Origin of the sequence: uncultured Pseudoalteromonas sp., assembly GCF_963922945.1 — a bacterium.
Classification (GTDB): domain Bacteria; phylum Pseudomonadota; class Gammaproteobacteria; order Enterobacterales; family Alteromonadaceae; genus Pseudoalteromonas.
Genome location: NZ_CAWUKC010000008.1, coordinates 1 through 57,671 on the forward strand (window position 1 = coordinate 1; position 57,671 = coordinate 57,671).

The 57,671-nt window shown below is 40.0% G+C and carries 52 protein-coding genes (1 of these 52 running past the window's edge); 23 read left to right on the forward strand and 29 right to left on the reverse strand.

Annotated features, from left to right (window positions below):
- Window positions 1–85: 85 nt before the first annotated feature.
- From asd to AABI99_RS03135, 16 genes are all read right to left on the reverse strand, one after another.
- Complete coding sequence (asd, locus tag AABI99_RS03060; protein ID WP_338363204.1) at window positions 86–1,225, reverse strand: aspartate-semialdehyde dehydrogenase; 1,140 nt, start codon at window positions 1,223–1,225, stop codon at window positions 86–88.
- Window positions 1,226–1,424: 199 nt separating this feature from the next.
- Window positions 1,425–4,142, reverse strand: a complete 2,718-nt coding sequence (locus tag AABI99_RS03065; protein WP_338363205.1) for a TonB-dependent receptor plug domain-containing protein — start codon at window positions 4,140–4,142, stop codon at window positions 1,425–1,427.
- A gap of 96 nt (window positions 4,143–4,238) precedes the next feature.
- Window positions 4,239–5,840: a hypothetical protein gene (locus AABI99_RS03070; RefSeq protein WP_338363206.1), complete on the reverse strand. Its 1,602-nt coding sequence runs from the start codon at window positions 5,838–5,840 to the stop codon at window positions 4,239–4,241.
- A gap of 303 nt (window positions 5,841–6,143) precedes the next feature.
- Window positions 6,144–7,472: a hypothetical protein gene (locus AABI99_RS03075; RefSeq protein WP_338363207.1), complete on the reverse strand. Its 1,329-nt coding sequence runs from the start codon at window positions 7,470–7,472 to the stop codon at window positions 6,144–6,146.
- Window positions 7,473–7,505: 33 nt separating this feature from the next.
- Window positions 7,506–8,111 (reverse strand): energy transducer TonB, encoded by a 606-nt coding sequence (locus AABI99_RS03080; protein WP_338363356.1) that lies wholly within the window; start codon window positions 8,109–8,111, stop codon window positions 7,506–7,508.
- Window positions 8,112–8,123: 12 nt separating this feature from the next.
- On the reverse strand, window positions 8,124–8,537 hold the full coding sequence (locus AABI99_RS03085) for a biopolymer transporter ExbD (protein ID WP_338363208.1): 414 nt from the start codon (window positions 8,535–8,537) through the stop codon (window positions 8,124–8,126).
- Between the two features lie 51 nt (window positions 8,538–8,588).
- A complete protein-coding gene (locus AABI99_RS03090; RefSeq protein WP_338363209.1) occupies window positions 8,589–9,116 on the reverse strand; it encodes a MotA/TolQ/ExbB proton channel family protein in 528 nt (175 codons plus the stop codon).
- Between the two features lie 3 nt (window positions 9,117–9,119).
- Window positions 9,120–10,487, reverse strand: a complete 1,368-nt coding sequence (locus AABI99_RS03095) for a MotA/TolQ/ExbB proton channel family protein (RefSeq protein ID WP_338363210.1) — start codon at window positions 10,485–10,487, stop codon at window positions 9,120–9,122.
- A gap of 10 nt (window positions 10,488–10,497) precedes the next feature.
- A complete protein-coding gene (locus tag AABI99_RS03100) occupies window positions 10,498–11,250 on the reverse strand; it encodes a DUF3450 domain-containing protein (protein ID WP_004586345.1) in 753 nt (250 codons plus the stop codon).
- 232 nt (window positions 11,251–11,482) lie between these two features.
- Complete coding sequence (locus AABI99_RS03105) at window positions 11,483–12,097, reverse strand: DsbA family protein (protein ID WP_338363211.1); 615 nt, start codon at window positions 12,095–12,097, stop codon at window positions 11,483–11,485.
- On the reverse strand, window positions 12,094–13,191 hold the full coding sequence (locus tag AABI99_RS03110) for a GGDEF domain-containing protein (protein WP_338363212.1): 1,098 nt from the start codon (window positions 13,189–13,191) through the stop codon (window positions 12,094–12,096). Before AABI99_RS03110 ends, AABI99_RS03105 begins: the two co-directional genes overlap by 4 nt.
- Before the next feature lie 505 nt (window positions 13,192–13,696).
- On the reverse strand, window positions 13,697–14,950 hold the full coding sequence (locus AABI99_RS03115; RefSeq protein WP_338363213.1) for a sugar MFS transporter: 1,254 nt from the start codon (window positions 14,948–14,950) through the stop codon (window positions 13,697–13,699).
- Window positions 14,951–15,034: 84 nt separating this feature from the next.
- Window positions 15,035–15,922 (reverse strand): transporter substrate-binding domain-containing protein, encoded by an 888-nt coding sequence (locus AABI99_RS03120; protein ID WP_338363214.1) that lies wholly within the window; start codon window positions 15,920–15,922, stop codon window positions 15,035–15,037.
- An 89-nt stretch (window positions 15,923–16,011) separates the two neighbouring features.
- Window positions 16,012–16,524, reverse strand: coding sequence for an RNA methyltransferase (locus AABI99_RS03125; RefSeq protein WP_338363215.1), 513 nt, complete (start codon window positions 16,522–16,524; stop codon window positions 16,012–16,014).
- Window positions 16,524–17,036, reverse strand: coding sequence for a YcgN family cysteine cluster protein (locus tag AABI99_RS03130; RefSeq protein WP_338363216.1), 513 nt, complete (start codon window positions 17,034–17,036; stop codon window positions 16,524–16,526). The genes AABI99_RS03125 and AABI99_RS03130 overlap by 1 nt, the downstream gene beginning before the upstream one ends.
- A gap of 95 nt (window positions 17,037–17,131) precedes the next feature.
- Window positions 17,132–18,976 (reverse strand): DUF885 domain-containing protein, encoded by a 1,845-nt coding sequence (locus tag AABI99_RS03135; protein ID WP_338363217.1) that lies wholly within the window; start codon window positions 18,974–18,976, stop codon window positions 17,132–17,134.
- A 153-nt stretch (window positions 18,977–19,129) separates the two neighbouring features.
- On the opposite strand from AABI99_RS03135, the gene AABI99_RS03140 reads away from it, so the two are divergent.
- From AABI99_RS03140 to AABI99_RS03150, 3 genes are all read left to right on the forward strand, one after another.
- Window positions 19,130–20,401, forward strand: a complete 1,272-nt coding sequence (locus AABI99_RS03140) for an amidohydrolase family protein (RefSeq protein WP_338363219.1) — start codon at window positions 19,130–19,132, stop codon at window positions 20,399–20,401.
- Between the two features lie 207 nt (window positions 20,402–20,608).
- Entirely contained in the window at window positions 20,609–23,026 is a 2,418-nt protein-coding gene (locus tag AABI99_RS03145) for a TonB-dependent receptor (RefSeq protein WP_338363221.1), read from the forward strand.
- A gap of 155 nt (window positions 23,027–23,181) precedes the next feature.
- Window positions 23,182–23,727 (forward strand): MarR family transcriptional regulator, encoded by a 546-nt coding sequence (locus AABI99_RS03150; RefSeq protein WP_338363222.1) that lies wholly within the window; start codon window positions 23,182–23,184, stop codon window positions 23,725–23,727.
- A 52-nt stretch (window positions 23,728–23,779) separates the two neighbouring features.
- On the opposite strand, the gene AABI99_RS03155 is transcribed toward AABI99_RS03150, so the two are convergent.
- Both AABI99_RS03155 and AABI99_RS03160 read right to left on the reverse strand, forming a co-directional pair.
- A complete protein-coding gene (locus AABI99_RS03155; protein ID WP_338363224.1) occupies window positions 23,780–24,796 on the reverse strand; it encodes a lytic murein transglycosylase in 1,017 nt (338 codons plus the stop codon).
- Window positions 24,789–25,076 (reverse strand): YcgL domain-containing protein, encoded by a 288-nt coding sequence (locus AABI99_RS03160; protein WP_338363226.1) that lies wholly within the window; start codon window positions 25,074–25,076, stop codon window positions 24,789–24,791. Before AABI99_RS03160 ends, AABI99_RS03155 begins: the two co-directional genes overlap by 8 nt.
- Before the next feature lie 155 nt (window positions 25,077–25,231).
- Here AABI99_RS03160 and minC point away from each other — a divergent pair, with 155 nt between their 5' ends.
- The 4 genes from minC (at window position 25,232) to AABI99_RS03180 (ending at window position 28,872) form a co-directional block, all read left to right on the forward strand.
- Window positions 25,232–25,939: a septum site-determining protein MinC gene (minC, locus tag AABI99_RS03165; protein ID WP_338363228.1), complete on the forward strand. Its 708-nt coding sequence runs from the start codon at window positions 25,232–25,234 to the stop codon at window positions 25,937–25,939.
- A 5-nt stretch (window positions 25,940–25,944) separates the two neighbouring features.
- On the forward strand, window positions 25,945–26,754 hold the full coding sequence (gene minD, locus AABI99_RS03170) for a septum site-determining protein MinD (RefSeq protein WP_024031716.1): 810 nt from the start codon (window positions 25,945–25,947) through the stop codon (window positions 26,752–26,754).
- 1 nt (window position 26,755) lies between these two features.
- Window positions 26,756–27,019, forward strand: coding sequence for a cell division topological specificity factor MinE (minE, locus tag AABI99_RS03175; protein WP_004586362.1), 264 nt, complete (start codon window positions 26,756–26,758; stop codon window positions 27,017–27,019).
- 179 nt (window positions 27,020–27,198) lie between these two features.
- Window positions 27,199–28,872 (forward strand): pseudouridine synthase, encoded by a 1,674-nt coding sequence (locus AABI99_RS03180; protein WP_338363244.1) that lies wholly within the window; start codon window positions 27,199–27,201, stop codon window positions 28,870–28,872.
- Between the two features lie 27 nt (window positions 28,873–28,899).
- Here AABI99_RS03180 and rnd read toward each other — a convergent pair whose 3' ends face one another.
- The 3 genes from rnd to AABI99_RS03195 all read right to left on the reverse strand — a co-directional run bounded on the left by rnd (window position 28,900) and on the right by AABI99_RS03195 (window position 32,701).
- Window positions 28,900–30,030: a ribonuclease D gene (gene rnd, locus AABI99_RS03185; protein ID WP_338363246.1), complete on the reverse strand. Its 1,131-nt coding sequence runs from the start codon at window positions 30,028–30,030 to the stop codon at window positions 28,900–28,902.
- 51 nt (window positions 30,031–30,081) lie between these two features.
- Window positions 30,082–31,734 (reverse strand): long-chain-fatty-acid--CoA ligase FadD, encoded by a 1,653-nt coding sequence (gene fadD, locus AABI99_RS03190; RefSeq protein WP_338363247.1) that lies wholly within the window; start codon window positions 31,732–31,734, stop codon window positions 30,082–30,084.
- 115 nt (window positions 31,735–31,849) lie between these two features.
- Window positions 31,850–32,701 carry an alpha/beta hydrolase gene (locus tag AABI99_RS03195; protein ID WP_338363249.1) on the reverse strand — a complete coding sequence of 284 codons (852 nt, stop codon included), beginning with the start codon at window positions 32,699–32,701 and terminating at the stop codon, window positions 31,850–31,852.
- A 408-nt stretch (window positions 32,702–33,109) separates the two neighbouring features.
- On the opposite strand from AABI99_RS03195, the gene AABI99_RS03200 reads away from it, so the two are divergent.
- Window positions 33,110–34,399, forward strand: coding sequence for an alkaline phosphatase (locus tag AABI99_RS03200; RefSeq protein ID WP_338363251.1), 1,290 nt, complete (start codon window positions 33,110–33,112; stop codon window positions 34,397–34,399).
- A 61-nt stretch (window positions 34,400–34,460) separates the two neighbouring features.
- On the opposite strand, the gene AABI99_RS03205 is transcribed toward AABI99_RS03200, so the two are convergent.
- The 3 genes from AABI99_RS03205 to AABI99_RS03215 form a co-directional block, all read right to left on the reverse strand.
- Window positions 34,461–34,790, reverse strand: coding sequence for a hypothetical protein (locus tag AABI99_RS03205; protein WP_338363253.1), 330 nt, complete (start codon window positions 34,788–34,790; stop codon window positions 34,461–34,463).
- A gap of 68 nt (window positions 34,791–34,858) precedes the next feature.
- Window positions 34,859–35,563, reverse strand: a complete 705-nt coding sequence (tsaB, locus tag AABI99_RS03210) for a tRNA (adenosine(37)-N6)-threonylcarbamoyltransferase complex dimerization subunit type 1 TsaB (protein WP_338363255.1) — start codon at window positions 35,561–35,563, stop codon at window positions 34,859–34,861.
- 9 nt (window positions 35,564–35,572) lie between these two features.
- Window positions 35,573–37,489: an ATP-dependent DNA helicase gene (locus AABI99_RS03215; protein WP_338363257.1), complete on the reverse strand. Its 1,917-nt coding sequence runs from the start codon at window positions 37,487–37,489 to the stop codon at window positions 35,573–35,575.
- Between the two features lie 328 nt (window positions 37,490–37,817).
- On the opposite strand from AABI99_RS03215, the gene AABI99_RS03220 reads away from it, so the two are divergent.
- Window positions 37,818–39,101: a sodium:proton antiporter gene (locus AABI99_RS03220; RefSeq protein WP_338363259.1), complete on the forward strand. Its 1,284-nt coding sequence runs from the start codon at window positions 37,818–37,820 to the stop codon at window positions 39,099–39,101.
- Between the two features lie 68 nt (window positions 39,102–39,169).
- Here AABI99_RS03220 and AABI99_RS03225 read toward each other — a convergent pair whose 3' ends face one another.
- Complete coding sequence (locus AABI99_RS03225; protein WP_338363261.1) at window positions 39,170–39,787, reverse strand: transglutaminase-like domain-containing protein; 618 nt, start codon at window positions 39,785–39,787, stop codon at window positions 39,170–39,172.
- A 194-nt stretch (window positions 39,788–39,981) separates the two neighbouring features.
- Between AABI99_RS03225 and AABI99_RS03230 the strand changes: the two genes are divergently transcribed.
- Complete coding sequence (locus tag AABI99_RS03230; RefSeq protein WP_338363263.1) at window positions 39,982–40,902, forward strand: helix-turn-helix domain-containing protein; 921 nt, start codon at window positions 39,982–39,984, stop codon at window positions 40,900–40,902.
- Window positions 40,903–40,949: 47 nt separating this feature from the next.
- Here AABI99_RS03230 and AABI99_RS03235 read toward each other — a convergent pair whose 3' ends face one another.
- Entirely contained in the window at window positions 40,950–41,198 is a 249-nt protein-coding gene (locus AABI99_RS03235; protein ID WP_338363265.1) for a hypothetical protein, read from the reverse strand.
- A gap of 434 nt (window positions 41,199–41,632) precedes the next feature.
- On the opposite strand from AABI99_RS03235, the gene hisG reads away from it, so the two are divergent.
- The 11 genes from hisG (at window position 41,633) to AABI99_RS03290 (ending at window position 50,392) form a co-directional block, all read left to right on the forward strand.
- The gene (gene hisG, locus AABI99_RS03240) at window positions 41,633–42,532 is read left to right on the forward strand and encodes an ATP phosphoribosyltransferase (RefSeq protein WP_338363267.1); all 900 of its coding nucleotides are present in this window, start codon (window positions 41,633–41,635) and stop codon (window positions 42,530–42,532) included.
- A 5-nt stretch (window positions 42,533–42,537) separates the two neighbouring features.
- The gene (gene hisD / locus AABI99_RS03245) at window positions 42,538–43,839 is read left to right on the forward strand and encodes a histidinol dehydrogenase (protein ID WP_338363269.1); all 1,302 of its coding nucleotides are present in this window, start codon (window positions 42,538–42,540) and stop codon (window positions 43,837–43,839) included.
- On the forward strand, window positions 43,829–44,938 hold the full coding sequence (hisC, locus tag AABI99_RS03250) for a histidinol-phosphate transaminase (protein WP_338363271.1): 1,110 nt from the start codon (window positions 43,829–43,831) through the stop codon (window positions 44,936–44,938). Before hisD ends, hisC begins: the two co-directional genes overlap by 11 nt.
- On the forward strand, window positions 44,935–45,996 hold the full coding sequence (hisB, locus tag AABI99_RS03255) for a bifunctional histidinol-phosphatase/imidazoleglycerol-phosphate dehydratase HisB (protein WP_338363273.1): 1,062 nt from the start codon (window positions 44,935–44,937) through the stop codon (window positions 45,994–45,996). The genes hisC and hisB overlap by 4 nt, the downstream gene beginning before the upstream one ends.
- Window positions 45,993–46,583: an imidazole glycerol phosphate synthase subunit HisH gene (gene hisH, locus AABI99_RS03260; RefSeq protein WP_338363275.1), complete on the forward strand. Its 591-nt coding sequence runs from the start codon at window positions 45,993–45,995 to the stop codon at window positions 46,581–46,583. The genes hisB and hisH overlap by 4 nt, the downstream gene beginning before the upstream one ends.
- Before the next feature lie 33 nt (window positions 46,584–46,616).
- Window positions 46,617–47,351, forward strand: coding sequence for a 1-(5-phosphoribosyl)-5-[(5-phosphoribosylamino)methylideneamino] imidazole-4-carboxamide isomerase (locus AABI99_RS03265; RefSeq protein WP_338363277.1), 735 nt, complete (start codon window positions 46,617–46,619; stop codon window positions 47,349–47,351).
- Entirely contained in the window at window positions 47,333–48,112 is a 780-nt protein-coding gene (gene hisF, locus AABI99_RS03270) for an imidazole glycerol phosphate synthase subunit HisF (RefSeq protein ID WP_338363278.1), read from the forward strand. The genes AABI99_RS03265 and hisF overlap by 19 nt, the downstream gene beginning before the upstream one ends.
- The gene (gene hisIE / locus AABI99_RS03275) at window positions 48,103–48,717 is read left to right on the forward strand and encodes a bifunctional phosphoribosyl-AMP cyclohydrolase/phosphoribosyl-ATP diphosphatase HisIE (protein ID WP_338363280.1); all 615 of its coding nucleotides are present in this window, start codon (window positions 48,103–48,105) and stop codon (window positions 48,715–48,717) included. The genes hisF and hisIE overlap by 10 nt, the downstream gene beginning before the upstream one ends.
- A gap of 122 nt (window positions 48,718–48,839) precedes the next feature.
- A complete protein-coding gene (locus AABI99_RS03280) occupies window positions 48,840–49,328 on the forward strand; it encodes a hypothetical protein (RefSeq protein ID WP_338363282.1) in 489 nt (162 codons plus the stop codon).
- An 8-nt stretch (window positions 49,329–49,336) separates the two neighbouring features.
- Window positions 49,337–49,522, forward strand: a complete 186-nt coding sequence (locus tag AABI99_RS03285) for a DUF1289 domain-containing protein (RefSeq protein ID WP_338363284.1) — start codon at window positions 49,337–49,339, stop codon at window positions 49,520–49,522.
- Window positions 49,523–49,585: 63 nt separating this feature from the next.
- Window positions 49,586–50,392: a glycosyltransferase family 25 protein gene (locus AABI99_RS03290; RefSeq protein WP_338363286.1), complete on the forward strand. Its 807-nt coding sequence runs from the start codon at window positions 49,586–49,588 to the stop codon at window positions 50,390–50,392.
- An 8-nt stretch (window positions 50,393–50,400) separates the two neighbouring features.
- Here AABI99_RS03290 and AABI99_RS03295 read toward each other — a convergent pair whose 3' ends face one another.
- From AABI99_RS03295 to AABI99_RS03305, 3 genes are all read right to left on the reverse strand, one after another.
- A complete protein-coding gene (locus AABI99_RS03295) occupies window positions 50,401–51,672 on the reverse strand; it encodes an aminotransferase class I/II-fold pyridoxal phosphate-dependent enzyme (protein WP_338363288.1) in 1,272 nt (423 codons plus the stop codon).
- A gap of 111 nt (window positions 51,673–51,783) precedes the next feature.
- Window positions 51,784–53,856: an EAL domain-containing protein gene (locus tag AABI99_RS03300; RefSeq protein ID WP_338363290.1), complete on the reverse strand. Its 2,073-nt coding sequence runs from the start codon at window positions 53,854–53,856 to the stop codon at window positions 51,784–51,786.
- Between the two features lie 150 nt (window positions 53,857–54,006).
- Complete coding sequence (locus AABI99_RS03305; RefSeq protein ID WP_338363292.1) at window positions 54,007–55,788, reverse strand: M61 family peptidase; 1,782 nt, start codon at window positions 55,786–55,788, stop codon at window positions 54,007–54,009.
- Window positions 55,789–55,991: 203 nt separating this feature from the next.
- Here AABI99_RS03305 and AABI99_RS03310 point away from each other — a divergent pair, with 203 nt between their 5' ends.
- The gene (locus AABI99_RS03310) at window positions 55,992–57,527 is read left to right on the forward strand and encodes a diguanylate cyclase (protein ID WP_338363294.1); all 1,536 of its coding nucleotides are present in this window, start codon (window positions 55,992–55,994) and stop codon (window positions 57,525–57,527) included.
- Window positions 57,528–57,606: 79 nt separating this feature from the next.
- On the forward strand, window positions 57,607–57,671 hold the 5' end (the start) of the coding sequence (gene ppnN / locus AABI99_RS03315; protein WP_338363296.1) for a nucleotide 5'-monophosphate nucleosidase PpnN. It continues 1,279 nt past the right edge of the window; the window shows 65 of its 1,344 coding nt (coding positions 1–65); the start codon lies at window positions 57,607–57,609; its stop codon lies beyond the right edge, outside the window.

The window sequence follows — 57,671 nt, forward strand, 5'->3', positions numbered from 1 at the left end:
CCAAACAGACTGCTGCAAATTCAACCTCGAAAGATAAACAGGCCCTAGGCTAACCCTTTTTAATATATAGTTTTATAGGTAAAAATTATTCACCGTCTACAATAATGCGCAGCATACGACGAAGTGGCTCAGCAGCGCCCCATAATAGCTGATCGCCTACAGTAAATGCGCTAATGTATTTAGGGCCCATAGCGAGTTTACGAATACGACCCACAGGAATACTTAGCGTCCCTGTCACTTTAACTGGGGTTAAGTCAGTTGCACTAATTTCGCGCTCATTAGGGATCACTTTAACCCACTCGTTATGCGAAGCTAAAATTTCTTCTATTTTTTCTACGCTAATATCTTCACGTAATTTAATGGTCATCGCTTGGCTATGACAACGCATTGCACCAATACGTACACATAAACCATCAATGGGTACTGGCTGTTTAGACGAGCCTAAAATTTTGTTCGCTTCAACCTGAGCTTTCCACTCTTCTTTAGACTGACCACTTGGCATTGGCACGTCAATCCACGGAATTAAGCTACCGGCTAGCGGCACGCCAAATTGGTCTTGTGGTAAATCGCTTGAAGCCATTTTTTCGCTCACTATTTTATCAATTTCTAAAATAGCTGAACTTGGATTATCTAGTTGCTCGGCAACGCTTGAATGAATAGCACCCATTTGTGCTATAAGCTCTTTCATATTACGAGCGCCGGCACCAGAGGCCGCTTGGTAAGTCATTGGGCTTACCCACTCAATTAGGTCTTGCTCAAACAAACCACCTAAAGCAAGTAACATTAACGATACGGTACAGTTACCACCTACAAACGTTTTTACGCCTTGCTCTAAACCTTGTTCAATAACATCTTTATTTACAGGGTCAAGTACAATAATGCTGTCATCAACCATACGCAGTGCAGAAGCTGCATCAATCCAGTAACCATCCCAACCCGATTCGCGTAATTTAGGGTAAACCGCTTTGGTATAATCACCACCTTGACAGGTAACAATAATATCCATTTTAGCAAGTTCATTTACATCGGTTGCATCGAGTAACGGTTTTGCGTCACCCGCAATATCAGGGCCGAGTTGCCCAGCTTGTGAGGTGGTGAAAAAAGTGGTGTCGATATGCGCAAAATCATTTTGCTGCTGCATACGTTCTAATAACACAGAGCCAACCATGCCACGCCAACCGACTAATCCTACTTTTTTCATTGTTTTTTCCACTGTTTGATTCATAAAAGATGCCTTAATACATTAAAAATTAAAATTCATTGCGTGAGAATTAATTTTTATTAAACCTAACACCCAAAGCGCCCTAAAACTAGTGAATAAAGCGAAACTTAAATTTTTTTCATAGTCATAAAAAAGCCCTGTATTAAATACAGGGCTAATCGGTAGTTAGGTTTTATTATATCCCCCTTCCTTGGGATTAAAATTAAAACTCGTAGCTGTAACTCAAATCAAACGTAATACCTTGCTCTTTAGAACGCACTATAATATCTGACTGTGTTACTTCTTGATCTTCATCGAGTAAGTTTTTAACTTTAAACTTAATCTTAGAGTTAAAGTCTGGGTAGTAAGTGTAAACTAAATCAAGTGAGTGAAATGGCTGCTCATACGCGTCATCCCTATTAGCAACACCGGCTGCTAAAATTCGCTCCCCAAATACGTTATAAACTAATGAGCTGCTGTGCATGCCATCTAACGAATCGTAATTTAATTGTAAATTAACTACATATTCAGAGTGGCCAGTCATACGCTTTTTAGGATTAGTTAATGTACCCGCAAGTGCTGGGTCAATAGACGCTTCAGAATCACTTAATGTAATATTACCGCTAGTAAATAGGCCTTCACTTACAAAGGTTAGGTCTTGTAGCCATTCAGCTTCAATACCATATACTTCAGCGGTTTCACCATTTATAAACGATGCTGAGTAATCTTCATCACCAATGTTTAAAACCGTTTCAATTGGCGCTGTAATATCTTTATAAAACGCCGCTACGCTAAATGAATTACCGGCTTGTCCGTAATATTCATAGCGTAAGTCGTAGTTTTTAATTGGGCTACTTTTAATTCCCGTACGACCAAACGTTCTAATATCGGTCAAAGGATCATAATACGTAACTGGCACTACTTCACGAAAATCAGGGCGTACTACTGTTTCACCATAACCTAAGCGCACCTGGTAATCATCGCCACCTACATAAGTAACAGATAGTGCCGGGTACCAATCATCGGTAATCACAGAGCCTGCTTGAATTTTGTCTGGATCGTAAAAGGTATTTAAATCGTCTTCATCAAAAATAAGGCTCGATGTACCGATAGAAGATTGTTTAAACTCTTCATAACGAATACCACCGCTTATTCTTAACCATTGATCATAAAACACATCGAAAGACGCATAACCTGCATCGACCTTTTGCGCCGCAATGTAATCATCGGCATCAGGCGCTGTTGGCTCATTAAAGTCAACTAACACCGCGTTATTATCAATAAAGTCGTCAGTTAAAAAGCCACTATTATTAAGTGCATCACTGCTACCGTCATTTATTGAAATACCTGAGCCACCACTGTTGTTTATCGCAAAACTTGAGGTATTAAATATTCGCGCGCGGTCAGAAAAGTCGTAACCCACTTTAAACTCAACTTCCATACTCTCAAAGCTAAGTGGCAAGGTTAAGTTACCGCCGTACGATTTAACACGCTCTTCCATGTTTGTGTACGACATAATTACACGGTTATCATCCCCTGTAATTGTCGAGCCGGCGTAGCTGCCATCACTGTTATAGGTGTCACGAAACTCAAAATCAGCGCTGGTAGGTATATCCGTTGTCGCTTTAGACTCTGTGTACTGCCAATCAGCCCCAATGCCAAAATAATCTAAAAAGGTGTGCTGGCCCATAAACTGCGTAATGTTTAATTGGCGTTCTTCGTAATTAAACTCATGATTACGGTTTGCAATCCCATCACCGGCAATACTAAACGTAGAGCTCCCTGCAGGGCTTTGCGAAATAGCAATTTCAGACTCATCTTCATTATCAATAATATAAAGCTGTTGAGCAGAAATACTGTGCGTGCCTAAACGGTATGACAAGCTTAATGAACCGTTATAACTTTCGGTCTCTGTTGTCACTTGCGAGTTTTTAACCGTGTTGTAGCACGAGTTACTCACGTCATCACTTGTCGCTAACGACGTTGTACAATCAACATTGCCTTCTTCATTTTCTAAATTTTGAGTGATAACAGAGCTAAAACGTTCTTCAAAATCCCATTCGCTTTTGTAAGCACCGGCAAGTAAAAACCCAACCTTGCCACCAAAATAGCTCTCTTCAAAGCTATCACCATAATGGGCTTTAATATTATAACGCGGGTCTAACGACTCTTCCTTTAGCTCATAATCGCGAGGAAGCGATTTTAAAAGTGCGTTATTAACAGCGGTTGCTTGTTCTGCACGCGTTAAATCGCCATCTTCAAAGCCTTCACTGCTAACAATATTGCCAATACTAAAATTACCACGGTAGGTAGAAATAGCCTGCGCTAATTCAGTTGGAATACCATTTTCATTACGGTTATAGGTAAATCCATCACTCGATGCGGTATCGTAACCTGCACCCACTTCAATACCTGCAGTAAATTCACTCGGTGCGGTTTTAGTTCTAATATCTATATTACCGCCACCAAACGCTGCTGGCATATCTGGTGAGTAGGCTTTTTGAACGGCCATACTTTCAATGATACTTGCAGGGAAAATATCCAGCGGAATAACGTTACGGGTTAAATCTGGGCTTGGGATGTAAGCGCCATTTAAACGTGCACTAGAATAACGCTCACCAAGGCCCCTAACGTAAATAAACTTGCCATCAACAAGCGTTAGGCCTGTTACACGACGAAGCGCAGATGCAGCATCGCTGTCGCCCGTGCGTGATAACTGTTCAGAGCCTAAAATATCGGCAACAAACGCTTGGTTTTTACGCTCTTCTACAACTGCCGCTGCGCTCCCTTGCAAACGCGTACCTACAGCAACAACTTCTTCTATTTCTTGTTCGTTTGTTAACTGTTCATCGGCTTGGGCAGCAATTAAGCTAGTTGACTGAGCAACTAAACCTAAACCAATTGCCCAGGTAATATGATTGAGTCTATGCTTTTTAGACATGAGATAATCCTAATCAGGTTATACAAAAGAGGCGCCTGACGCTTAAATAACAAGCCACTAGGCGCCTTTAATCAGAGGTTATAAAGGTGTTGCTATTTAGTCAGCATTTGCTGCTGTAACAGCCGCTTCAACCCATTTGTACCAGCTAGAGTCTGTATCCTGATCCGATACCGCACCAATGTAGTTTACGCTTTCAAAGAATGAATCGGTTGTGCTTAAGTCTGTTGCAGTAACCGTTACTTCGCTCGCCGCAGTGTTTGTAGCAAAACCGTTATCTGCAAGTACTGCCACATCATCAGTTAAGATTTGGTTAGCACCGTCATTTTCAAACCACGCTGTTTTTGTTTGGCCTGCTAATGGACCGCTTGCAAACGTATCTGTATCAGTAAAGTTTGCAGAACACGCCATTACAGAACTTGTGAATGAGATTTTATCTGCTTGCGCTTCACCGTCGCCTGAAAACTCAATACATTGTGTATTAGTGGCGTTTTGCTTAACGATAACCGTGTTGTAAATGCTTGAATTAAATTGGTCATCAAACTTGTAAGCTTGTGAAGGGTCGTCATCACGTACCGAGTTACCATCGGTAGTGACAACCGTTACATTGGCAACCGTTGGGTTAGATGGAGACACTTGATCGGTAGAAGAACCTTTAACACCATCAGACTCAAAGCCATTGTTACCCATGTTAACTACAGTGCCGTCATCTAGTGTCACAGTACCGTGTTGAATAAATAAGTACTGCGCTTTACCTTGCCAACCTGCATCAAAGTCAAATGAATCATCTTGTGTATCTGTTACCGCTACGTGTTTAAGGGTTGTCGCACCACCAAAAATTTCAATACCGTCATCAAAACCTTGGTGAATGTGTAGGTAATCAAACTCAGAACCAGAGCCAACTGCATTTAGCGTGAGTGAATTCAAATCATCGCCTTCACCACCAACGCGAGGGCCTGAACCTGCATACCAAATTTTAGCCCATTTAATATTACCGCTAGAGTCTGCATTATCGTTACCACCAAAGTAGCTTGTAATACCTTCAGAGGCTACGTTACACGTACCACCGTCACGCTCTGCATCAGTACATTGGTCGGTAATACCGTTACCATTAATGATGATACCGCCCCAATCCGCGTAGCGTGCGCCTTCGCCAGCTGTATCAAAACGGTCAAACGCGTTTGCAGAAGTAAATACAACCGGCTTTTCTTCAGTACCTACCGCTTGAATTTTTGCACCACGTGCAATACGTACAATAGCTTCACCTGAGCTAAATGCTAAAACAGCACCTGGTTCAACAGTCATTGTCGGGCCATTCGCTGGTATTTCAAAGCCATCTACCGTACTGCCGTCTTCACCAATTTGTAATGCATCTTCAAAAACGTGAACACCGCCATCGGGTAGCTCAGAAAAGGTAATGTTACTTGTGATAGAAATTGTTTTACTCGCAAACGAGTCGTTGTATAAACAATCAATGCCACTTACGACGCCTGTTACCGTACCTGCATCTGATTCGTAGCTTGCACACACAGCTTCTTCTTCAGTTGTTGAACCAGTGGTATTATTTGAATTATTAACACTGTTATCTGTTGTTGAGCTGTTATCGTTTACAGTAGGTGTAATTTCGATATCGCCGCCACAGCCAGCTAATGTCATTGCAGTTGCTACTAGGCTGACCTTGAATAAATCAGATAATTTCATTGTTCACTCCGTTAAAGTATTTAATTATTTTGTTAGTGCATTAAGTAAAAAACTTAAGTCACTTTAAGGCACGATACTCATGCATTAAGGTGACCTGAGTTATCGGATGCAAATAAGATACGGGAGGGATATGACAAAGTAGTTACAGTTTGGTAACCATAAGATGACAATGGTAATTAATTTAAATTCAATAACTTAAACATTTGAAAAACGAAAAAAACCGCCCTAAGGCGGTTTTGGTGTTGCGATTATGAAAAAGGTAAATGCTCTTTTATTGGTATAAAATAGCGTTAGGGTAAAAAGTTAAAGTAACGCGGCTTTAAGTGTTTGCGCATGCACTTTTTCACGCTTAACATATTTGATCCACTGATTTGCTAAACGTTGTGATTTATCATGCTTTTGGGCTTGTTCAAACGCTAAAATAGACGCATCAAAATTTTGCATATTGTACTGTGCCATACCTAGCGCAACGTAGGCGTTTGATTCAAAATCAAGACCGCCTTTATCAAGCGCCTTACGCGCAGCATCAGCGGCTTCTTCGTATTGCTCAGTGTTAACAAATACTTCTGCTAGGCGTTGATCGTACTTACCATGCTCAGATAGGTCAGCCGCTTTTGCAAAGTAACTAATCGACTTTTCGTCTTCTTTAGCTTGAATCATGGCCTCTGCAATAAAGGCATAGTTTTTCGCTGATTTTTCAACAATGCCTTTTTCTATCGCATCACTCATTGTTTTAGCTGCTTTGTATGCCAGGCCATTATAAAGGTAAGTTTGCGATAACTGCCTTAAATCAGACTTAGTTTTTAAAAAGCCTTGTTGATAAGCCGCTTCGATTACTGCTAGTTGCTCTTTTTCTTTGCCTGTTTCGCCGTACATACCAGCTAGCTGAACCCAATACTCTGGTTTATTGTATAGCTTTACCATACGTTCAAGCACAGCGACTACTTTGTCAGTTTGATTAAGTGAGTAATACATAGCACGTTGTAATACAAGCCAGTTTTCTTTAGGGGTTTTACCTTCGCTGTCACTAAGCGCAATCACTTGATTGATGTACTCAAGCCCCTTTGGGTATTCTTTTAACTGATAGTAAGTTTGTGCTCTAAGTAAATAATACCCTTCTGTAATCGGTTTGGTATTTATTTCATCCCACTTATCTAAAAACGCAATCACCTTTTTATACTCACCGTTTGCCATTGCAAGCTGGGCTAGGCTAAACGTGGTACTTAAACGTAATGATTCTGGAATAGCCTCCTCGGCTACCACTTTTTTAAATGAGGCAATCGCTTTGGGTAAATCATTTTCGTTGTAATAAATAAAGCCATAAAAGTTATGCATCATCGCAATTTCGTACGAGTTCATGCTAGACGCTCTCTCTTGAATGCTATCAAGTGCTTCAAGGCCGCCTTTTACATCGCCATCGTCAGCGAGCTTTTGCGCACGAGCGAGCTGGCTATAAACCTTCTCGCGCAGTGCGGGTACACGCTTTGTTTTTTGCTCTTGCTCTGCATGGGCAGTGGCTAAGTTTAGCCCGGGCACAAGGCTTAGCGTGCTTGGTACAACAATACTTGCACTGATCGCGGCAGTGCAAAATAACGCCAGTTTTAAATTTTTAGCTGTAGGTAGTAATTTCATAATCGCCTCGCTATTTCATCCAATTAAGATAAGTTAACCATTAATTTGGAAAGATATTTTGTTTTGAACACCCGCCACTTCAACGGCTTCACCATTTACTACGCGCGGTTTATATTTAAATTTAAGGGCAGCATCCATCGCGGCTCTATCAAACAGTGACTCAGGGACAGCTTTTACTACTTGGGGGTCACGCACTGTGCCTTGCTTAGTTACTGTAAATTCCACAATTACATAGCCTTCAATACCACGCGACAAAGCACGGCGCGGATACACTGGGGCTACTTTTACAATGGGTAGATATTCACCATCACTGCTTTCAAGCGCTAAACCACCTGCTAGGTCAACATCGCTGCCTACATCGGCGCCAAAGTCAAAATTATTGCTGGCCGCGTTTGCATCATTATTTTGCATTTGCGGCGACTCCATTGGCGGTGGTGGCTCTTTTGGTGTAGGTGGCTTTTGCGGTTTACGTTCTTTCTTCTGTACTGTTTCTTCTTTTTTCAACCGTACAAAGTCTAAAACATTTCCTTTTACTGGCTCCGACATGGCACCTTCACCACCGGTGATCAGTGCCTGCATGCCTAAAAACAGCATAATGGTCACTACGCCCGCTACTATTAATGCTACTAAATATCGCAACATGGCTAACCCTTAAGACGCATCTTGTGCAGCAATTGACACATCAAACGCACCCGCAGCACGCGACGCATCCATTACTTTGATTAACATATCAGTGGTGGCTTTTTTATCAGCTTGAATAACCACGCTCCCTTGTGGGTTTTCTGCTTTTAAGCGTTCGATATTGGCTTGCACTGCGCGTACATCAATTTGGCGCTTATTAATCCAAATCTCGCCCTTATCAGAAATAGCCACTAAAATATTGGCGCGTTCTTTTTTAACCGCTGTTGCGGCTTCTGGGCGGTTTACATCAATACCGGCTTCTTTTACAAATGAAGCGGTAACAATAAAGAAAATAAGCATGATAAATACAACGTCTAACATTGGGGTCATGTTAATTTCTTCTGCGTCATCTTCTTGTAATAAGTTTCCTAAAGGGGCTCTCATTTTTATTCTCCTAGGATGAGCGACTCTATAAGCCGCTTATCAAAATGTTACTTAATGGTCTAAAACCATGCTGTCTTGTAGTAGTTCAACTTCGCGCTTGGCTTTGCGTTGTAAAAACGTAGAGGCAAATACACCCGAAAGTGCACCCACCATACCTGCCATGGTTGGAATAGTGGCTTTAGAAACACCAGATGCCATAGAGCGCGCACTGCCCGTACCGGTAATGGCCATTACATCAAATACTTCAATCATGCCGGTTACTGTGCCTAGCAGGCCAAGTAGCGGACACAAAGCAACCATTACATTTATCAGTGCTAAGTTGGTGTCTAAACGCATTGAGGCACGAGAGATCATTGCCTGGCGAATTTGTTCAGCATTCCAACTATTGCGCTCTGCACGGTTTTTCCACTGCGCTTTTACGTTTTGTTTGTAACTACGAAAACCTTTGAAAAAATAAATAAATCGCTCGAGTATCAATAACCACATCGCGAAGATTAACACCCCGATGACCAAGAGGACTTGGCCACCAGTGTCGAGAAAATCACGGATAGCATTGATTGAGTCAATCAATAGCACCATGGTTTAAGCTCCCTTCTCGCTTCGCTGTGCGATAATACCTGCGCTTTGCTCTTGAATAGTAAGCAAAATGTTTTTAGCGCGGGTATTAAGTAGGGTGTATAAAAATACCGTAGGAATTGCCACAACTAAGCCTAGCACCGTTGTTACCAATGCTTGCGAAATACCACCAGCCATTAGTTTAGGGTCGCCTGTACCAAATAATGTGATTGCTTGGAAAGTGTTGATCATACCGGTAACGGTACCGAGTAAACCTAGCAGCGGTGCCACTACCGAAATAATCTTAATAAGCGTTAAATTACGCGTTACTTTTGGCATTTCACGTAAAATAGCTTCGCTTAATTTAAGCTCTAACGTATCGTGGGCAACATCAGGGAACTGATCTTTTACTTTCATTACGCGGCCAAGAGGGTTGTCATCGCGTGCTACATCATCTTTAAGTTGACGACGAATTTTACCGCCCATAATCAGTAATGAGAAAAAACGTTCAAGTGAGATAAGTAAAGCAATAACACCTACACCTAAAATAACGTAACCGACTGTGCCACCTTGGTGTACACGCTCTTCGGTATCTGGAGCTTGCACTAATAAGCCTAAAATTGAGCCGCCCGTTGGGTCAAGTGCGAACTGCACAACACCATTTTTTGCATTTTGTAATTCCTGTGCTGTTGCAGTAAAACGTGCTACAGGCTGGCGATTTAACTCGCTTAAGGTATTTGTTACTGGGTTAAATTCTAGGTATTTACCGTTAGAGATTAAGTTAAAAGCACCTACACGAACCACTTCTTGCTGTGCTTTTGCACCACCTTGTACAATTACATCGGTAGTAAAGCGGCTTACTTTACCTTGCTCTGTCATTTCGCGTTGTAGCTCAAACCATACTTTTTCAATATCTTCGATAGAGGCAAGCTTTGAAGTAGAGCCCATTTTTTGTGCTAGCTCATCCATAAATGTGCTACGACCCGCAATTTCAGCTGATACCACAGAGGTAGCGAACTTATTGCTAGAATCACCTGCAACTTGCTGAAGCACACCAAATAGTTCTTTTAAAGAACCCATTCGTTTAGACAGTGTATCTGTTAAGTTAGCAAGTTTGATTTCGTTTTCTTCAAACTGTGTTTCTAAGCGCTCAGACTCAGCAAGCATTTGATTACGTTTTGCTTGTGTGTTATTGAGCATTTGCACTTGTTCGTTTTGGCGCGCCATAAATTCTTGTTCGCGTTGCTTGTTTTGCGCGCTTTGAGCCGATTTGCCTTCTTCAAGTGTTTTTAATAGTGAGTCTAAGTCCATAGGCTCAGCTGCCACACTTGCGCCTGCAAAGCTTAGGCTTGCAGCAAAAAGGGCCATTTTTGTCATTTGAGTAAACAGTTTCATCTTCAACCTCTTATTCTGCTGCGTGTACTGGCAGAGTTAACATATCTGGGGCAAGTTGCTTACGTGCGATACGTAAACCTTTGTTGATTTGGCTAATTGTTGAGTCTGGTAAAGTAACAAACGACTTTGTTTCTTCATCCCAGCTACCAGCTTGCTTACCATCACGCGTTAAATAAATAAGCTCTAAGCGGCCAATGCGTAAAAAGTCTACTTCACGCTCTTTACCGTCTACAGTTAGCAGTGAGGTGTAGGCTTCAATAGTGCGACCGTAATCAACTTCTACTTGGTATGCTTCTAACACGCGGCGGAATTTTTCGCTTGAGTTAATATCTGCACGGTCCATCATGGCGTTTAAAGAGCTAATACGCTTAGTGCGCTCTTCTTGCAAAAATGGCACATCAAGTGCTACAAATTGCTCAAGCCCTTCAATCATGCGCAGCATTAGTGGTGTGATCTGACGCTCAATAATAGAGACCTGATCCATTGAAAGATTAAGTGACTCCATTTCTTCAATTTGGTTATTTAACTGTTTAGTTAATTGCGCGTTATAAACAGTTAAACCGTCAATTTCTTTATTAAGGGTTTTAAACTGTTGAAGACGCCCTTGCATTGAATCAGCAATCTTGTCTATTTTTGTTTGTGATTGCGCAGCTGATTTATTTATTTCACTGCTTTTATCGATAACCTTTTCTAAATCATTGGCATGTACTGCAGCACTTGCTGCTACAATACCAGCTAAAATCAATGGTTTAACGCCTTTCATCGCATACACCTTTACTCGTTAATTAGCGGATTTGCTAGTTTGTTGTTTTAGCCTAAACTGACTTGTTTTAGGCTAAAGATTTTCAATGAGTGAAAGTGTATAGAGGAATAATGACAGGCATGTTGCGCAAAAAAGTCTATTTTGTTACAGGTGTAACATTTGCGTCTTATTTCGTCATATTTATATGCAAAGCGTGCATTAAAGCAGCAAATACACGCATTTTGGCTAGTTATTAAACTAATAACGCGTTAATTGTGTTTACTGTTTGCTGGTGGTCGGTGTAATTTATTTTAATTGCAATGGCTTTATTATCAGTTATTAATACTAACGAAGGAAAGCCTTGTATTGGCAAGCTTGCACTAAATGCTAGCTCCTCATGTAGTTTTTGATTCAAAGCCTCTGAGCAAAGTTCCTCGGAAAACTGTTGTTTATCTAGGCCGATTTTTTCAGCTAAGGTAATTAAAGTACTTTCATCAGATGGGTTTTGGGCATGTAGGTAATAAGCATGTTGAATCGCCTCTATCATTTGTGGCTCTTTATTATGCGCTCTGGCAATAATCGCCGCTCTGCAGGCTGGGTAAGTAGAGCGCCTTGGCTGACAAACCTGCCAAAAATCAAAATTAAACTGTGTACCCAACATCGCACTAATTTTATGCCATGTGCTTTGGAGCATGGCGCGCATATTTTCTGGCATGGGCTCTTGGCTATCTGGAGCGAGACCTCCTACTTTGTATTCTATAGTCAGCTGCGAAGAAAATGCGGCTTTTAGTTTTAACCAGGTTGGTTTATATCCCCAGCACCAACTGCACATAGGGTCGTGTACATATATAAGTTTAGTTTGAGTCATAGTGTTCCTGTGTGATTTGATACAACTTTGTTACGCCCTTGCTCTTTAGCTAGGTACAGGTATTCGTCAGCTTGTTTCAGTGCACGGCTGTAATGATCCACATTATCAACCTGTGCCACACCAATACTACAGGTAATAAATACCCGTTTATTATCGCTGGTTAAAATAGCTTGTTTTTCGACACACTGTCTAAAGTCATCGGCTATTTTTGTTGCCATTGGGGCTGATTCTTTAGGTAATATAACCACAAACTCTTCGCCACCATAACGAGCTTTCACCGCGGAGTTAGGAAATTGTGAATCAAGTAATTTGGTAAATTCAATCAACACGGTATCGCCAAAATCGTGGCCATACGTGTCATTTAGGCGTTTAAAATAATCCAAATCAAGTAATAAAATAGAAAACGGTAAGTAGTTTTCAGGCGTTTTAGCGGCCATTTTTAAAAAGTGAGCAGTTATAAAGCGCCTGTTAGGCCCACCAGTTAGTTGATCTGTATAGGCATTTTGAGTCTGAGAAAGCGTCATACCCGCAATAGCTATATGACTTTTAAATCTAAAGTACTCGCTTATAAATGAAAAAATAAACACGAGGATAAAAGAGGCTAAAAAACGAGATTTTTCAACACTGCCGTAATCGACTTGTCCAAAATTAGGTCCATACAAAATAAAGCTACATCTTAGTAATAAGCCAAGCCCAAGTCTAAAGCCATGTTTAAGACCTAGTGAGGCAAAACACACCACGGGATAAAACATAAGCCAATACAGCGCTGTATTTTCTTTTCCGCCTGTATACGTAAGCGCTATGCACATAATAAACACAACACTCATACTGAGTAACGCAACCCCTTCGAGTTTATTGGTTTTTAAAAAAAACACAGTACCACTAATAAAAGTGATATTAACAACAACTAAAGAGGTGCTAAGAATAGGCGAATACACGCTATAGTTATTTACCAGCAAAATTGTTATGACAACAATAGCAATGGCTATCATGGTAAATAATGAAAATACTTTGCGTTTTGTATCTGAGCGATAAACCTTATCTATATTAATATGGCTCAGCCAACTTTGCCCTGTAGATGCGTTATTTGCCATAAACAAAACCTCGAATATACGTCGTTAATGCTAGTAACAAACTTTTAGAGGCATCAAGTAGCTGCTCCACGCTTACTGACAGCCAACAAACATTTTTGCTTAATTTAAGCAGCTTTTGCACTGAATACAGTTCAATGATTTTTGTAATGACTAAAAAATAGTGGGAATTACACGCACTGAACATGACTAAAATTAAAAAATAAGGACCTAGTGTGGTCAAAGTATCAAAGTGCACGTACGTGATTGTGTGTAAATTAAGCATAACGGCCAGTTTATATTTTTATTATTAGTTAACTTATTTAGCAGATATTAGATGATATGTCGTCGATAATGAGGTGTATAGATTAGCTATATATTAAAAGTAAGTATAAAGTATTAAATAAAGAGTATATATATTTGTAACCTATGAAATTTTAAGAAAGCTAATTTATTTGGAACGTTCCTAGTAATTTAAATCAAAAAAGCGACTGAATACGTATTCAGTCGCTTAGTAATAGGTCTCTCTTTACCACTTTTTAGCTAAACGAACTACGTTCAAACCATACCAAGCAATAAATACATAACACAGTAGCGGCACAAAAAAGCTGAGCTGAATATTGACTACATCAGCAATATAGCCTTGTAATAATGGCACCAAAGCGCCGCCGACGATTGCTAAACACAGCCAACCCGAACCTTTACTGGTTAGTGAGCCTAAGCGCTCAATTGCAACAGAAAATATAGTCGGGAACATAATAGAGTTAAATAAACCAATGGCGAGAACTGCATACATCGCAATGTTTCCTTGGGCAAACATCGTTATAAGTAATAGCGAAATCACCATAAATGAATTAAAGGCCAAGGCTCTAGATGGTGCTATTTTTTGTAGTATCGCTGAGCCAATAAAACGCCCTACCATAGCTCCGCCCCAATAGTAGCTGATAAGTGCAGCTGCAGCATGCTCTTCAAGGCCTGCTATGTGGGCCTCACCAAAAAAGTTAACTAAAAAACTACCTATAGCCACTTCGCCGCCAACGTAGCAAAAAATAGCGACCACCCCCATAGTTAAATGAGGTGCCTGAGTAAGTGACCGTGATTCATTTATAGGATTATTTTCCTCTTTATGACTCTCTATATCAGGTAATTTTACAAAGGCAAAAACAATGGCTATAACAAGCAGTGCAACAGCAAGCATTAAGTAGGGGACTTTTACAGACTCGGCACTTGCAGCGCTTGCAGCGAGTGTACCGGCAGTACCAAAAAACAGTATACCACCTACATAAGGACCAACCGTTGTGCCAAGCGCATTAAGCGCTTGTGCTAAATTTAACCTCGATGACGCTGTTTTTTCAGGGCCTAGCGCGGCTACATATGGATTTGCAGAGACTTGTAAAACGGTTACGCCAGAGGCCAACACAAATAATGCGCCTAAAAATAGCCAATACTCGTGCACGACTACCGCTGGGTAAAATAACATACAGCCGATTGATGCAATGACCAACCCTGTCAATATTCCTTTTTTATAACCAAGTTGTTTAACTAACATCCCGGCTGGAATAGAAACAATAAAATAGGCGCCAAAAAAGCAAAACTGCACTAGCATTGCTTCAAAATAAGATAGGTCAAAAACACCTTTTAAGCGGGGGATCAGTACGTCGTTTAAAACAGTAATAAAACCCCATAAAAAGAACAGTGTAGTCATTGCGGTCAGTGGTAACAGGTAATTTTTATTTTGTTGCTCTTTGACCGCAAATGATTGATTAGTATTTATTTCACTCACGTCATTTTCACTCCATTAACAAGTTGAAAATGATTTTACACGTTTAATACATAATATAAGCACAAAATAATTGGAACGTTACAATTAACCACACTCATCTAATAATGAATTTTTGAGTCTGAGGGTTTCACCACTATTTTTAAATTTGTAAAGAACCTTATTTATATCTTCTAGTATGCCAAGCCAATTGGGCGTTTTTTTACTAATTGCAAAATACAAGGGATTATACTGAATCGCATGGGTTTCTTGCTCTACGGCACTGAGTAGAGCACGCTTTTCATTTTCAGATAAAGAAGCATACTTTACTGAATGAGTTAGCACTTCAGGATCACCTATTATTAAATCAACACGGCCTGCAGCAAGTAGTTTTACAAGCTGTAAGTCATCTACGGCATTAATAATAATGAATTCATTATTATCCATCATGGCATCAAATTCGGGGGTGTTTTGATACCCTCTTACAACACCAATACGAGAACCTTTAAGTGACTTTAAGTTACCATTAAATCGGTCGGGCTCGCCTTTACGTTTCAAAAAGCCGATATTGCCGCCCGAAAACGAATTTGAAAGGCCAAGTAATTTTCGGCGAGTTTGGTTTGGTACGTAGTCAGAAGGGGCAGTATCTTCGATAAAATATTCTGGTAATAAAATATCCGCTTTGCCTAGCTCAACGGCTCTAACAGCTCTCGCCCAAGGCACAAATTCAATAAAAACACTATAGCCAGCGCTGTTAAACGTAGCGACCGCAAACTGATAAACCCACCCTTTGTTACACAGTTTGTTTCCAATGTAAGGCGGCCAATCTTCAGTTACCACATGAATAGTACTTTTACTGTTAGGCGCGCTAAATAGGTAACCCGCCTTGTAGCGCTCACCAATAACAGTGTGGGAGCTCTCATCTAGCGTATAGGTCACAGGAACCTTAGCAAAACAGTAAGATGAAAACAGAAAAAAGATAAATAATAATCGCATGATTACACTTTAGTTTAAGGTATGTCCCTAAAGTGTAGAACTAAGTATGTAAAATAAAAGAAATTTAATTAAAATTGCAAAAGTGTGGCTTATCCCTTAACCCACTTCATTTTATTGTTAGTATCGCGAGAACTAACTATTGTTGCATCGCTACTCTCTACCCCACCAAGCTTAGCCAAGCGGTCATACAAAACAACATTACACGTAGCTGCAAGGTTCATACATCCAATTGTAGGTACATACACCACTTCATCGCACCACTTTAAGACCTCTTTTGGCACTGAGCCATCTTCAGGCCCAAAGACATAAAAAGCATTTTCTGGGTGTTTAAAATCTGGCAAGGGAGTCGCGCCTTCTACAAGCTCGATAACGACAACCGTTGCGCCCTGAGGTTTCACATTTTGTAGATTGTCTGTGCTTTTTAAAGGAATACGCTCTACAGCGTTTTTAGTATCCGTATGAAATTTTTTAGCATTTAGATAACGGCTACCGGTAAAAAACACCTGTTTTGAATCGTAGCAACCAGCAGCACGTAAAACGCCACCTACATTAGTAGGGCTTTTAGGATTAACTAGGCCTATTACAGCGTTTAACTTGCTCATTAATCGCAATCCTTTGTTGGCCACTCAGCTATGTATAAATCAAAGTCATCTAGGTTTACATCACAATCTTTTACTGTTTTATCTTTTACAGATATTCCCAGCTCATGCATTTGAGACTTTTCACCTTTATTTAATAACGGGTGCCATGATGCTAAGCCACGGCCTTCATGCAGTCGGCGATAGCTACAACTTTGCGGCATAAAGAAAATATCTTTAAGGTTTTCTTTGGTGAGCTTTACGCATGATGGGACAAGCGATTGACGGTTTTGGTATTCACTGCAACCGCAGGTATTGTTATCAAGGTATTGGCAAACAATACTGGTAAAAATAAGTTCTTCGCCTTCGCGCAACTCATCTGTAGCGGTAAATTCGTCTTCATCTTCACTGTCAATAAAGGTGTTTAAACAACATTTTCCGCAACCATCACAAATGGCCTCCCATTCGTTTTGGTTCATATCAGCTAAACTTTTTTTAAGCCAAAACTGTGTACTTGCTAATTCTTGATCAAACATAATTTACTCGCGCCCCTAAAGAGCGCGCATTCTAACGTATTGAGGCTATACACGAAAGCCTGTAACCTTATTTATACAGGCTTTGTCATAGCGTGTTATTGGAGCGAAGCAACCCAACGTTTTATTTTTTCCTCTAAAATGGGCATGGGTAATGCGCCATCAATTAAAATTTGTGTGTGAAACGCTTTAATATCAAACTTATCGCCTAGCTCTTTTTTAGCATAATCACGCAGTTGTTTAATTTTAAACTCTCCTAACTTGTAAGAAAGTGCTTGACCAGGCCAAGCAATATAACGCTCAACCTCAGCTATTACATCGCTTTTCGCCATTGACGAATTTGCCAGCATGTAATCAATACCTTGCTGGCGAGTCCAGCCTTTTGCATGAAAGCCAGTATCAAGCACTAAACGCATCGCTCTAAGTTGTTCATCGGCTAAACGCCCGTACCACATATAAGGGTCGGTAAATAAGCCAAGCTGTTTACCAAGGCTTTCTGCGTACAATGCCCACCCTTCTGCAAATACAGTGTAACCACCAAATTTTCTAAAATCTGGTAGGCCATCTATTTCTTGCTGCAGCGCAATTTGAAAGTGATGGCCTGGAGCTGCCTCGTGGATTGAAAGTGTTTCGAGTAAAAACTTTGGCTGTGCTTTTAAATTAAACGTGTTTATGTAAAAAATCCCTGGGCGAGAGCCATCAGGTGCAGGTGCTGCATAAGACGCCCCTGCCGCAGATTGCGCTCTGTAAGCTTCAACTGCTTTTACAACGTAAGGGGCCTTTGGCGCAATATCAAATAGCATGGGGACACGCGCATCTATTTTTTGTTTAACGTTTTCATACGCCGCTATTAGCTCTTGCGGTGTAGTGTAATAAAAATCGTCTGAATCACGTAAATGATGAAAAAACTCTGCCAATGACCCACTAAACCCAACATCCTGTTTTACTTTTTTCATTTCATCTAAAATACGCGCCACTTCACTTAAACCAATGGCATGTATTTCATCTGCAGATAAACTTAACGTGGTATTTTTTTTAATTTGGTATTCATACCAAGCTTTGCCATTGGGTAAGTCACTATAGCCAACCGTTGTGCGGCTGTTAGGAATATACTCATTGGCTAAAAAATCACTCATGCTTTTATACGCAGGAACTAATTGCGCCATAATAAGTGAGCGATACTGCGCTGTAATTTGCTGCTTTTGTTGCTCTGTAAATGACTCAGGAAGGTTTTTAATTGGCCCCCAAAATAACGAATCTTCAGCACGTTTAACAACATGTGCTGCAAATTGTGGCTGTAATTTTTTGGCTAACGGCTTTGGTAATGAAATACCTTGTGTTAATCCCTGTGCCATTGCGCTTTGTACACTTGCAAGCCAAGTAATAAAGCCTTCGCTGCGTTTTATAAAATTACTGTAATCTTCAACTGTGTTAAAAGGCTGTGCACTTTGCCCAGAGCCAAAACCCGCAAATGTATTATGCGCCCCGGCCATTTGGTTTATTGGCAACATGTAACTAGGAAATTGCATACCCTCAAGATTAAGCGCTAAGTCACGGTCTAATATTTCGTAGCTTAATAGTGATTGCCCAGCTAATTGTGACTTATCAATCAAAGCTAAACGTTGTTGATATTTTTTATAAAACGCTGCTTTTTTAGCACGATTTTTAGCTGAAATCTCTGGGGTAAACTTATCATTAAATTCACTGCGACCACTGTAGGTTGCATTAATAGGTTTAAAGCTGAGTAACTCGTTGTAGTACTGTGATACAAGCACATCTAATTGCTGTTCGTAAGAGAGCTCTGAAACAATAGCTGCGGAGGCATTTGACGTGTTTAGCTGTTGTGAACTACTTTCAGTGATCTCACTGGTTTGTGTGTTCATACAGCCACTTAAAGCAAACATAACACCACTGGCAACTAAGGCTAATTTAATTAATTTCATGGTAATCCTTTTTAGTATCGTCAGGCGATTATGCGCATTTAAAGCCCATTAATAAAGCAATTACGATAAGTGGTAGCTAGGAAACGATATTTACACCTTTGTATTAGGTTGTTACATTTCAATTAATTAAACCACCACTACAAGAAGAATCAAATGAATAAACGTTTACTGAGTGCCTCTATCGCCATGTTATGTTTAAGTAGCTTAAACGCGCATGCTGTTACCTACCTATCTGCTAAAGCAATGCTTGATGTGCAAAGCGGGAAATTAATTAAATCACCCCTGATCACGATAGATAATGGGGTGATCAGTGCTGTGCAAAGCAACAAAAAGCCAACCCTAAGCAAAAATGATAAACATATAGAACTGCCTGAACTAACACTTATGCCCGGCTTAATGGATATGCATGTGCACTTAACTAGCGACCCTACGGTATCTCGCAGTGAGCGTTTAAGTCAGTCGGTACCCCGTATGGCTATTAAAGCTGCGCATTTTGCTAAAAAAACGTTGCTTGCGGGTTTTACTACCCTCAGAAATGTAGGAGCCGAGGGCTATAGCGTTATTGCGGTACGTGATGGTATTAACGCCGGAGACATTGTTGGCCCGCGCATTTGGGCAGCTGGCCCTTCGCTTGGTATTACAGGTGGGCATTGCGATAATAACCGTTTACCGCCAGAGTTAAAATACACCTCATCAGGGGTAGCAGATGGCCCATGGTCTGCACGTGTTAAAGTACGTGAAAACATAAAATATGGTGCGAATGCCATCAAGTTTTGCGCCACAGGGGGCGTTTTTTCGAAAGGTACAAAAGTAGGTGCACAACAATATTCATTTGAAGAAATGAAAGCCATTGTTTATGAAGCCCATATGCGAGACTTACCAGTAGCTGCTCACGCACATGGTACAAGTGGGATTAAAACAGCCATCAAAGCCGGCGTTGATAGTATAGAACATGCCAGCTTTTTAGATGATGAGGCCATCGCACTTGCTAAAAAACACGGCACGTGGCTGTCGATGGATATTTATAATACAGAATACACACTGAGCTTTGGTGAGCAAAATGGTGTGGACGAAGAGAACCTCAATAAAGAACGCCAAGTGTCTAAAAAGCAGCGCGATAGCTTTAACCGCGCAGTAAAAGCCGGCGTAAATATGGTATTTGGTACCGATGCTGCTATATACCCTCATGGCGATAACGCTAAACAATTTAGCCGTATGGTTAAATTTGGCATGAGCGAACTACAGGCAATACGCTCTGCTACGATTAACAGTGCAAAGCTGTTAAAAATGGAGAATAACTTAGGCCAACTAAAATCTGGCTTTGCAGCCGATATTATTGCTGTTAAGGGTAATCCTCTTGAAAATATCGCTACGCTCGAGCATGTTCCTTTTGTCATGAAAGCAGGCATTGTTTATAAAGAGTAGTCACTCGTGACTACTTTTACAAAAGCATGAAGGCTTACACTTTCATGCTTTTTTATTGTTTACGTAAATATTAACCTTTAATTTACTTTATAGAGCAACAATCGACCTAAAATCCTATTATTTTCACTTTTTTGGAAATTTTTATTCACTTAACGAATAATAACTATTATTATTCGCGCACTTTAAGAAATGCGAATAATTATCAGTATGAAAAAGTTCAACTATTCACTTTTAACTTTAGCGTGTTTAAACGCGCCTTTAGCCCTTGCTGCAACAACGGCTGAAAAAGACATAGAACGCATCAGCGTTTATGAAAAGCAAAACCAAGTTGTAATGAGCTCAGGCCTTGCAACTAAATCAGACATGTCGTTAATGGAAACACCGGCACCGGTTGTTATTATTGACCGTGAACTTATAGAGTCACAAGGTGTAGATAGCCTACAAGAACTTGTACGTAATGTAAGTGGTTTAACGCAAGCTGGTAATAACTATGGTATAGGCGACAATTTAGTTATTCGTGGTCTTGATGCTAACTATACTTACGATGGTATGTATGGTGGTGCAGGACTAGGTAATACATTTAACCCTACACGATCGTTAACTAATGTTGAGTCGGTGGAAGTACTTAAAGGCCCTGCTACGGGTTTATACGGTATTGGTAGTGCAGGCGGCGTAATTAACCTAATTGAGAAGAAGCCAGAGTTTGAAGAAAAACATAAAGTTTCTGCAGAGCTTGGCCAGTGGGATAGCTATTCACTTGCTTTTGATAGCACCAATGCAATTACTGACGACCTAGCTTACCGTGTAATGGCTAAAACGGCCTCAAGCGATGGGTTTCGTGATTTAAAAGAAGACCGCGACGAAATTTATACCTCGCTTAAGTACGTACTTAACGACAGACAAGATATCATGCTCTCTGCTGCCTATATTAAAGATTCGATTGCGGTAGACTCTATCGGCCACCCTATTCGAATTTATAACGCAGAAACAGCCAATGGACTGACAGCGGGTGAAGTAACCGGTGCAGATTTAGTCAATGATCCGTCAGGTAATGGTGTGCAATTAACGGCGGCTCAACAAGAACAACTTGCTAATTCTCTTTCATCAACAGACGGACTAACACCATACGATTTTGGTACTAACGGTATTATTTCTCCAATGGCGGACGATAACGAAGGTGAAGAGCTTCGCTTTAAGCTAACGCATAATTACTTTATTACTGATGATTTATTTTTAAATCAACAATTACAATACCGTAATTACACATCAAGCTTTGCGCGTCAAACAGGTGCATTTAACTATGTTTACTCAACACGTAGTGGCATCATAAACAATGACCCGCGAGCGCCGCTAGTAGAAGACGGCGAATTATACCCATTTGCAGCTCGTCGCCAAGAATATCGCCAAGTAGAAGCAGATGAAAAATCATGGCAGTACTTCTTAGATTTACGCTATGACTTTATGCTGGGCGACATTGATAACGAGCTACTCGTTAATGCAAACTACGAAGACCGTGACATTCGCTTTAAGCAGTACTCTATTTACGATGCAGACAAAGTTATTTACGACAGCGAAGGAGAGGTGCTTTACCAAGGCACATTACCGTATATTTATGATATGCGTTCGCCAAACTGGCCAACAGGTAGCTTTGATGACTACGATCCACTTAAAACCAGTGATTACAACAAAAAAGTACAAGCTTGGGGTTTAGGTATTCAACATGTAGGTTATATCACTGAGCAGCTCACTACCCGTGTAGGTGTTGCCTATAATCGCATTAAGCAAACGTATGAGCATTTTGGTGTAGATGAGCGCTATAGCTCTAGCCGCGCCGAGCCAACGCCTGAAGCGAATACTTCAGATAGCGGATTAACTTATAACTTAGGCGCAACGTATCAACCAACTGAAGACTTTTCGGTATTTATTAACCATGCTAAAGGACGTACAGCTTACAGTGTACTTGGTTCAGTAGCAGGTAACGAAGCAGACCGTGAAGACTCTGAGTCTATCAGTAACGATTTAGGCTTTAGGTTTAAAGCATTTGATGATCAACTTTTAGCATCACTTGTAATATTTGAAAGCGCGCGTACTAATTTAGAATACGCTAACCCACTTTATGAAGCCGGTGTGTCTGGCCCAGATGTAGTAGAAAGCTTCTACGATGGCGAAGAGCAGACCAAAGGTGTAGAGCTTGATTTAAATGCACATTTAAATGAGCAATGGAAAGTAAATGTAAACGGTGTTTATCAAGATGCTCGTGATAAATCTAATCCAAATAGCAGCAGCTACGATACGCGCCAAAAAGGGGTGCCGTATGTAACTGCAAGTACGTGGGTTACCTACTACGCTGATATGTTTAATTTACCAGAGGCTGTTAATATCAGTGGTGGTATTACATTTGTAGATAACCGCAGCACGAACTCAAGTTCGTTTAGTATTCCTGATGGTTATGTTCCTAGCTACACAGTTTATGATGCAGCAGTTTCATACACCACAGATAAGTGGCACATGCAGCTTAATTTAAACAACTTGTTTAATAAAAAGTACTACTCTAAAGCCATGTTTTTAGGTGGTATGCCAGGTGAAGAGCGTAACGCTAAGCTAAGCTTTAGCTACACACTTTAACCCATCTAGGCAATTAATTTACTCCTACTAAAATAAGTAGGAGTAAATTAAACTTATTCTTCATTTAATACCCTACAAAAGATACATCCTAAGCGTTGCTATAATTTATAAGCGTGCTAGCATTACTTTCTGAATTTACTGAAACTTGAAAAGCTATGAGTCTATCTGAAAAAAATTTAGCCTTTGTCATGCACTGTGGTGAGATGGGCAGCCGTTGGGGTTTCAATCGTACGATTGGCCAAATGTGTGGCTTGCTGATCATTACCAAAGAGCCTATGACCGCAAATGATATTGCCGACGCGTTAAGCATCTCTCGTGGTAACGTAAGTATGGGCATTAAAGAGCTCCAGTCATGGCAATTAATAAAGGTGCATCACGTGCCAGGCGATCGTAAAGAATATTACGCCCCGGCGGGTGAAATTTGGGATATGGCTAATCGTGTATTTGAAGAGCGTAAAAAGCGAGAAATAGACCCTACTTTAAGTTTACTGCGTGACAATCTTTTAGACGAAGCAAGTAACGAAGAAGAACGTTATGCACAAAAGCAGATGGGTGAAATTCATAACTTGCTTGAAACTGTTACTAAATGGTCATCAGAATTACAACGTTTGAGCCCAGAGCAGCTAAATAAGCTCATGAAGCTTGGCTCAGGAATAGGCAAGGTTATCGATTTAAAAGATAAAATATTTAAAAAAGAATAAAACTAAATAAAAAAAGCCGCAAAGCGGCTTTTTTTATTTAGAAGAGTGGGAATTAAATTTTCGGATACCCAATTCTATCTGATAAGTAACCCACGCTGGTGGCAAAGTAATACGAACGATTCCAATGCATAAACACTTTGTAGTTATCGTAGGCTAAGTACATACGTCCATTAATGTCATCGGGCATAACAAGCGCTGCACGTACATCTACATTGGGTAAGTCTGAGCCATCCGCTCGGCGTACACCTAGCGCCTGCCAATCTGCAAGTGAACGCTCTGAGTCGTTCCAATACTCTAGCCACTGTTTACGTGTTTTAGTACCACGTTTTAATATGTATTTACTATCAAAGTTTTCAGGGAGTTTTACTTGGCGACCCCAAGTGAGAGAATCATTCCACCCCTCCTGCTTCAAATAATTGGCAATTGATGCAAATGCATCCTCTTTAGTCGTCCAAATATCTTTGCGACCATCATTGTTATAATCAATTGCATAGGCATTAAATGAGGTAGGCATAAACTGCGTTTGACCCATTGCGCCCGCCCAAGAGCCTTTAAATTTATCAAGGGTGATATGGCCTGACTTTAAAATATCTAATGCCGCCCAAAGCTGGCGTTTATAAAGTGCCTCGCGACGGCCATCAAAAGCAAGTGTTACCAAAGATGAAATAACATTATGGCCACCTTGAATGGTGCCAAAGTTGCTTTCAAGACCCCATAAAGCCACGATGAAACGTGCTTGTACACCAAACTCTTTTGCCACTTGCTCTAGTACGTCTTTATTTTCTGCGTAGAGCTTGCGAGCACGGTCAATTTTCCACTGTGGTACACGCTTTGGTAAATAAGTTTCGAGGGTTTCTTTAACCTCTGGCTGGTTTTTATCTGCCGAAACTACTTTTTCTTTGTACGACGCCGTTGCAAATGCATCATCGATTAACTTGCTGTCGTACCCTTTAGCAATGGCCTCTTGCTTTAAGTCACTTAAATAAGTTTGAAATTCGGCCTGCGTTTTTGCCACTACAGAGCCACTTAAACACACTGAGCATAAAATTGCGGCTAACTTTTTAATCACTATCAACTCCGTTTTCTTTTCGTAATTGGCTAAGTAAATTTTCTTCTGGGGGTGGAATTTGTAAATAGTAGCCTTTATCAGGATCAGCTAAAGCCTCTTTTACAGTTTCAAGGTCAGCACCCCCTAAATGATCACGCTTTGCTAAGTTAATGATCATCACGTAAATAGGTTGACCAAACATTGCCAGTAAAGGTTCAGGCACTTTACTAAAATCATCTCTTTTTTCAATAAATAAGAAGGTATCCGCTTTTTTCTTACTTTTATATACCGCAGTGAGCATAATGGCCCTATTTAATCTTGCTTAACATTGCCGCACACTATAACATGAGAGTAATAATAAGTTAGAAAAATTAGATTAGAAATTTCATTAAAGGCCTTATTCAGCCTACGTTTATCTAAAATTAATTTCTAATCAGACAATTCAATTGAGCGTGTATGTCGGAACAAATTTTTGAACTAAAAGGGAACCTTTTCACACTATCAGTGTTACATCTTTACAGCACTGATATCGCCCTTCTAGCAGAGCAGTTGTATGTAAAAATAGCCCAAGCTCCTCGTTTTTTTGAAGGGGCGCCTATTGTTGTTAATTTAGAAGAAATTAAAGGCAGCTCACTTGATTTTGACCATTTAAAATCTCTTATTGAGCGTATGAGCTTTAATGCAGTAGGTGTTTGTAATGGCTCAGATGAACAACACACCCAAGCTAAAGCTGCTGGCCTATCAGTACTTAATTACTCGCAAGATGCTAAAAGCGCGCCCGTTAAACAAGAGGCACCAAATACCTCGATTGTTGAAAAAAACGTGTACTTACCAGCGCAAGTAATTAATGGCACAGTGCGCTCAGGGCAACAGGTGTATGCAAAAGACAGAGACTTAATAGTATTAGGTGCTGTTAGCCATGGTGCAGAAGTAATAGCCGATGGGAATGTGCATATATACGGCACTTTACGCGGGCGTGCCATTGCAGGTGCTAAAGGGACAAAAGATGCCTGCATTTATTGCCAAAAATTGGAAGCCGAGTTGGTTTCAATTGATGGCAATTACTGGATCTCCGACTCACTGCAAGGTGAGCACTGGGGCAATGCAGTTCAAATACAACAAAAAAACGAATCACTAGAAATTTCAGCTTTGGTTAAAGGATAAATCTCATGGCAAAAGTTATTGTCGTTACCTCTGGTAAAGGCGGTGTTGGTAAAACAACATCAAGTGCCGCAATAGGTACTGGTTTAGCATTAAAAGGCTATAAAACAGTTATTATCGATTTTGACATCGGTTTACGTAATCTAGATTTAATTATGGGGTGCGAGCGCCGTGTGGTCTACGATTTTGTAAATGTCATCAATGGCGAAGCCAATCTCAATCAAGCGCTTATTAAAGATAAACGCGTTGAAAAACTATTTTTGCTACCTGCATCACAAACCCGTGATAAAGATGCCCTTACTCGCGAAGGCGTTGAGCGCGTTTTGAACGAATTAAAAGAAGACTTTGATTACATTGTGTGTGACTCACCTGCAGGTATTGAAGCCGGTGCAATGATGGCGATGTACTTTGCTGATGAAGCAATTGTTACAACAAACCCGGAAGTGTCTTCTGTTCGAGATTCAGACAGAATTTTAGGTATTTTACACAGCAAGTCTAAACGTGCTGAAGAAGGCCTAGAAAATATTAAAGAGCACCTTTTATTAACACGCTACAACCCTGAGCGTGTTGAAAAAGGTGAAATGTTATCGGTAGAAGATGTTAAAGATATTCTATCGATTCCATTACTTGGTGTTATTCCTGAGTCGCAAGCGGTATTAAGTGCGTCTAACTCAGGACAACCGGTGATACTTGATGGTGATTCAGATGCAGGGCAAGCTTACGCTGATGCAATTAATCGCTTATTAGGTGAAACAGTCGATTTTCGCTTCTTAGACGTTGAGAAAAAAGGCTTATTTAAACGGATTTTTGGAGGTTAATGTGTCTTTACTTGACTACTTCCGCTCAGAAAAGAAAAATAGCGCGTCATTAGCAAAAGAGCGATTGCAGATCATTGTCGCGCACGAACGTTCTCAACGCGGAACGCCAGATTACTTACCACAATTAAAACAAGATATTTTAGATGTGATCCGTAAATACGTGAACGTAAACACTGATGCAGTGCAAGTACAGTTTGATCAAAACGAAGATGATTTAGCGGTACTTGAGCTCAATGTGACATTACCTGACGAAGAAAAAAAGTAGCACAATAAAAGCGGCATTTAAAATGCCGCTTTTTTCATTTTTAACTAAACCTTACGTTTTTAGAAAGGTTAGTGCCCGCGTGTGTTTAGATTATTTAAGCTGATAATCGCTTTTGATCACTTATAAACAATGAATGTGGTAATATGTAGCCACTATTTCGTTATGTATTCGCAATTGCTATGTTTAATCCCCCGCCCTGTTTTACCTCGTTTTCTCAATCAATAGATAATATAGCTCTGCCAGAGAAATTTACGTTTCCATTTCATTATCAGCCTCACGAACTTAGCGTTTTGGCATCAAAGCAATTACAGCAGCAGCTGGCAACGCATCTACCTTATGATGAAAATAATCACCATGGTGACGGAAAGATGTTCGGTGTACTAGTTGTACAAAACCCACAAAAACAAATTGGCTTTTTATCGGCTTATTCAGGGCAACTTGAAAATTTAAGTTCTGAGATAAAATGTGTGCCTAATGTATCTACAATGGCATTGGAGGATGTGGGTTATTTGAAAGAAAGTAAAATAATTAACGAAATAAACACACAGATACATGCCCTTGAAAATGCCAGTACATTAAATAAATTATCGGCATCGTTAAGTCGAGATACAGAAAAATTTGAGCAGCAGTTACAAGCGCAACAAAGCGTAATGCAAGCAAACAGAAAAGCACGTAAAGAGGCGCGCAATGCACTTGCGATTGAGCACAGCGATGCAATAACGCCTGAGCAACAAGTAAGCTTGAATGAACTGGCAAAACAAAGCATAAAAGATAAAAAACACTATCAAAGCATAAAAGATTACTGGCGCGATAAAATAACTCAGCAACAGCAGGCGCTTAATACCCTTTACGACGAAATAAAACAGTTAAAAAAACGCCGTAAAGTTTTATCTAAAAACCTACAAAAACAGTTATTTGCCCAGTATCAATTTTTAAATGCCAATCATGAGCTCAAAGATCTTAACGCTATTTTTGCTGAGCTACCAGAGCATACTCCGCCATCAGGGGCGGGCGATTGCGCAGCCCCCAAGCTATTACAATACGCTTATCTTAATAATTTAAAGCCGCTAGCCATGGCCGAATTTTGGTGGGGCGGCGCTCCAAAATCGGCGGTACGCCAACATAAAAACTATTACCCCTCGTGCTACAGTAAATGCCAACCTATTTTATCGCATATGTTAAAAGGCCTTAGCATAGAAGATAACCCACTACTCGTTAACCCTGCTGAAGGTAAAACGCTGCCCATAGTCTATCAAGACGATGATATTGTTATTGTAAATAAGCCAAGCGAGTTTTTATCTGTACCAGGTGTCAATATTGAAGATTCTGTGTATTTGCGTATTCAAACACAATTTCCGCACGCTACAGGCCCGTTAATTGTGCACAGACTAGATATGTCTACATCAGGTTTGCTTGTTGTGGCCCTTAATAAACGCGCTCACAAAGCACTCCAAAAGCAATTTATTGCACGCACCATTGATAAACGTTATATTGCGTTAGTTGATGGTATTGTGCCCAAGGACAGTGGTAAGATAGAGCTGCCCTTGCGACTTGATTTTGATGATAAACCGCGCCAACTCGTGTGTTATAAAAACGGCAAACCTGCACTAACCACGTGGCAAGTCCTTGAACGTAAAAACAATATTACACGATTACAGCTTTATCCAAAAACAGGGCGTACACATCAATTAAGAGTACACTGTGCACACCATTTAGGGCTGAATAGGCCTATTATCGGTGACACACATTATGGTAAAAAAGCCAACAGGTTACATTTACATGCCGAGTATTTGGCACTAGATCACCCCATTACACATCAGCGTTTAACGTTCAATGTAGCGCCCGACTTTTAACAAAGCCTATTAGCTTGAGAAGTGGGTTTAATTATCCCACTCTTTAAGTGCATCTTTAACAAAACGGTAGCGCCAAGAATTAAGTAAGTCAGGTTTAATATGATTTACTTTTTGCTCATCGGTAAGCTTCCAATTCCAGCTAATAAGCTGATTAATCTGCTTTTTAGAGGCCATTACATCTTCTGGTATGCCCTGCTCTTTGGCTACCTTAGTAATTTTTTGTTTAATATCTTTAGCTACTTTTTTATAAGCTGGAAAATCAATTAAACGTTTTAGCACAGCTGGATGCTGATCAATTGGCAGGGCTTTGGCTTTTTCAATACACTTTAGAATTTCAACCCCAGAGCGGTTTACTTCCATCGATTCAACACCTGGAATTTGCCTAAGCGAATTTAAACTTGAAGGACCACGTTTAGCAATTTCTGTCATATTGTGCTCTTTAAGTACAAAATTTAAGGCTAAATTTTTTCGAATAGCTTTATTACGACGCCATACAGCTAATTCTTTTAATACAGCAAGTTCGTGCGGCTTTAGCTGCCATGCATTTTTTATATCTTTATAAAGCAGTTCATCAGGTGTTTGAAAGGCGCGTTTATTAGCAATTAATTCGCTCTCATTAATAACAATATCAAATAATTCGGCCTTATTAATACGCTCAATGATTAACTCAAAACAGGGCAATAAATGAAATGTATCTGCCGCAGCGTAATCGAGCTGCTTTTTAGTTAACGGGCGCTGTAGCCAATTAGTGCGTGATTCACTTTTGTCTATTTCAATACCTAACAGCTCTTTGACCATTAGCGCAAAGCCCATGCAGTTACCTTTACCTAAAAGTTGAAGAGCAAATTGTGTATCAAACAGCGGTGTAGGTACAAAGCCTGCGTATTTTTGAAAAACTTCAATATCTTCTGAAGGTGAATGCAACACTTTTAGTACGGATGGATCTTTTAATATTTGCCAAAATTCAAATAACGAAAGCTCAGCAAGTGGGTCTATAAGGGCGAGGTGCTCACCATCATATACTTGAATAAGTGCAACTTCAGGGTACAAAGTACGGCGACGCATAAACTCAGTGTCTATGGCTAAAATAGGCTTGTTTCTTATTTGTTCAACAAAGGTATTAAGTTGATTTTGTGTTTCGATCAATTGGTATTGCACTTAATCTCCTACAATAAAAAAGCCGGCTAATGCCGGCTTTTTTATAGTTTACTAATCTTTTAGGGCTCTTCTGAGAATTTTACCTACATTTGTTTTAGGTAACTCATCCTTAAACTCAACGAGCTTAGGCACCTTGTAATTAGTTAAATTATCACGACAGTGATTTATTATATCTTTTTCAGTTAAAGAAGGGTCTTTTTTAACAACAAAAACTTTAACTTGTTCACCACTTACATCGTGTGGAATACCAATAGCCGCAACTTCAAGCACCCCATCGTGCATCGCAACCACTTCTTCTATCTCATTTGGGAACACGTTAAAGCCCGATACTATGATCATGTCTTTTTTACGATCAACAATATAGAAAAAGCCTTCGTCGTCGTATGTAGCAATATCGCCGGTAGCAAACCAGCCATCTTGTAAACATTCTGCGGTTGCGTCTGGACGGTTATAGTAACCTAGCATAACTTGTGGGCCTTTAACCCATAGCTCACCTGGCTCCCCTTTTGCAGCCTCTTCACCGTTTTCAAGCATAAGTTTGATTTCGGTATTTGGTGCAGGTAAACCAATAGAACCATTATAGCCTTGTAAATCGTATGGGCTTACCGTCACTAGTGGTGCACACTCAGTTAAACCATAGCCTTCCATCAGTTTAGAATTTGTCACTTTTTGCCATTTTTCAGCCACAGGGCGTTGTACCGCCATACCGCCACCTAATGACATTTTTAAATGACTAAAATCAAGCTCTGCAAATCCTGGGGTATTTAGTAGCCCATTAAATAGGGTATTTACTCCAGTAATCGCGGTAAATTTATGCTGATTGAGTTCTTTTACAAATGCAGGCATATCACGCGGATTTGTAATTAGCACGTTTAAACCACCATATTTCATAAACGTTAAGCAGTTAGCTGTTAACGCAAAAATATGATAAAGCGGTAGTGCGGTAACTACAACTTCGCTACCTCGGTCTAAAACCTTATCTAAACAGCCTGATACTTGCTCAAGGTTGCCAACCATATTGCCATGGCTAAGCATTGCCCCTTTAGACACGCCGGTAGTACCACCTGTGTACTGCAAGAAAGCTAAGTCAGATAAATTCATTTCTGGGCGAGTATACTTTGCCGGGTCAGCTGCTAATACATCTGAAAACTTAATTGTATTTGGCAAGCTATAGCTTGGTACCATTTTTTTAATGTGTTTAACAACAAAATTAACGATATGCTTTTTAATACCACCCACCATGTCACCCACTTGGGTAACAACAATGTGTTTTACATCAGTTTTTGCAAGCGCTTTTTCAAGCGTATCAGCAAAATTAGCCAGTATAAAAATAGCCGACGCGTCAGAATCTTTTAATTGATGCTCAAGTTCTCGTACTGTGTAAAGTGGGTTTACGTTAACCACAACACACCCTGCACGCAAAATACCTAAAATAGCGATAGGCGTTTGTAATAAATTAGGCATCATTACGGCAACTTTGTCGCCTTTTTTAAGACCTAAATCATTTTGAATATATGAGGCAACACGTTGTGTCGCTGTATCTATTTCATCATACGATAATGTTTTACCCATATTTGTAAATGCAGGTAAATCTTTGTAATCGGTAAAACTTTTTTCAAACACTTCGAGTAACGAGTTGTAATGCTCAGGATCGATTGTTTCAGGCATACCTTCTGGGTAGCGCTTAAGCCAGATTTTTTCCACTCTTAGCCCCTGTTTATAATTATATTTTTATTAACCTTAATCTAAGTAAGGCACTTTAACAATTGAGCAAATACTCTAATGCAGGAATAATCCCACATTTGGCGTTAATTTACAATTAACATGCACCATTTTGCAGCATAAAGGCTTGAATATGCTCAAAACATAACCCACTGCTTTGCATATGGCAATGATGCCCACCATCTACATTAATTACCTTCAAGTTGTTGTAATAGCTAATATACTTGGCCAAATTTTGTTTTACAAACGAATAACCTTGGTTACCTAAAATTAATTGGCTTGGTGCAATTAATTGTTTTATTGCACCAATACATTGCGCTTCATCAAACCTAAAACCGGAGTGATTTTTAAGCTTAGGGTCTGTTGTTAACTCATACCCTAGTTCACTTTGCTTAATATTACGACCCATTAATGTGCTGATCAGTTCGTTATTTAAATCTGTGGTGTTAGCCCGCGCTTCGATTATAGATGCTCTCGATTTATAAACGCGCTTTTTTTTGTTATTTACCCGCGCTCTATTAAGCACCGCCCCTTTTAATTGCTCACATACTTCATCGCTGGGGGTTGTGACACAACCGATCCCCTCTATAAAAGTAACTGAGTACACGTGCTCACTAAAACAACTAGCGAATAAACCGGCGACCATGGCTCCCATAGAATGACCAACTAAGTGAACTTTTTTAGCCCCTAACCCCATGATCAGTTGATATACATCGTCAATATAATCAACAAAATAATAGTGTGCGTCTTGGCTACGCCAGTCGGATAATCCATGCCCCGCAAAATCGACGCAATACCAAGTATGTTTAGGACTTACATCACTAAGCATGGGCTTAAAGCTGTTACAGTTATCTAACCAACCATGTAGTGCGATGACAAGCTCATCACCAGAGCCTTTTGTTAAGCCACGCAGCGTTATATTTCTTGTTTTTACTTCAAATGACTGCAATGGGCCCCCTTTTTAACGTGCGACAGTATTTATAACATACTAGTTGTCAGACCTCTAATACCAAAAGTTTTTATATTTTTTATATTTATAAAGACCTTTTTATGTGTAGGGTTAATTTTAATAGCAAATTAAACGTTTAATTATCAATGATTTAAAATTAAAGACTTAAAGCTAATAAATCCTTTTTGTATGTTTAAACCCTTACACATACGCTTATCGACAATTTATAGCATTATATTCATTACAATATAATTAACATAACATAAAGAAATGGTAGTATCGTTTTAGTGACAAGTTAGCTAATTTAATTGTAATTCAAGCTGCTTTTTATGCGCTATTCATTTCTTTATCATGCTAACCGTATACAATTGAAGCGCTATTTAAAAAAGCATATTTATAAGGATAAAAATGAAAAACCAGTTTAGCTTATTAGCACTTTTATGTGCATCAACTAGTGCTTATGCAGATGATGCACCTAAAAATGTAATTTATATGATTGGCGATGGAATGGGCCCTGCCTATACAACCGCTTATCGTTATTTTAAAGATGACCCAACAACTAAGCAGATTGAATCAACCGTATTTGATAGTATTTTAACAGGTATGGCACGCACCTACCCTGATGACCATACTTATGTTACCGACAGTGCAGCAGGGGCGACGGCACTTAGCAGTGGCCACAAAAGTTATAATGGTGCAATTGCGGTTGATACAGACAAAAAACCTGTCAAGACCATGTTAGAAATAGCAAAAGAGCGTGGGATGACAACAGCGTTAGTAGCAACATCGCAAATTAACCACGCCACCCCAGCAAGTTTTGCAACGCATAACGAATCACGTCGTAATTATGATGCAATTGCTAATGAGTACATAGATAACAAAATTGCCGGTAAACTCCCCGTGGATTTAATGTTAGGCGGCGGAACACAGTATTTTATTAGAGAAGACCGTAATCTAGTTGATGAATTTAAAGCGGCCGGTTATCAATACAGTGACGATATAAAAAATCTAGCTCAAATTACACAAATACCTGCGCTTGGCTTATACGCACCTGTAGGACTGCCCTCTGTGCTTGATGTAAATTCAAACCATTTAACACAGCTAACAGCCAAAACATTTGATTTACTCGACAGTAAAAATGAAAACGGCTTTTTTGTGATGATTGAAGGCAGCCAGATTGATTGGTGTGGTCATGCGAACGATATTGCATGTGCAATGGCGGAAATGGATGACTTTGCACAGTCGATTGAAAAGGCAAAAGCCTACATTGATAAAAACCCTGATACTTTATTAGTGGTTACTGCAGATCACTCAACCGGCGGTTTGACTTTAGGTGCACACGGTCAATACAAATGGGATACAGAGGTTATAAAAGGCGTTCAAGCAACAGCTGCAAAACTGACAAAGCAATTACTTGTTGCAGATGACCTGGAGACTATTTGGACTGCCAATACAAATATTGAATTTACACCTGCTAATAAAGTAAAACTTGAACAAGCCAAAAAAATGGGTGACAAGGCGCTTAATTTAGCTGTTAAAAGCATTATTAGCGATACAAGCTTTACGGGTTGGACAACCGGTGGGCACACCGCCGTAGACGTACAAGTATTTTCCTACGGTAAAGGGCACGAGCACTTTATAGGCGCGCAAAATAATACAGATATTGCCGATAAGCTAATTAGCTTTATTAAAAAGTAAGCGTATGCTTAAAAAAGCCCGAACCTGTGTTCGGGCTTTTTATTTTTTACTGTTACTTGGGCTAAGCGTATATATCAACACCGATTAAATCTTGTACTTCAGCCCGGCGCTCTAAATTTGCAAATTCAGTATACGTTGAAATTGCTTTACTCACCGTGGGGCTTGGTTGGTCATATATAGTTTGGCTGTACTTTGCGTTACTAGTGCTTTGACTAAAGTATTGATTAGCAAGCTCTACACCCGCTTTGCTACTTTTTACATAATCTGTGCTTGTTTTTTGACTGGCGCTATCGCCCGCAAAACCTTGTGATTTAGAAGGTATAATGTTTGTAGAGGTAACCTTTGCAGGAATATCCCCAGTAAAAAAGCCAGCGCCAATTGGCAAAGTCATAGATAACTTCCAACAAAAAACAATTTAAAAATTATGATTTAAAACCCTAAAATTTGCAACTCTTGTACCTACTCGCGACCAGGTAGCTTTTTCCATGTTACTGTATCGCGCACATATTTGGGCTGCGCATCGCTTGCTTTAACAACCTCGCCCTTTAAAAAGGCCTCGTCTACATGGCTAAGCATATAGCAAGCATCTGGCAATGTAATAGCTGTATTTATGCTTATATTGCTAAAGTTTACAAGTGCATCAGGGTAGCTTTTAAATCCGGTACCCACGGCAGTCGCATTTAGCTCTTCGCTGCTTATGTGCTGCTCGCCTAATAACTCAGGTTTTATAACACACTCTTCATTTACCAATTCCATGCGTGCGTTATTGACCTGGTATTGAGCAAAATAAATTTCTCCCATGCGTGCATCTATAGCAGAATATACGACAGGTGCTTGCGTTAGCTCGTACGCTTGTTGCGCCATAATTGCTAAGGTTGATACACCTACTAATGGTAAATTGGCCGAATAAGCTAGGCCTTGTGCAATAGCAACACTAATACGCACACCGGTAAAGCTACCAGGGCCTTGGCCAAAGCCAATAACATCTAAGTCTTTTAATTTACACTGTGCTTTATTAAGAAGCGCATCAACTAAAGGGAGTATTTTTTGGCTATGTTGCTGTGGGCATTCTTCAAAATGATGAAATGTTTGCCCCTCAAAGTGCAAAACTATAGATAACGCTTCGGTTGAAGCATCTAGGGCAAGAATATTACTTTTAATCATTTTAGTACTCTAGTTAATGTGTTTTAAAAATGTATTTGCATCTTCTAAGCTTCGCGTGCGGCGCATCGGCGGTAAGCTTTTTAAAAATACTTGGCCATATTGGCGTGTTACTAATCGGTTATCGCAAATAACCAGCACACCTTTATCTTTGTTATCTCGAATTAAACGCCCCACCCCCTGCTTAAGCGCAATAACAGCTTGCGGTAACTGTATATGTGCAAACGGGTCTTTGCCTTGCATTTGGCAATCTTGCATTTTGGCTTGCAGCAATGGATCATCCGGTGCTGAAAAAGGTAACTTGTCAATAATAACACAGCTTAACGTACTACCACGTACATCAACACCTTCCCAAAATGAGGCTGTGCCTAACAATACTGCATTACCATGGCGGGTAAATTTTTCGAGTATTATACGCTTAGACATTTGCCCTTGCATATAAACTGGGTAGTCCATTTGTGTGGTTAATCCCTCCGCCACTAAATGCATCATTCGATAGCTGGTAAACAACACAAAGCAACGCCCTTTAGCTGATTTTATCAACTCTAAGGTTAATTTTATAATGGCATGGGGCATGTTCTCAGCATGCGATTCAGGTAAATAGCGCGGTAAACATAATAAGGCCTGATTAGGGTAATCAAAAGGGCTGTCGACCATCATACTTTGTGTTGGAGTTATACCCAAACTAGCATTAAAGTGGTCCAGCTTATTATCAACCGAGAGTGTGGCTGAGGTAAATACAAACCCAGCGCCAGTATCTTTCATCATTTGGGCAAATTTAGCAGAAACATTTAACGGCGTAATATTAACCGTTAAATAGCGCCTTGTGGTTTCGTACCAATAACTAAACCCAGTTTGAGCAGTGTCAAACACACGCTCTAACTGGCCTTTAAACGCTAATGTTCGCTCAAACGGATGCTCTATTTTATCGCTGCGCTCTAGGCACAGCTTTAATACTTGGTACACAAAGTCTAAATCGCTGATCACCCGATGCAGCGCTGCGCAAATTAATTTATCACTGAGCTTTTCGCGCCAATCACCTCGGCTACCATCCACACCAAACTGTAAACGTAAATCAGCCAAGCTGGTTTCTAGCTTATTAAGGCTTTTACCAAGCTGCAGCATATCGGGGATTTCTGCGCGGTAAATTGCGCGTAAATCGTTAATTAAATCCACCAACTTCTTAGTACTAATGCTCTCGCCAAAATAATCGCTAGCGATTTCGCTCAGCTGATGTGCTTCATCAAAAATATAAGCATCTGCTGTGGGCATCAGCTCAGCAAAGCCTGAGTCTTTCACTGACATATCAGCAAAAAATAAGTGATGGTTTATAACTACAACATCAGCCTCAGCGGCATTTAAACGCGCTTTACGAATATAGCACGATTGAAAATCAGGACACTCTTTGCCTAAACAATTATCAGCCGTTGAACTAACATAAGGCAGTACTTTTGCATCTTCTTCAATGCCAATACAGTCTGCTAAATCACCTGACTGTGTTTCACTGGCAAATTTAGCAACCATAGCAAGTTGGTGCATCACATCAGGATCATCTGTTGGGACATGCGCCACGTGCTGGTTTAATCTATATGTACATAAGTAATTAGCGCGCCCTTTTAATAAAGCCGTTTTTTTTGATGCACTGAGAGCTTTAACAAGCTGAGGGAGATCGCGGTGATATAACTGCTCTTGCAAAGCCTTAGAGCCCGTTGAGATAATTGTTTTACCCTTAGATTTAAGAGCAGGCGCTAAGTAGGCAAAGGTTTTACCAGTGCCCGTTCCAGCCTCAACCACTAACTGCGTGCTATTTTTTAATGCTTCATTCACGGCAATAGCCATATCAATTTGAGGTTGGCGAGGCGTGTATCCATCTAAAGATAATGCTAACGGCCCGGTTGCACTAAACAGCTGTTTGATAATACCAGTCACTTTCTAAATAATAATAGCGAGATTTTACGTAAGGCAGGCTGCAAGGGCAAGCCTATTAAAATTATAGAACGTGCCTATTTAAAATAGGGGCAACATATCAGGCAGTAGCATTAAAAGTCACGAATCCAAATTGCCTAGGCAACCTTATAGCAATAACTTAATTACAACCGATAACACCCGTAAATTTGCATTAACCAACTGTCCTTTGAAGACATAAAAAAAGCGCCAAAAGCCCTATAAATACTGTGACACAGCCTAATCACAGGAGTAACATACGCCGCGTTTAATTCTCTTTTTTTTGTTCTTAAAAATAATTTAAGGTTAGCCAATGAATGCTTGGTATCTCATTTGTTTTCTCTCTGCCATCGCAATTTTTATTGCGTATTTAAACCAGTACGTTTTAAAAATGCAAACGACGATTGCCATAACAACTGGCTCGGTTATCATATCCTTGATATTAATTATTTCGGTAAAATTATTAGGCGATACAACGGCACTAGAAATGACTAGAATTGTCGCGAGTATCAACTTTAATGAATTACTTTTAAAAGGCATGCTTGGCTTTTTACTTTTTGCAGGCGCGTTAGAAATTAACCTCATGGCGCTTCGTAAACAGCGATGGGAAATAACTGCTTTAGTGTTGTTTTCTACTGTGGTGTCTACATTTTTAATCGGCTACTTAAGTTTTTATATTTTTACCGCACTTGGCTGGCCTGTCCCGTTTATTTATTGCCTATTATTTGGTGCGTTAATAAGCCCAACCGACCCTATCGCTGTACTTGCGATTATTAAACAATTACGTGCCCCCGAAGGTATTTCTGTGCAAGTCGAAGGCGAGTCATTATTTAATGATGGTATTGGCTTAGTTATTTTTACGACCCTATTCTCTGTTGCTTTTTTTGGCACTGATGCTAACCCTGCCGATGTTGCAGAGCTATTTTTTGTTGACGCTATAGGGGGGATCGCATTTGGCCTTATTATGGCACTTGCAGGACACTACCTAATTATTAACTGTAAAGATGTCAATATTCGCTTATTAATTACCTTAACCATTCCAACTGCCGGTTTTGCCGCTGCAAATATATGGGAAATATCTGGCGCACTTGCCATGGTTACCAGTGGCATTATTTTAGGCAATATTACACGCGCAACAGCAACCGAACGAACTGGGCCTGAAAACACGCGCTACATTAAAGATTTTTGGCATGCTACCGACAGTTTTTTAAATGCGTTGTTGTTTTTGATTATTGGTATGCTAATAGTCACTATGCCCGTTACACTCAATGAGATTGGTCTGGGGCTTGTGATGGTACCGGCTATTTTATTTGCACGCTTCATTAGTGTTGGCGCACCCTTTGTAATATTTAAGCGCTTTAGAAGCTACGATAAGCACAGTGTGAAAATTTTAACTTGGGGTGGTTTACGTGGTGGTTTAGCGCTCGCTATGGCAGCAGCCATTCCGCGCGATGAAGTGTTTATATCTGGCAGTGACTTACATGATTTAATCGTTATTGTCACTTACGTGGTGGTGATATTTTCAATAATAGTACAAGGGTTAACTATTTCTCCTCTTATACAAAGCAGTATTAAATCTGCTGAACACACCCGTTAATTTTTGATACACCCGCAACACTAAGTTGCGGGTTAACCCCTATGATTCTATTTATAGAGTACCTTTGATTAATAATTGTCAAAATTAAGTGCTAAATGCGGGTAATAATGTCGACAGTTTAGATGAATAAACGACGTAGGCATTGCATCATAATGACCATGGTCTTTTAAATATTCCATATGCTTTTTACCATCAGGGGTAAATTGGTGGAACAAAGAGTCATTGATCCCATCAAATTCCAGCGGTTTTATATTAACTAACTCGCACAGTTCTTTATTAAATGCCGGAGTTGATTTTACCCACTTTCCAGCAATGTATTGCTCTACGTAAGCATGCATTGTAAATATTTCATTTTTAAGTAATTCATCTAGTTTAGGCGTACTTAAGTGGTTACGAACATCTGCTAAGCCTAATCGCGCAGGAATGTTACAAGCCCGACTTAGCGCAATTTGCAGCGATGCCTTAGGGATACAATAGGCTGCTTTATTATCTAAACAAAAATCGCTACTGAGTGACTGAGCTCCCTCTAGAAGCGTAAACGGGTCATATTTAATTCCATCTCTTACTAGGTAATAAATAGACACAGCCTTGGCGCGTTCATTCGATCCTTTTACTTTTTTTAACCAGCTATTTATTTCTGTATGATTTTGATTGAAAAAAGTATCATTTCGTAAATATTGCTTCAAACCTGCCCCCTTCATAAAATAGGTTTATTATAATTAAACGCGCTATTCACAATTTTAAAAACTCAAAAAAGCATTTAAAACAATAGCTTTTTAATTTACATATGTATTCGAAGTAGGATTTAATATTACTTTTAATGAAAGTAAACTACTATGTCTACACAGGTATTTTTAACAGTCTGATCGGGCCATATGTTATGAGAAATATTGCAATTATTGCCTATGAAGGGTGTTGGGCTGTGAGCGTCTTTTTAGCAAAAGATTTTTTTACTATTGTTTCCTTGCTCGACTCGCATTACTCGCTGCCTCAAAGTTATGAAGTAGAAATAATAACGATCGATGGTAGTGCAATAACTAGTTCAAGTGATTCACTTGTTATTGCAGATAATTCGCTTTCTGATAAAGCGTATGATTTAGTTATTATTCCGCCAATAGAGGGCTCAAAATTAAAAAATATGCCTCTTGGCACTGACTTAATTATTAATTGGCTAAAACCAAAAATACATAGTAGTACGTCTATTCTTAGTTTAAGTACAGGCTCTTACTTTTTAGCTGCAACAGGTCAATTGAACAAAACGGTGATTGCGACTCACTGGAGCTTAGTTAAGCCTCTCAGTAAGTTATTTCCTGATTGCCAATTTATTAGCCATAAATCGTATTTAAGAACCGGAAACATCTATACAACAGGCTCTTTTGAGGCGGGTATTAGCGTGCTTTTAGGGATTGTTGCTAAAGATAAAGGCGACCGTTTTTCTCAGCAGTGTGCGACCCATTTACTTATTTCTGATTCTAATAAGTTAAATCTTATTTTGCCTCAGTTTAATAATCATCAAGACGATAAAATTAATGAAATACAAGATTGGATCCATAGCCACTCAACTGATGTAATCACTATAAATGACTTAGCAAAGCAGTTTAATTTTAGTGAGCGCAACTTAAAAAGGCGATTTTCGCAAGCAACAGGAATATCAATTAATAAATATGTACAAGAAGTCAGAATAGATAAAGCCAAAAAGCAATTATTAGCAACAGATAAAACCGTAAACGAAATATCGGTGGATGTGGGCTATGAAAACAGTAGTTTTTTTCTCGTTTATTTAAAAAAAGCACAGGGCTAACGCCTGCAAAGTGGCGTAAGAATGATTAAAATTATCGCAAATTGGTATTAAGCCCATGTATCTAAATGCGTGTTACCTTCATCATCGACGGTAATGGCCTTTTCATTAGTTGTGTTTGCGCTTTGGTTGCTTTGAGCTGCTTCTAATCGTTTTTTATTTAGCGTTTGCTTTTTTTCATTTTCCAACTTAATTTTCTGTGTTTGCGGCGTATTTTGCACACCTGCAATGTGAAAGGCACCTTTTGGTTCAAGTTCAAGTCGTGATATTTTACCTAAAAAAGGGATCATTATATCCATACAATCCTCCATAACGTTAATTTACTAAATTAGATAAAACGACCAACAAAGCCTGCTTTGCCTACATTTTAAACATTAAAACAGCAAAAATTGAGGTTTTTCTTTTAATATTATCGACCGTTATAAGATATGCTTTAATTAGGTAAAAAAAAACTTGCCTTAACAAGGCGGTTTATGTTTTTATGAATGCGAAATTTATTTAAACAGATTAAAGCTTAACGCGCATTAAATAGCGCTAAGCTAAATAGGATAAAAAATGCGCTTAAACCTGACAACAGTACATCATCACCACCATTCACCGGAATAACCTGTCAGGTCTTTCGCTGAGAGGTTATTCCTAAAAGGAACCTCTGGCGATTCAAAACACATTGATTCATTTTCGCCCTGAGGTTCCCCTCGGGGTTTTTAGTTTTTAAATTAAAGGAAAATGAATAATGAGTAACACAAATCGTCTACGTATCGCCATCCAAAAAGGCGGTCGCCTGTCTAAAGATTGTCAAGATTTACTAAAGCAACTAGGTGTTAAATTAAACCTACGTGAGCAACGCTTAATTGCACACTCAACTAATATGCCCATTGACGTACTACGTGTGCGCGATGACGATATTCCGGGCTTAGTAATGGACGGTGTATGTGATTTAGGTATCGTTGGCGAAAACGTACTAGTAGAAGTACAAGCAGAACGTGAACGTCAAGGTGTACCAAGTGAAGTGAGCAAACTAGCTAAATTAGACTTTGGTTACTGCCGCCTCGCACTTGCATGGCCACAAGAGCTTGGCCAACGTGACAAAAGCTGGTTTGAAGGTAAACGAATTGCTACAACCTACCCAGAAATTTTAACGCAGTGGTTAAAGCGCGAAGGCATTAACGCAAGTACTGTCATGCTTACAGGTTCAGTAGAAGTTGCCCCGCGTGCCGGCCTTTCTGATGCAATTTGTGATTTAGTATCTACCGGTGCAACGCTTGAAGCAAATGGTTTAATTCAAGGTGATACAATTTTAGAATCAAACGCCTGTTTAATTCAAAACAAAGATCTGCAAGATGAAGAGAAACTAGCGCTAATCAATAAGCTTATGCCGCGTCTTCGTGGTGTTAAACAAGCTAAAGAAAGCAAATACATTATGCTACACGCCCCAAAAGCTAAGCTTGACGAAATTTGTGAACTGTTACCAGGTACTGGTCAACCAACATTACTTGCACTAGCTGGTAACGAAGAGTACGTAGCACTCCACATGGTAAGCAGCGAAACATTATTTTGGGAAACAATGGAGCAGCTTAAAGCCCTAGGCGCTAACTCTATTTTAGTAATGCCAATTGAAAAAATGATGGAGTAAGTACCATGCTTCGTTGGAATGAGGAATCTTCACAAGTACAAGCAGCGGCGTTAATGCGCCCTGCGGTTTCTGCCAGCGCAAAGGTTGAAGCGATATGCCAAACAATTTTGAGCGATGTTAAAGAACAAGGTGATCAAGCCTTACTTGATATGGCTAAAAAGTTTGATAATAGAGCTAACCCTCGTTTACGTGTACCCCTTGATGAAATAAACGCATCAGAGCAAGCACTAAGCGCAGAGCTTAAATACGCAATTGACAACGCTTATGCAAACGTTAAACGTTTCCACGAAGCGCAATTGCCTAAAGATATTAAGTTATCAACCCAACCAGGCGTTGAATGTGAACTGAAATATCAGGCCATCAAAGCTGTGGGTATTTATGTACCAGGTGGCAGTGCTCCACTGCCATCATCGGTTATTATGCAGGGTGTACTTGCACAATTAAGTGGTGCTAAAACCGTTGTACTTGCAACTCCAGTGCAAGGTGATGGGCGCATTAACCCTGCTATTTTATATGCAGCAAAACTGTGTGGCATTACAACTTTAATTGAAAGTGGTGGCGCAGGTGCAATTGCCGCAATGGCCTACGGCACTGAATCAGTGCCTAAAGTGAACAAAATTTTTGGCCCAGGTAATAGCTTTGTAACAATGGCAAAACAACTTGTCGCGCAAACAATTCCTGGCATGGCTATCGATATGCCAGCAGGCCCGTCTGAAGTTTTAGTTATTGCAGATGAGCGTGCAAATCCAGACTTTATTGCCGCTGATTTATTATCACAAGCTGAGCACGGCGCAGACTCTCAAGTTATATTACTGTGTAATAGCGAAAGTATCATTGAGCAAACGCAGCAGGCACTTACAAACCAGCTTGCTAACTTAAGCCGTAAAGATACCGCCGAGCAAGCACTGGCTAATTCATCACTTATATTAGTGGACTCTGTTGAGCAAGCATTTGATGTGTCGGCGCAATATGGCCCTGAGCACTTAATTTTGCAATTAGCAGATTCAACACCATATTTGGATAAAGTAAAAAATGCAGGGTCAGTATTTGTTGGGGACTACACGCCAGAATCAGCGGGTGATTATGCATCAGGTACTAACCACGTGTTACCGACCTACGGTTACAGTGCAACCTATTCAAGCCTAAACTTGCTTGATTTTTTCCGCACTTACACAGTGCAAACTATTAGTAAAAGTGGCTTAACACAGCTGTCAAAAGCTATCTTACCATTAGCAGATGCAGAAGGCCTTGATGCACACGCAAATGCGGTTTCAATTCGTTTAGAGGCAATTAAAAATGAGCAATAAGAGCGCACAAGCGACTAGCTTATTACCACAAAATATTGCAGCTCTTGCTGCCTATAGCTCTGCTAAAAGTGAAAAGCTAACAGGGACTACATGGCTAAACGCCAACGAAAGCCCGTACGCCAAAAATATTGAGCTGAGTATTGAAGATTTAAATCGCTACCCAGACCCTCAACCACAAATCGTTATTGACCGCTATGCAGCTTATACAGAGCTTGAAAGCGAAAACGTATTAATGACACGCGGCGCAGATGAAGGCATTGAGCTTTTAGTACGCACCTACTGCGAACCTGCCAAAGACAGTATTGCATTATTTTTACCTACTTATGGTATGTACAAAGTTACTGCCGATACGCACAACATTGCCATTAATGGCCTAACGCAAGCGCTTTTACTCGATGGCAGTATTGATGAAATAGTTAAGGCGGTGGGCAACTCAAAACTGGTGTTTATTTGTAACCCAAATAACCCTACTGGCAGCATAACCCCTCTTGATAAGGTAAAAGCCATAGCGAATGCCCTTGCTGGTAAGGCCTTAGTTATTGTTGATGAAGCCTATATAGAGTTTTGCCCACAGCACAGTGCTACATCACTTATTAGAGAATTTAGTAATGTAGTGGTACTGCGCACCTTATCAAAAGCGTTTGCACTTGCAGGGCTAAGAACCGGTTTTACACTTGCGCAAGAAAGTGTACTTGCGCCCATTCGTAAAGTGATTGCGCCGTATCCGGTATCGGGTGTGGTAGCAAGTATTGCAGCACAAGCCATAGCGCCTGATGCAATTACATCAATGCGCCGACAAGTGACTATTTTAAATAGTTTAAAAGCTAAACTTGTACAGTGGTTAAACGCCTCCCCAGCTGCATTAAAAATTCTCACTGGTGAAGGTAACTTTGTTACCTTAAAATTAGCTGACAAAAACTACTTTAATGTAGCACTTGAACAAGGTTTAGTGATGCGCGCGTTTACCCTATACGGTGAGGACGATTGGCTACGTATCTCCATTGGTAATGAGCAAGAACTTGAGCAAGTAAAAATTTGGTTAGATGGCCTTGATAAGCCAGCAACCTCACCTCTTTTATCAGGACAAGAAGTATCATGAGTAACCCCTATTTATTTATTGACCGTGACGGCACCATAATTGAAGAGCCAATCACCGACAAGCAGGTAGACAGCCTAGAAAAACTAGCTTTTTTACCTGGTGTGATCCCTGCTTTATTGCAATTACAAGCCGCCGGTTACCGCTTAGTAATGGTATCTAATCAAGACGGCTTAGGCACTGACAGCTTCCCGACGACTGACTTTGATATAGCACAAGATAAAATGATGGACATACTGCAAAGCCAGGGCATTAGCTTTGATGAAGTATTAATTTGTCCACACTTTGATGAGCAAAACTGTGATTGCCGTAAACCTAAAACCGGTTTATTAACTGAGCTTATGCGCTCTGGTAAGGTTGATTTAGCTCGCTCATACGTGATTGGCGATCGCCAAACCGATATTGGCCTTGCACAAAACTTATGTTGTGAAGGCATTTTGTATGATGGCAGCTGGCCTGCCATTGTCACCAAGCTAACCACAGCTAACCGCGAAGGCCGTGTTACGCGTAATACCAAAGAAACACAAATTGATGTAGCTATAAATCTAGATCAAACTAAAAACGGTAGCATAGAGACTGGCCTTGGCTTTTTTGATCATATGCTTGATCAAATTCGCACCCACGCCAACATTGGCTTAAACATAAAAGCCAAAGGCGATTTACACATAGACGAGCACCACCTTGTTGAAGACATTGGTATTGCTCTTGGTGTTGCACTTAAACAAGCGCTGGGAACTAAGTCGCAAATAGCACGCTATGGTTTTGCTCTTCCTATGGATGAGTGTAAAGCTGAGGCACAAATCGATTTATCGGGCCGTGCTTCGTTTGTATTAAACGCTAACTTTAGCCGCGAAAAAGCAGGCGATTTAGACGTGCAAATGGTTGAACACTTTTTCAAAAGCTTAAGCGATAATGCCGCTATTAGCCTTATTTTATCGGTAAGCGACGGTAACTGTCATCACCAAGTTGAAGGCTTATTTAAAGCGTTTTCACGTGCCTTGCGTATGGCGATAGCGCAAGACACAACCCAACAAACAGCAAGCTCTAAGGGGTGTTTATGATTGCCATCATTAATACTGGGTGTGCCAATATAAATTCTGTCCGTTTTGCCTTTGAGCGTTTAGGGCAAACACCAACGGTCATTACCTCGCCAGAGCAATTAAAAGGCTTTGAGCGCGCTATATTACCAGGTGTAGGCCATGCATCAGTTGCCATGAAGCGCCTAGTAGATAATGGCTGGCAACAAGCTATAAACGAATACCAACGTCCACTTATGGGGATTTGCTTAGGTATGCAGCTACTGTGCGAAAGTACTGAAGAAGGTAACGTACAATGCTTAGGTAAAATACCGGGGCAAGTAAAAGCCCTTGATGTTGGCAACTTAACATCGCCACACATGGGTTGGAATAACCTAAGCATTAATAAAGAGCATGCACTTACCAAAGGGTTAACACAAGATGAGCAAGTTTACTTTGTACATAGCTTTGCGCACACTGTAAACGATGCAACACTTGTAAGCGGCAAGTACGGCCAAACCTTTTCAGCTATTGTTGCTAAAGACAACTACGCAGGCATGCAATTTCACCCTGAGCGCAGTGCCAAAGTAGGCACCCGTTTATTACAAAATTTTGTTGATTGGCAGTTATAAACAGCCCATTAACCAACAATAAAGAGATTATTTGTGATTATTCCAGCATTAGACGTATTACAAAATCAAATTGTTCGCTTATACCAAGGTAAATACGACACCGCTCAGTTTTACCCTTTTGAGCTTGGTGCACGGTTAAAAGAATACGCCGACAGCGGCGCAGGTAAATTGCACCTTGTCGATTTAGAAGGTGCACGCGATCCGAGTAAAAAACAATGGCAACATATTCAAGCCGCAACGAAAGCGCTTAACGTACCGTATCAAGTGGGCGGCGGTATTCGCTCAGAGCAAGATGTAAGTGATTGGCTAAAAGCCGGTGCTAACCAAGTAGTTATTGGCTCAATGGCAGTAGAAAAACGCGAGCAAGTAAAAGCTTGGATTGAGCAATTTGGCGCAGAGCACTTTGTTATTGCCCTTGATGTAAATAAAACAGCCACTGGCTGGGCACCTGCTACGCACGGTTGGTTGAGCGAGTCTGAGTTTGGTTTACTCGAGCTGGTTGATTTTTATGTAAGCTTAGGCGTTCTTGACTTTTTATGTACGGACATCAGTAAAGATGGCACCATGACAGGCCCATCGTTTGAATTGTATGAAGATTTAACTCGTCACAACAGCACTATTAAAGTACAAGCTTCGGGTGGCGTCAGTTCACTGGATGACATTAAAAAACTTAAAGAGCTTGGCGTAGGCGGCGTTATTTTAGGTAAGTCATTGCTTGATGGCGCATTTAGTGTTGAGGAGGCGTTGGCATGTTATCAAAGCGCATAATCCCGTGTTTAGATGTTAAAGACGGCCAAGTAGTAAAAGGTGTTAAATTTAAAGGCCATGAAGTTGTTGGTGATATTTTAACTATGGCAAAAGCATACAGCGATGCAGGTGCCGATGAACTGGTTTTTTATGAAATAAGCGCAAGTGTTGAAAAACGCCTACTTGATGTTAACTGGGTAGAGAGCATTGCTCGCCATATCGATATTCCATTTTGTGTGGCAGGTGGTATTAAATCGGTAGCCGATGCAGCACGCGTTTTAGAGCGTGGCGCCGATAAAATAAGTATTAACAGCCCCGCTATTGCCCGCCCTGAGCTTATAAAAGAGCTACATGATGAATTTGGTAAGCAATGTGTTGTCGTTGGTATTGATAGTTTTTACGATGAAGTGACCGGCGAATATTTAGTGTATCAATTAACCGGCGATCCAAATGCATCAAGCCGTACACGTTATAAAACCGAAGAATGGGTTAAACGCGTGCAAGACTTAGGCGCAGGCGAAATTGTTTTAAACTGTATGAACCAAGATGGCGTACGTAAGGGTTACGACAACGAGCAGCTAAGTAAAATGCGCGCACTTTGTGACATTCCATTAATCGCTTCAGGCGGTGCAGGTAAAATGCAAGACTTTGTAGACGTATTTAAACAAAGCGAAGTCGACGGCGCTCTAGCAGCGAGTGTGTTTCACAAAAATGTGATTAACATTGGCGAATTAAAACAATTTTTAACTGATAACCAAGTGGCAGCAAGATTATGCAATTAACACAACAAAACCAAACCCAAGTTGATTTTGCTAAAAGCGAAATGATCCCTGCTATTGTTCAAGATGCCCGCTCTGGTGTTATTTTAATGCAAGGCTTTATGAATAGCGAAGCGCTCAAGGTAACCCTTGAAAGCAACAAAGTAACCTTTTACTCGCGTTCTAAATCGCGCTTATGGACTAAAGGTGAGTCATCAGAAAACTACTTAAACGTGGTATCGGTTCACACTGATTGTGACTACGACTCAATTTTAGTACTGGCTAACCCAGAAGGCCCAACATGCCACTTAGGCAGACAAAGCTGTTTTGGTGATGACGCTAAACCTAGCCTGAGCTTTTTAGCGCAATTAGAAGATGTGATTGTTAAGCGTAAAAACGACGACCCAGCAACCAGCTACACTGCTTCATTATTTGCTAAAGACTTAAGCCGTAGTTGTCAAAAAGTAGGTGAAGAAGGTGTAGAAGTTGCCCTTGCTGCAATGAAAAACGATAACGATGAACTTACTAACGAATCAGCTGATTTAATTTACCACCTTACAGTATTACTACAGCGCCAAGGCTTAAGCCTAGAAGACGTAGTTAAATGCCTGCAAGGTCGCCATAAATAAAACCACTGCTTTATTTAAGACTATTTTAAGGCCCATATTTAAGGGCCTTTTTACGTTATGGTATTTATTTTTTTATAGAGGTTGCGTATTGTGCAGCGTATCTAATTCTTTTAGCGTTGCTTATGAATAAATCAATTATCACAGTTTTATGCGTATTAACCCTAACAGGCTGTGTAAGCCAAAAAGCCTCTGTGCCTAAAATAGTAAAAAAACAAAACGTATGCAGCTCACTAAACACATTGTTAAAAGCGCACGCTAATGGCTTTAATGCAATAAAAGCAAATAAAGTGGATAATGGTTTTATTAAACAGTGGCATGCCAATACCCATTTTATAGGTAAAGCCTGCACTATTACCCAACATAATAAGCAACAGTTTAGCTACCAATGCACGGGTGAAAACAAGCAAGCCCAAGCGACGCAACTTCATACACAAACAGTGGATAAAATACGTCAGTGTTTAGCGTCACAAGGCTGGTACGAAGACACGAAAGAGTCAGCAACTTCAATGAGTAGTAACTTTGTATTGGATGAAGCTAACCCAGTTATCACTTTATTTACTTCGCAAAGCAAAGCGCGCTATATTACCCGTTTTAAATTGCTCCACCGCTAGGAAATTAAATGCAAAAGCGTATATCTAATACATCAAAACTTAAAACAGACTGTTTAGGCATATGTGAGCGCCGCAGCGGTTATTGCACTGGGTGCGGAAGAACTAATGAAGAAATATTCGATTGGATCATTCTCTCTCAAGAAGAAAAAAATGCTATTTTAGCCCAGCCACGCGCTGACTTAAAAATGCCATAAATTTGCCACTTGCGTGTAATAGCCCCCCTTTAGTATTACTAAAAAAAGTATGGGGTGATCATCATGGCGGCAATATTTGTAATAAACTTAGCACGCTCAACGCAGCGACTAGCAAATACTCAAATGCAACTTGCACGGGTCAACTTACCCTTTGAACGTATTGACGCCGTAGATGGCGCACAATTGAGTACAGAACAAAAGTTTCTGCATTACAGCTTACAAATAAACAAACAAAAGTATCACTACCCGCTCAGCAATGGCCAAATTGGCTGCTATTTAAGCCACCGTAAAGCATGGCAAAAAATAGTGGATGAGAAATTAAAATACGCAATTGTACTTGAAGATGATTTTTATATTGATGACAGCATTCATGATGCAATTAAAAATATTGAGCAGCTAAACCAACCCTGGCAACTTATTAAACTCGCCGCGTATGAAAACCGCACTCGCCCTATTGCCTATCAGCAAAACCTAAATAATCACCAGCAATTAGTCATACATAAAAAGCTAATGACCGGCTGTTGTGCTACGGCAATAAGCTATGAAGGGGCTAAGCAATTACTTAAAGCCACAGCCCAATTTGGCCGCCCTGTAGATTGCGACTTACAGCATATTTGGGAAACCCAAGTAAATGGTTTTTCACTAATGCCATACCCTGTTTCGCAAAATACGGACATACAGAGCGATATTGCAAGCTGCGATTCTAAAACTAAGGTTAAAAAAGCATTTTTTAAACGTAAGCTTCAACAATTGCACAGCGGCGTTTTAAATAAACTGTATACCAATGCATTTATAAAACAAACCAAGCAAATAAAAGCGAATAAAAAAGGCGCTACAAAAACACCTTCTTTACTCACACAAGGTTCTTAATTTTATAACTATGCTTTATCGAGCGCTTGACTTACATCGGCAATAATATCGGCAATATTTTCAATCCCTACCGATAAGCGAATTAAATCACGGCTTACGCCTGCACTAGCCAGCTCTTCATCGTTTAATTGGCGGTGTGTAGTTGAAGCAGGATGGCACGCAAGCGACTTGGCATCGCCAATATTAACTAAGCGTAAAATCATGTTTAGTGCATCAATAAAGCGCGTGCCTGATTCAAGGCCGCCCGCAATACCAAAGCTTAAAATACCGGATGCTTTACCACTGGTAATTTTTTGGCTCATTGCATTATACGGGCTTGATTTAAGGCCTGCGTAATTAACCCAAAGTACTTTTGGGTGATTTTCTAAAAACTCTGCTAACTGCTGAGCATTTTCGCAGTGGCGATCCATCCTTAAGCCTAAAGTTTCAAGGCCGATTAAAATGTCAGATGCGTTTTTAGGCGCAAGCGCTGCACCGGTATTTCTAAGTGGCACGACTCTGCAACGTCCAATAAACGCTGCCTCGGCAAAGGCATCGGTATAAACCACATTATGATAAGACGGATCGGGCTCATTCATCATTGCAAAACGTGTCGAATTGGCTTTCCAGTCAAATTTACCTGAGTCAACAATCAACCCGCCAATGGCAGTACCGTGCCCGTTTATATACTTTGTCAGCGAATGAACCACTATATCGGCACCTAGCTCAAATGGGCGGCATAAATACGGTGTAGCCACAGTATTATCAACAATAAGCGGCACCCCTTTGCTATGAGCAATTTTTGCTAGCCGTTCAATATCGACAATATTACCTGCCGGGCTACCAATGGACTCACAAAATACAGCACGGGTGTTATCGTCAATGGCGTCTTCAAAGGCGCTAAAATCATCAGCTTTAATCATGCGTGCTTCAATACCCTGGCGCGGTAAAGTGTGGGAAAATAGATTATACGTACCGCCATAGACTTGGCTGGTACTCACAATATTAGTGCCTACTTCACACAAACATTGAATCGCATACGTAATAGCTGCCATCCCTGAGGCAACGGCCAGCGCACCAATGCCCCCTTCCATCGCGGCAATACGCTGCTCAAGCACGGCATTGGTTGGGTTCATTATGCGAGTATAAATATTGCCTGGTACTTTTAAGTCGAATAGATCAGCGCCATGCTGTGTATTATCGAACGTGTAAGATGAGGTATGGTAAATAGGCACCGCTGCAGATTTAGTGGTTTCTTCAGACTCGTAACCATGGTGCAGTGCTAATGACTCTAATTTCATAATTATATCCTTTAATACAGTGGTTATTTAACCTAGCATTATTAGTTTATAAAATGCACATGAAATTTATTGTTAGTGTAGCTTTCTGTCTCACTTAAAATTGAACACCAGCTAATTAATTTTATAATCAAGTAACTCTTTAGCAGGCAACGGTTTACTAAAGTAGTAGCCTTGTATCAAATCACAATTTAACTCGGCTAATAATTTTTGTTGTGATGATGTTTCTACACCTTCGGCTACGACACTTAAGCCTAGGCTATGCGACATTGCAATGGTGGCTTTAACTAAGCTGTAGTCTTCTTTGTTTTCGGTAATACCACAGATAAAGCTGCGATCTATCTTTAATACCTCAAACGGGTATTGCCTTAAATAGCTAAGCGATGAGTAACCTGTGCCAAAGTCATCCATGGATAGTTTAATACCTAGCTTATTAAGTGCATGCAAAGACTCTGTAATATTTGTTTGTACACTCATTAGCACACCTTCGGTAATTTCAAGCTCAACATCTTTCGCACTCACGCCATTTTTTTCTAACGTGCTTTCTATAAAACTTAATAGCTCTGAATCTCTAAACTGGCTTGGTGATAAATTAATAGCCATGCTGTAGTTTTGTTGAGAGCTTGCCTGCCACCGTGTTAAAAATACTAATGCCTGCTCAATAACAAACTTGCCAATAGGTATAATTAAACCTGTTTGCTCTGCTAACGGAATAAATTCATCGGGCATAACCTTACCAAGCACACTATTGTTCCAACGTAATAGCGCCTCTGCGCCAATAATTTTAAGTGTTTTAGCATCGCATTTAGGTTGGAAATACAATTCAAATTCATTTTTTTCAAGAGCAACATGCATTTGCTCTTCTATTGCTAACTGCCTATTTATGGCGGTATTCATTTCGCTGGTAAAACACGCGTAGGTGTTTCTGCCAAGAGACTTGGCATGATACATTGCTGTGTCTGCGTGGCGAAGTAAATCGGAGGCTGTCGTGCCATTCTCAGGGTATATTGCAACACCGATACTCAGTGTTAATAGTAGTTCTCGTCCATCTATTTCAAAGGGGGTTCTAAAGCTTTTAACTAAACTTGTTACAATCTCTACAACGTGTTCTTTACTTTGTAATTCTGGCAGTAAAATAATAAATTCATCGCCCCCTAGCCTCCCCACGGTCGCATTTTTATCAACCAATTGACCCAATTTATTAGCGGCGCTTATAAGTAATGAATCCCCGATTTCATGCCCTAAAGTGTCGTTTACTTTTTTGAAGTCATCTAAGTCGATAAAAATAACAGCGGCTAAAGTGTTTTTTTCGCTCGCAGTGTTAATTAGCTGAGTAAGTCGTTTTAAAGAATTAAAACGATTAGGGAGTAGCGTTAAGCTATCGTAATAGGCTTGTTTACGTATAAGTTTGTTTGACTCATGCTGCTCTGTTATGTCGCGAATTATCACCATTACTTGGTCTGAATGATGTAAATAACTCACTCGCGCTTCGAAATACAACACGCCTTTGGGTACTAAAAGTTCGTATTCAAAGCATACATTACCTTTGTGAATTAACAGCTCTTGAATATTGTCTTTAAACATTTTGGCTACAGTATAGGGCAATACGCTAAACATCGATTTATTTAAAAATTGCTCAGGCTGTAAATGTAAGTTGCTCAAATCATTTGCATGGTAATCAACTATCGTACCATCTCGTTTAAGCAAAAAATAAAGGTCAGGGATAGCTTCAAATACTTTTTCAAGCATCTGCTGTTTATCCATGGCTTGTGCTTGTGCCTGCTTTACCTCGCTCAAATCTATGTCAATGCAGTACATTTGCTTTACACCATGTTGATTTGTAAACATAACATGGCTTGAAAACACTGTTACATTGCCCCCATTTTGATGAACTAATGTAAGCTCTGCTGCAGGTATCTCTATATCATTTATAAGCCATTCACTATGGGCGGCTATAACTGCATCACGCATAGGTGGTGGAATAATTAAGTCTTCAAGTTTTTTTCCAGTTGCATACTCTTTTGTATAGCCATAAAGCAGCTCACTGCCTTTATTCCAGTAGATAACGCGTCGTTGCTCATCGTATCCTTGAACAGAAATACTGTGTATCGCATCAAATAACTGATGAAGCGGGTCGTTCAGTACAAATTGGTGTGACAGTGTTTGAACCGTTTTTAATGACTTCATTTATACGTTACCTAAAGAACTTATTAACTAAATAATAGGACGTACTTTTTAAATTAACACTTTTAGGTTGGTTTTTAAGTGATATACCTTTGCATAAAGTATAAAAAAGGAGCCAAAGCTCCTTTTTAAATGTTATTACAGTTAATTAGCTTACATATTAGCTGGGTGCTCTACCCCGACCCACGCCTTAAATAAGGCGCGTTGAGATAAAGTGGCATTTTTATCAGCAACCACCTTTTTAGGTTTATCATAATCCTGCGATAAAACCAGGGTTGTTGATTGAAGTGCATCTCGGCGAATAAAATCAATAGTCACCTTTTCACCCGCTTTAAACACCTCTAAGCTCGATTTTAAATCTTTCCCTACATGTTGCTTGTTTACAGCCACAATTTTATCGTCAGTAGTTAAACCTGCTTGCCATGCTGCGCCCCCTCTGCGCACATGAGTAAGCGTTAATAATTCACCACTATTTTTTGCAGTGGCATCAATACTTGCTAGTGGCTTAGCGTTCTCGGGGCGGGTTAGTTCCAAGCCAACTTTGGCCAATAATGCATCAAAATCTATATCAGCTGGGGTGCTTACGTTATCGTGCCACCAAGCGGTATAGTCTTCACCTGTGAGCTCTTTTAATATGGTAAGTACATCTTGCTCAGTAAATCCCTGTGGTAACCTGTGCTTATTGTATAAAGCATTGTGTACTTGGCGGTAGTTAACTTTTGCTTTGGTTGTTTCTAATAAATGTATATCAAGCAACATAGAAAGCAATGAGCCTTCTAAATATATATTGGTGCTGTAATTTCGCGCGTGGTCACCGCCTTGGTTTATCCACTTATCAAAGCTTGTTTCACTGGCACTTTGTACTTCTCGCCCTGGTGTTTGTAAGTGGCGATTAATTGTTTTACTCATCACTTTAAAAAATTCATCGGTGGTTTCTATGCCAGAGCGCACCAATAAGTGATCTTCAAAGTAGCTAGTGGAACCTTCCGAAATCCATAATAAATTAGAGTAGTTCATGTTAGTGTAATCATAAGGTACCAACCCTTTAGGGCGGTAGGCTTTTACATTCCAGGTATGAATAAACTCATGCGCGGCGGTACTTATAAAACCTAAATAATCTTCGCGACTACCAAACCGGTCTCTTGGGCGCTGTATAATGGTTGAGTTTAAATGCTCAGTTGCTCCGCCGGCACCTGATGTAGCATGGACCATAAATACATAACGCTCATACGGGTAGCTATTCCAAATAACATTACCTGTGGTCACCAGTTTTTTTAAATCAGTCAGCATTAGTTGCTCATCGTAGTTGCCCTCGCCCCATATAACTAGCTCGTATTGGCGGCCATCTACTTCAAATTTGTGAAGTTTGTTAATTCCTGTTTCTATTGGTGAGTCTACCAGTACATCGTAATCTGCGGCTTTAAAACTGTGTTTATTACTACCATTTTCCATACCAGATACAGAGCGCCACGCTTTAGGCACCTTTAAATCTACGGTAACAGGTTCTTGGCGAAACGATTCACTAAACATAAAAAAGCCAGATGCATCAATGAAGGCATGGCTATCGTCTATGTGGCGTGCACGTTTACCTAACTCGTTTGCATATACTTGATAATCAATATTCACCTGTGTTGGCTCAACTAAGTGCACACGCCATGTGCTGTGGTTAATTTTTTCCCATTTTAATGCATTGCCACTGTCGTCTGTGGCCGCAAAATAACGTACCCCATTAGCTAAATTTAATATTTCGTAGCGCCCAGTGCGCCATGCGGGCAATTTAACATCGATATGCGATTGCGCCGATTTTGGAAATTCTACACTCACATTGCCTAAATGGTGTTGAGGCTGTGTAATACTTAATGAGTAGTTAACATCGGCTAACGCAGGGGCAGCACAACAGGCCGCTAACATAGACAGGACAAAACGCTTTTTCATAATGACTCAAAGTTACTTATTATTTGAAATAAGCCTAACAAGGCATAAATTAAAAGTGAATTAAAAACGATAAACAACCTAATAGCTCAGTTTATATGCAGGGTCTAAGTAAAAATGCTAAGTTTTTAATTAGATAACTACACTTAATATGATTTTGTTGTAAACTGAAGGTAATGTAATTAATACGATGGCGGTATGCTTAGGTGTCTGAAAACTCTAACGCTGTAGATAAAAAGTTAAAGCAAGCAATTGAAGCAAGGATAGCCATTGAAAATGCGCGTAAGATGCAAGTTGATACTTTATCAAACCTAACTGCAAAACTGTCTTTAAGCTGCAAAGGGCTTGATATTGAGCTTGATAATAAACTCGCCAAATTTAGAAATTCGCTAAATAAAGGGGTCGGGTTTGAAATATTATCCCCTTTAATAGATGACATTTTATTGTTATTACAAAACCAAGAGGCGTTACAAACAGCCCATCAGCGAGAGCTGTTTTCGAGTGTACAAACAGCCGGTAAACTTTTACAAAAAACCAAAGGCTTACCAGACGATACTCGCCGCACCTTAAGACATTTACTCGACCACGAAATTAATAATGTACAGTCTACACACGACTATATTCCCATATTAAATCAGCTTATTAACTTTTATCACCATGCTTTACAGAGCAAACTATCAGCCACGGATGAAACAAGCGCTAATGCCTCTCCTCGTATGGCTAAAAAGTTGTTAGAGCTTGCCAATGAGCTGGTATTAGAGGATGAATCGACAGAGCAAATTAAACAAATAAAAAATGCAATCACCGAAAACGATAATATAGAAGCGCTGCTGCAAGCTGCATTAAACATAATTAGCGTTGTGGTTAAAAATATTAGTGAAGAGCGCCAATCGGCACAAAGCTTTTTAGTCTCACTTAATCAAACGTTAGAAGAGTTGCACTCATCAATTGTATCTACCAGCCAACACTCTAAATCAATGGGTGAAGAGTTCGATACGCTCAACAAACGTATTGAAGGGAAAATAAAGCACTTAAACGAGCAAACCCAATCCGCTACGTCAATTTCCTCTTTAAAAGAATTAGTAGACAACGAGCTAAGATCGCTCAGTAAAGACTTTATTGCTAAAGAGCAGCTAGAAAGAAAAGAGCGCGAAACACTGATTGCCAGTTTTGATGAAATAAACGATCGAATTGGTAGCTTAGAAGGAAAACTAACTAAATATAAAAAACGCCTAAACGAGCAACGGTTTAAAAGTTTACTCGACAGCCTTACAAAACTTCCTAACAGAGCGGCTTTTGATGAACGTTACAATCACGAGCTTCACTTATTTAATGTCCAAGCCTCGGATGTTACCCTAGTGGTTATTGATGTGGATCACTTTAAGTCAATTAATGATAGATTTGGTCATACTGCAGGCGATATAACCTTACAAGTTATTGCAAAGGCGTTGCAAAAATCAGTAAGGCAGTCTGATTTTATAGCCCGCTACGGCGGAGAAGAGTTTGTTTTACTAATGCCTGGGCTTTCGTTGTTGAACGCAGCGCAGCCGCTTGAAAAACTTAGAAAAGTGATTAAAAATATTCCTTTTAAATTTAGAGAAAAAGAAATAGAAATCACCATTTCGTTAGGCGCTACACAATTTAAAAAAGGCGATACACCGCTCAAAGCATTCGACAGAGCAGATGACGCCCTCTATGAAGCAAAAAAAACGGGTCGGGATCGCCTTTGTATGAGTAAATAATGTCATAATTCTCAATTAGTTTGAGAGCTAAAATAGATGACATGCAGTTTTTACATTTTAAGCAGCAAGGAGAATGCCGATGTTAATACAGTTAAACCCGACTGGGGTTTTAGATTTACTGTCACAATTGGAAGTTGATTTATT

What these genes read in the sequence shown, in the direction of transcription:
- AABI99_RS03200 (WP_338363251.1), top strand. Translation starts at nt 33,110, where the DNA reads ATGAAAAACCAGTTTAGCTTATTAGCACTTTTATGTGCATCAACTAGT.
- AABI99_RS03145 (WP_338363221.1), top strand. Translation starts at nt 20,609, where the DNA reads ATGAAAAAGTTCAACTATTCACTTTTAACTTTAGCGTGTTTAAACGCG.
- AABI99_RS03110 (WP_338363212.1), bottom strand. Translation starts at nt 13,191, where the DNA reads ATGGCAAATAACGCATCTACAGGGCAAAGTTGGCTGAGCCATATTAAT.
- AABI99_RS03290 (WP_338363286.1), top strand. Translation starts at nt 49,586, where the DNA reads ATGGCGGCAATATTTGTAATAAACTTAGCACGCTCAACGCAGCGACTA.
- AABI99_RS03090 (WP_338363209.1), bottom strand. Translation starts at nt 9,116, where the DNA reads ATGGTGCTATTGATTGACTCAATCAATGCTATCCGTGATTTTCTCGAC.
- AABI99_RS03150 (WP_338363222.1), top strand. Translation starts at nt 23,182, where the DNA reads ATGAGTCTATCTGAAAAAAATTTAGCCTTTGTCATGCACTGTGGTGAG.
- hisF (WP_338363278.1), top strand. Translation starts at nt 47,333, where the DNA reads ATGTTATCAAAGCGCATAATCCCGTGTTTAGATGTTAAAGACGGCCAA.
- AABI99_RS03100 (WP_004586345.1), bottom strand. Translation starts at nt 11,250, where the DNA reads ATGAAAGGCGTTAAACCATTGATTTTAGCTGGTATTGTAGCAGCAAGT.
- AABI99_RS03105 (WP_338363211.1), bottom strand. Translation starts at nt 12,097, where the DNA reads ATGACTCAAACTAAACTTATATATGTACACGACCCTATGTGCAGTTGG.
- AABI99_RS03065 (WP_338363205.1), bottom strand. Translation starts at nt 4,142, where the DNA reads ATGTCTAAAAAGCATAGACTCAATCATATTACCTGGGCAATTGGTTTA.
- hisD (WP_338363269.1), top strand. Translation starts at nt 42,538, where the DNA reads ATGCTTCGTTGGAATGAGGAATCTTCACAAGTACAAGCAGCGGCGTTA.
- AABI99_RS03180 (WP_338363244.1), top strand. Translation starts at nt 27,199, where the DNA reads ATGTTTAATCCCCCGCCCTGTTTTACCTCGTTTTCTCAATCAATAGAT.
- AABI99_RS03295 (WP_338363288.1), bottom strand. Translation starts at nt 51,672, where the DNA reads ATGAAATTAGAGTCATTAGCACTGCACCATGGTTACGAGTCTGAAGAA.
- AABI99_RS03130 (WP_338363216.1), bottom strand. Translation starts at nt 17,036, where the DNA reads ATGTTTGATCAAGAATTAGCAAGTACACAGTTTTGGCTTAAAAAAAGT.
- AABI99_RS03070 (WP_338363206.1), bottom strand. Translation starts at nt 5,840, where the DNA reads ATGAAATTATCTGATTTATTCAAGGTCAGCCTAGTAGCAACTGCAATG.
- AABI99_RS03125 (WP_338363215.1), bottom strand. Translation starts at nt 16,524, where the DNA reads ATGAGCAAGTTAAACGCTGTAATAGGCCTAGTTAATCCTAAAAGCCCT.
- AABI99_RS03095 (WP_338363210.1), bottom strand. Translation starts at nt 10,487, where the DNA reads ATGAAACTGTTTACTCAAATGACAAAAATGGCCCTTTTTGCTGCAAGC.
- hisH (WP_338363275.1), top strand. Translation starts at nt 45,993, where the DNA reads ATGATTGCCATCATTAATACTGGGTGTGCCAATATAAATTCTGTCCGT.
- AABI99_RS03220 (WP_338363259.1), top strand. Translation starts at nt 37,818, where the DNA reads ATGAATGCTTGGTATCTCATTTGTTTTCTCTCTGCCATCGCAATTTTT.
- AABI99_RS03280 (WP_338363282.1), top strand. Translation starts at nt 48,840, where the DNA reads ATGAATAAATCAATTATCACAGTTTTATGCGTATTAACCCTAACAGGC.
- AABI99_RS03305 (WP_338363292.1), bottom strand. Translation starts at nt 55,788, where the DNA reads ATGAAAAAGCGTTTTGTCCTGTCTATGTTAGCGGCCTGTTGTGCTGCC.
- AABI99_RS03135 (WP_338363217.1), bottom strand. Translation starts at nt 18,976, where the DNA reads ATGAAATTAATTAAATTAGCCTTAGTTGCCAGTGGTGTTATGTTTGCT.
- tsaB (WP_338363255.1), bottom strand. Translation starts at nt 35,563, where the DNA reads ATGATTAAAAGTAATATTCTTGCCCTAGATGCTTCAACCGAAGCGTTA.
- AABI99_RS03085 (WP_338363208.1), bottom strand. Translation starts at nt 8,537, where the DNA reads ATGAGAGCCCCTTTAGGAAACTTATTACAAGAAGATGACGCAGAAGAA.
- AABI99_RS03120 (WP_338363214.1), bottom strand. Translation starts at nt 15,922, where the DNA reads ATGCGATTATTATTTATCTTTTTTCTGTTTTCATCTTACTGTTTTGCT.
- AABI99_RS03300 (WP_338363290.1), bottom strand. Translation starts at nt 53,856, where the DNA reads ATGAAGTCATTAAAAACGGTTCAAACACTGTCACACCAATTTGTACTG.
- AABI99_RS03235 (WP_338363265.1), bottom strand. Translation starts at nt 41,198, where the DNA reads ATGGATATAATGATCCCTTTTTTAGGTAAAATATCACGACTTGAACTT.
- asd (WP_338363204.1), bottom strand. Translation starts at nt 1,225, where the DNA reads ATGAATCAAACAGTGGAAAAAACAATGAAAAAAGTAGGATTAGTCGGT.
- AABI99_RS03140 (WP_338363219.1), top strand. Translation starts at nt 19,130, where the DNA reads ATGAATAAACGTTTACTGAGTGCCTCTATCGCCATGTTATGTTTAAGT.
- AABI99_RS03075 (WP_338363207.1), bottom strand. Translation starts at nt 7,472, where the DNA reads ATGAAATTACTACCTACAGCTAAAAATTTAAAACTGGCGTTATTTTGC.
- hisB (WP_338363273.1), top strand. Translation starts at nt 44,935, where the DNA reads ATGAGTAACCCCTATTTATTTATTGACCGTGACGGCACCATAATTGAA.
- AABI99_RS03160 (WP_338363226.1), bottom strand. Translation starts at nt 25,076, where the DNA reads ATGCTCACTGCGGTATATAAAAGTAAGAAAAAAGCGGATACCTTCTTA.
- minD (WP_024031716.1), top strand. Translation starts at nt 25,945, where the DNA reads ATGGCAAAAGTTATTGTCGTTACCTCTGGTAAAGGCGGTGTTGGTAAA.
- AABI99_RS03230 (WP_338363263.1), top strand. Translation starts at nt 39,982, where the DNA reads ATGAGAAATATTGCAATTATTGCCTATGAAGGGTGTTGGGCTGTGAGC.
- AABI99_RS03285 (WP_338363284.1), top strand. Translation starts at nt 49,337, where the DNA reads ATGCAAAAGCGTATATCTAATACATCAAAACTTAAAACAGACTGTTTA.
- minC (WP_338363228.1), top strand. Translation starts at nt 25,232, where the DNA reads ATGTCGGAACAAATTTTTGAACTAAAAGGGAACCTTTTCACACTATCA.
- hisC (WP_338363271.1), top strand. Translation starts at nt 43,829, where the DNA reads ATGAGCAATAAGAGCGCACAAGCGACTAGCTTATTACCACAAAATATT.
- hisIE (WP_338363280.1), top strand. Translation starts at nt 48,103, where the DNA reads ATGCAATTAACACAACAAAACCAAACCCAAGTTGATTTTGCTAAAAGC.
- hisG (WP_338363267.1), top strand. Translation starts at nt 41,633, where the DNA reads ATGAGTAACACAAATCGTCTACGTATCGCCATCCAAAAAGGCGGTCGC.
- AABI99_RS03205 (WP_338363253.1), bottom strand. Translation starts at nt 34,790, where the DNA reads ATGACTTTGCCAATTGGCGCTGGCTTTTTTACTGGGGATATTCCTGCA.